This is a genomic window from Ensifer sp. ZNC0028 (genome assembly GCF_000799055.1).
GTDB lineage: Bacteria > Pseudomonadota > Alphaproteobacteria > Rhizobiales > Rhizobiaceae > Ensifer.
In genome coordinates this window covers 57,048-104,732 of the sequence record NZ_JTLA01000070.1, presented here as the reverse complement: position 1 = coordinate 104,732, position 47,685 = coordinate 57,048, and the positions used below count along the sequence as shown (strand labels likewise).

Sequence of the window (47,685 nt, the reverse complement as noted above, 5' to 3'; positions counted from 1 at the left end):
GAGCCGCGACAGAGCACGTTCGCGCTTGTCCTCAGGCTTTTCCCAGCGGTTGGAGCGTTCCGGCCGGCGGGTATCGCCGCCATCGTCGTCCGCGGCATCGCCGGCAACGGTTGCTGCCTGGTCGTTGTAGAGCGGCGCGTCGAAGTTCGCCTTGGCGTCCTCGATCAGGCGCGGTCCCAACTGGTCGCGCAGGGTGCGTCCGCGGATTTCCTGGACATGCCCTTCCGGCAGTTCGCCGAGCTGGAACGGGCCGTAGGAGATACGGATGAGGCGGTTGACGTCGAGGCCGAGCGCGCCGAGCACGTTCTTGATTTCGCGGTTCTTGCCTTCGCGAAGCCCCATCGTGATCCAGACGTTCGAGCCCTGGACGCGGTCGAGCGTCGCTTCGATGGCGCCATAGAGCACGCCGTCGACGGCGATGCCGTCCTTCAGCCTGTCGAGCGCTTCCTGATCGATCTCGCCATGGGCGCGCACGCGGTAGCGGCGCAGCCAGCCGGTCGACGGCAATTCGAGCACGCGGGCAAGTCCGCCGTCGTTGGTCAGCAGCAGCAAGCCTTCGGTGTTGATGTCGAGACGACCGATCGACAGGACGCGCGGCAGTTCGTCCGGCAGGTTCTCGAACACCGTCGGCCGTCCCTCGGGATCGGCATTGGTGGTCACCAGGCCGGCTGGCTTGTGGTAGAGCCAGAGGCGCGTGCGCTCGATGCCGCGGATCGGCTGGCCGTCCACCTCGATCGCATCGGCAAGCGTGGCGTTGACGACGGGCGTATCGAGGATAACGCCGTTGAGCTTGATGCGTCCTTCCATGATCATCCGCTCGACGTCGCGACGCGAGGCAACGCCGGCACGCGCGAGGATCTTCGAGATACGCTGCGGTTCGTCGGCCGCCGCTACAGCCGCAGCCGGACGTTCCCGGGCCGGACGCGAAGCGCCGGCCTTGGGATCAGACGTCTTTGCATCGAAGCTCCTGCCGGGGCCCTTGGCACCGAAAGATTTCGGGCCGGAAGCCTTGGCTCCTGCAGCCTTTTTCGGCGCAGCGCCCTTCTTGTCGGCGAAATGCGGTTTCTTGTCCCGGCCAGCGGACTTGCCGCCAGGCCGCGTGGGCTTGTCTTTGGATGTCATTTGTGTTGCCTGCCTTTTGCGGCTGTCCTATCAGGTCGCGGCCCGTGGGTTAAGAGAAATTATTGTTTGAGCGATGGCTGAGACGACACGCTTCATGGATGTGGCCCTTGAGGAGGCCCGCAAGGCTGCCGAACGCGGCGAAGTGCCGATCGGCGCCGTGGTGGTTTTCGACGGCCGGATCATTTCGCGCGCCGGCAATCGCACCCGCGAACTCAACGACGTGACCGCCCATGCGGAGATCGTCGCCATCCGCGAAGCTGCCGCCGTCCTCAAGGACGAAAGGCTGACAGGCGCCGATCTCTACGTCACGCTCGAACCCTGCACCATGTGCGCAGCGGCGATTTCGTTTGCGCGCATCCGCCGCCTCTATTACGGCGCCGACGACCCGAAGGGCGGCGCGGTCGACAGCGGCGTGCGTTTCTTCGGCTCGCCCACCTGCCACCATGCGCCCGATGTCTATTCGGGCCTTGCCGAGCGGGAAGCTGCCGATATCCTCAGGGATTTCTTTGCCGGCAAGCGGTGAGACCCCTTAGCGCCTTGCGACGGCGTGACTTCCTGAAATCGCTTCAGTCGGCGGCGAAGCTATCGAGTGCCGCGCCAGACAGGCGGTAGCGCGTCCATTCGGACATGGGCTCTGCGCCAACCGATTCGTAGACGCGGATCGCCGGTTCGTTCCAGTCGAGCACGCTCCATTCGAAGCGGCCGCAGCCTTCCTCGACGGCAATCTTAGCCAGATGCTTCAGGAGCATCTTGCCGGCGCCGGAACCGCGGCAATCCGGGGTGACGTAAAGATCTTCGAGGTAAAGCCCCTTGCGCGCCTGCCAGGTGGAATAGTTGTAGAACCACATGGCAAAGCCCGCCGGCTTGCCATCCTTCTCGCAGATCACCGCGCGGGTGATCGCGCCGGGACCGAAGAGCGAAGCCTGCAGCATCTCGACCGTCGCCTCGACGGCGTCGGGCTCCTTCTCGTAGATGGCAAGTTCGGTGATGAAGCGCAGAATGGTCTCGGCGTCTTCCGGGCGGGCGTCACGAATGCTGATGGTCATGGCTCAGGCGCTTCTCAAGCACTTCCAGCAAACAAACGCGCGTTTCGCCGGAACTGCATGGATCAAGGGGAGAGAGGCATTTCGCCGTTTCAACGAAACGGCGAAAACGGGTTTAGAAGGGCCAATACCACTTGGAGCCGGAATTCTTGATCTGCGCCTCCTTCTTGCGGCGGCGCTCCTTGTCCTTCTCCGGCTCGCCGAGATCGGTCTCGGTGCCCTCAGGCAGGCGACGGTAGTCGAGCGGCGGATCGCTCAGGAAGCGGCGCTTGTCGGAATAGGCGCCCATTTCGATCTTGCGCCCTTCGCGATAGGCCTCCTGCTGCTCCTTTGCGGAGAGACGGCGACCGTTGGCGCTCGCCTTGGCAAGCGGCGAGACATAGTTCGGGTTGTTCTTGTTGGCGTCGGCCTCTTCACGCAGGCGCTTGCGCACCTCTTCCGGAGACTCGACCCATTCCGGGTTTGCCTCGCGGCTGGCAAGCGATTTCTGCGGCTCGACGAGCGAGGCCTGCTGGGCCGACGGCGGCAGGACGAGGCCCGGACGCGGCTGGTACTTGACCGGATCCCGCTTCGGCGGCCCGAAGCTTGCGACGCTCCCGAGGTCGTCCATGAGCTGTTCGCCAGCGGTCTTGTCCGTGCCATAGGTCGGGCCACCGATGCAGCCCGTAAGCACCAGGCCGCTCGTCAAAATGGCGGCCACGCTGGCAAGCACTCGCAACTCTCGCGTCATTTCCATGAGATTCCTTCCAGCCGGCCACCGGTCAGCGCGGCCACTCAAGCGCCCATGGCGGAGAAATCCGCCAAATTTCGGGCAGGTTTTACCGGATGAACGCAAGGAGTGCAATTCATCCGGTAACAATGCGTTAAGCCTTGAAACCAAGCTCGCGCAAGGCAGCGGCATCCCGGGCAGACACGTCCGGGTAGAGTGCGTCAGAACCGACGTCGGTCGTGATCCGCCAGGAGCGGGCGCATTTCTGACCTTCGGCAAGCTTCGGCACGACGCTGACCTTGGCCACTTCGGCCAGGCGGAACGCGTCGGCCGGACCTTCGGTGGCTTCGACGGTGATCCCCGAGGTGATGCAGATCTCGGCGAAGTCCTGGCCTTCCAGCGCCTTCAACAGCTCCGGATCGGCGACGTGGACGACCGGTGCAGCCTCCAGCGACGAGCCGATGCGCTTGTCCTTGCGCTCGATCTCGAGCGCGCCGGTGACGACGGTGCGAACCGCGCGGATCTTTTCCCACTTGGCTTCGAGCGCATCGTTCTTCCATTCCGCCGGGATCGCCGGGAACTGTTCGAGATGCACCGACACGGCATCGGGCTTGCGCGACAGCCAGGCCTCTTCCGTGGTGAAGGGCACCATCGGCGCCAGCCACAGCACGAGGCAATCGAAGAGCTTGCGGATCACGGCGAGAGCCGAGCGCCGGCGCAGACTCGACGGCGCGTCGCAGTAGAGCGCATCCTTGCGAACGTCGAAATAGAACGCCGAGAGTTCGACATTCGAGAAATCGATCAGCGCGCGGGCGATCTTCTTGAAGTCGAAGGCGTCGTAGCCTTCGCGCACGACCTGGTCGAGCTCGGCCAGGCGATGCAGCATCAGCTTTTCGAGTTCCGGCATCTCGGCATAGGCAATCTCTTCGCCCTTGTCGTGGGCGAGCGTGCCGAGCATCCAGCGGATCGTGTTGCGCAGCTTGCGATAGGCGTCGATGTTGGTCTGGATGATCGTCTTGCCGAGACGCTGGTCTTCCCAATAGTCCGTCGTCATCACCCACAGGCGCAGGATGTCGGCGCCGGCATCCTTCATCACCTCTTGCGGGGTGACCGTGTTGCCCTTCGACTTCGACATCTTCTCGCCCTTCTCATCCATGGTGAAGCCATGGGTGACAACGGCGTTGTAGGGTGCGCGGCCGCGCGTGGCGCAGGCCTCGAGCAGCGAAGAATGGAACCAGCCGCGATGCTGATCCGAACCTTCGAGATAGACGTCGGCCGGCCACTTCAGGTCCGGACGGTCTTCGAGCGTGAAGGTGTGGGTCGAACCTGAGTCGAACCACACGTCGAGGATGTCCATGACCTGGTGCCACTTGGCATGATCGTGGTCGTTGCCAAGGAAGCGATCCTTGGCGCCTTCGGCGAACCAGGCATCGGCGCCTTCCAGTTCGAACGCATCGAGGATGCGGGCGTTGACGGCCTCGTCGATCAGGATCTCGCCCTGGTCGTCGGCAAAGATCGCGATCGGCACGCCCCAGGCGCGCTGGCGCGAGAGCACCCAGTCCGGACGGCCTTCGATCATCGCACGCAGGCGGTTCTGGCCAGCACCCGGAACGAAGCGGGTGTCGTCGATCGCCGAAAGGGCGCGCGAACGCAGCGTCGTGCCGTCGCCGAAGGCCTTGTCCATGTAGACGAACCATTGCGGCGTGTTGCGGAAGATCACCGGCTTCTTCGAGCGCCAGGAATGCGGATAGGAGTGCTTCAGGCGGCCGCGGGCAAAGAGCGCGTGGCGGGCGATCAGCGCTTTGATGACGCGATCGTTGGCGTCGCCCTTCTTGCCCTTGTCGTCGATGACGCGGCCGGCGCCACCTTCGGCGTCCGGGCCGAAGCCATGGGCGTCAGCGGTGAAGTAGCCGGCGTCGTCGACCGTGAACGGGATCGCCGAGGAGATGCCGCGGGCTTCGAGCGCGCGGGCATTGTCCATCCAGGCGTCAAAGTCCTCGCGACCGTGACTCGGCGCCGTGTGCACGAAGCCGGTGCCGGCGTCGTCGGTGACGTGGTCGCCGTCGAGCAACGGCACCTTGAAGGCGTAGCCGCCGCCCAGACCGTGCAGCGGATGCGCGCAGGTCACGGACGACAGTTCATCGGCCTCAAGGTCGCGAACGAAGTTGAAGGTGAGCTTGGCCTTGGCCGCGGACTCGTCTGCCAGGCGCTTGGCAAAGATCAGCTTCTCGCCCGGCTGCGGGCCGAAGTCGTTCTCGGCGGTCGCCACCTCATAGAGACCGTAGGCATAACGCGAGGAATAGGCGATGGCGCGGTTGCCGGGGATGGTCCAGGGCGTGGTCGTCCAGATCACGACGAAGGTGCCGGCAAGGCTGTCGGGACCTTCGGTGACCGGGAACTTCACCCAGATCATGTCGCTTTCGATATCGGCGTATTCGACTTCGGCTTCGGCCAATGCCGTGCGCTCGACCACCGACCACATGACCGGCTTCGAGCCGCGATAGAGCTGGCCGAGCTTGGCGATCTTCATCAGTTCGCCGGCGATGCGCGCTTCGGCGTGGAAGTTCATCGTCGTGTAGGGATTGTCGAAGTCGCCCTCGATGCCGAGACGCTTGAACTCCTCGGCCTGGACCTGGATCCAGCCGGCGGCGAAGTCACGGCATTCCTGACGGAACTCGTTGACCGGAACCTCGTCCTTGTTCTGGCCCTTCTCGCGGTACTTCTCCTCGATCTTCCACTCGATCGGCAGACCGTGGCAGTCCCAGCCGGGTACGTAATTGGCGTCGAAACCGCGCATCTGGAACGAGCGGTTGATGACGTCCTTGAGGATCTTGTTCAGCGCGTGGCCGATGTGGATGTTGCCGTTGGCATAGGGAGGACCGTCGTGCAGCACGAACTTTTCGCGGCCGGCAGCCGACGCGCGCAGCTTCTTGTAAAGGCCCATCTTCTGCCAGCGGGCAACCGTTTCCGGCTCCTTCTGCGGCAGGCCTGCGCGCATCGGAAATTCCGTCTGCGGCAGATAGAGGGACGAGGAATAGTCGATCTTTTCAGCGGTGTCGGTCATGGTTTTTGCAATCGCTTCTTCGCGCGAACGGCCGCGCATACGAAATGGGCTCGGTATCGAGAGATGACTGGGGCGTCGGAAACGCCGAAATCCCGGACCTTCCGGCTGATCACAGCACGCGGAAGGCCGGGCCAATAATTCGCTGATCGATGATCAATCGACGGTGCCGGGTCATGGTGGCCGGTTGTTTAAGGCGTTTTCCGCCTTTTGAAAAGGTCCGCCGCCGCGCGAAGACCGAAATCTTTTATCGGGCGAAGTTGAGCCCGCGGTCGATGTCGCCGAGCGGCGTGACGCCGGAAAGCAGCGCGCGGGCTTCGGCCTCGTCCTGACGGATCTGCGCAACGAGCGGATCGAGGCCATCGAATTTCAGTTCGTCGCGCAGGTGACCGAAGAAGGTCACGGCGCAGACCTCACCATAGAGATCGCCGGAGAAATCGAAGACGAAGGTCTCGAGCAGCGGCTCGCCGTCGCTGTCGACTGTCGGCCGGCGGCCGAAGCTCGCCACGCCGTCGTAGAGAGAGCCGTCGGCGCGACGGAAACGCACGGCATAGATGCCGGGCCGAAGCTCCACCTCGGGCGCAAGCCGCATATTGGCGGTGGGGAAGCCGAGTTCGCGGCCGAGCTTCTTGCCGCCAATCACCTCGGCCTCGACGAGATAACGGTAGCCGAGCATGCCGGCGGCCTGCGCGACATCGCCCTCGCCGAGCAGCGCGCGGACGTAGCTCGACGAGATGACGGACGCATTTTCATCACGGAAGGCGTCGACCAGCGTCACGCCAAACCCGTTGTCGCCGCCCGCCGCCATCAGAAAGGCCGGGCCACCCTCGCGACCCTTGCCGAAATGGAAGTCGAAACCGGTCACCACATGCGAGGCATGCAGCCATTCGAGCAGGATGCGATGGATGAAGTCCGATGCGGAAAGCTGCGAGAAGGTACGATCGAAGGGATATTCGATGACGGCGCCGAAGCCCATGCCTTCGAGGATGCGCGCCTTCAACGGCGCCGGCGTCAGCCGGAAGACAGGCGCGTCCGGGCGGAAGACGGTTCGCGGATGCGGCTCGAAGGTGAGCACGAGTGCCGGCACGCCGCGCGACTTCGCCTCTTCCAGCGCCCGATTGAGAACCGACTGGTGGCCACGGTGCACGCCGTCGAAATTGCCGATAGCGACGACACCGCCGCGCAAGTGCTCCGGAAGCGGATCACGGGTCTCGTTGCGATGAAAAACCGTCATCTCCGTCTTCCCGTCAGGCGAGCCGTGGCATCCAATATTTCGGCGAGGCGCCCTCCTTTTTGAGGAAGGCGGCAAGCTTCGCCTCGTCGGTCCGGCTTTCGTTCATGTATTCCTGGGCATGGATACCGGCGCTGATATAGAGCAGATCCAGGCCCGCATCCTGCGCGCCCTTGACGTCCGTCGGCATGCCGTCACCGACAGCGATGACGCGGGTGAGGTCGATCGGTCCGCGCGCGGCCTTCGCCTCGCCGAGGGCGGCGCGGTAGATCGCAATGTAGGGCTTGCCGGCAATGCGCGCCTCGCCGCCGATTTCCTCGTAGAGCTTGGCAATCGCGCCAGCGCAGGGGATCAGCCGGTGGCCGCGCTCGACGACGAGGTCGGGATTGGCGCAGATGAACGGGATCTTGCGCTTGGCAAGGCCCGTCAGGGTCGCACGGTAATGCTCGGGCGTTTCGGTTTCGTCGTCATAGAAGCCGGCGCAGACGACCGTCTCGGCATCTTCCGAGGAAACGATCTGCGTCCCCAGTCCCTCGAGCAGCGGCAGGTCGCGCTCGGCGCCGATGAAGAAGATCTTCTTGTCGGCGGCAGCGATCAAAGCCCGGGTCACGTCGCCCGAGGTGACGATCCGGTCATAGGCTTCGTCGGGCACGCCGAGGCTGCGGATCTGCACCTTCACCATCGGGCTCGGGCGCGGCGAATTGGTGATGAGTACGACGGTCAGCCCGGCGGCACGCGCCTCGGCCAATGCTTCACAGGCGGAGGCGAAAGCCTGCACGCCGTTGTGAAGAACGCCCCAGACGTCGCACAGAACGACATCGTAGCGCTTGGCGATTTCGCGAAAACTGTTGATCCTTGCGGCCATTCTGGCTTCCTGCAAACACGGTTTCCGGCTTGCATGGCAAGGAAGGCAGGAGATTACAAGTCTCGTCTCCCGAAAAAGGCGCCCCTTCCCAAGGATTCCGGCGGCGTCGAGAGCCAGGAAAAAATGCGTTGTGGACGCCGCCCGCCACGCAGAAGCACTTTGTCGTGGTTATCAACCGTCAAAATCCGGCCGATGCCACGCATCGACGCGATCGCCTAGATTTCGCCAAGAATGAGGCTAGGCTGCCTACGCCCTCGCCTGCTGCGCCCGTCCATGGCAACTGCCGTCAGCAAAAAATCTAGGCGCCGATCCTTGACTCACCCCATACCCAAGCTTATCTCGGCATCGCTAGCACTCGATAAATGAGAGTGCTAACACCCATCCATCGGGTCCATCTGCGATCCGTAGTGTCATTTGATCGAGGGATTAGACTAATGGCAAGCACCAACTTCCGCCCGCTGCACGACCGCGTCGTCGTTCGCCGCGTCGAGTCTGAAGAGAAGACCAAGGGCGGGATCATCATTCCGGACACCGCCAAGGAAAAGCCGCAGGAAGGCGAAATCGTCGCCGTCGGTTCGGGCGCCCGTGACGAAAGCGGCAAGGTTGTCGCTCTCGACGTCAAGGCTGGCGACCGCGTTCTGTTCGGCAAGTGGTCGGGCACCGAAGTCAAGATCAACGGCGAAGACCTTCTGATCATGAAGGAAGCCGACATCATGGGCATCATCGGCTGATCCAGCCGTCGTCCACCCTTTTCATGACAACCAATGGGCAATGAGCCCGGGAGTTCTCTAATGGCTGCAAAAGAAATCAAGTTCGGCCGCACCGCGCGCGAAAAGATGCTGCGTGGCGTCGACATCCTCGCTGACGCCGTAAAGGTCACGCTCGGCCCGAAGGGTCGTAACGTCATCATCGACAAGTCTTTCGGCGCTCCGCGCATCACCAAGGACGGCGTATCGGTCGCCAAGGAAATCGAACTCGAAGACAAGTTCGAAAACATGGGCGCCCAGATGGTCCGCGAAGTTGCTTCGAAGACCAACGACATCGCTGGCGACGGCACCACGACTGCAACCGTTCTTGCCCAGGCGATCGTTCGCGAAGGCGCAAAGGCCGTTGCTGCCGGCATGAACCCGATGGACCTGAAGCGCGGTATCGACCTCGCTGTCACCGAAGTCGTCAAGGATCTCCAGGCCAAGGCCAAGAAGATCAACACTTCGGAAGAAGTTGCACAGGTCGGCACGATCTCGGCTAACGGCGAGCGTCAGATCGGCCTCGACATTGCTGAAGCAATGCAGAAGGTCGGCAACGAAGGCGTCATCACGGTTGAAGAAGCCAAGACCGCCGAAACCGAACTCGAAGTCGTCGAAGGCATGCAGTTCGACCGCGGCTACCTGTCGCCGTACTTCGTCACCAACCCGGAAAAGATGGTCGCTGACCTCGACGACGTCTTCGTTCTCCTTCACGAGAAGAAGCTCTCGAACCTGCAGGCCATGCTCCCGGTTCTCGAAGCTGTCGTTCAGACCGGCAAGCCGCTCCTGATCATCGCTGAAGACGTAGAAGGCGAAGCCCTCGCAACGCTCGTCGTCAACAAGCTGCGTGGCGGCCTCAAGATCGCTGCCGTCAAGGCTCCGGGCTTCGGCGACCGCCGCAAGGCCATGCTCGAAGACATCGCCATCCTGACGGGCGGCACCGTGATCTCCGAAGACCTCGGCATCAAGCTCGAAAACGTCACGCTCGACATGCTCGGCCGTGCGAAGAAGGTTTCGATCTCCAAGGAAAACACGACGATCGTCGACGGCGCCGGCCAGAAGGCCGACATCGAAGGCCGCGTTGCCCAGATCAAGGCCCAGATCGAAGACACCACCTCCGACTACGACCGCGAAAAGCTGCAGGAACGTCTTGCCAAGCTCGCTGGCGGCGTTGCCGTGATCCGCGTTGGCGGCTCGACGGAAGTCGAAGTGAAGGAAAAGAAGGACCGCATCGACGACGCTCTCAACGCGACGCGCGCTGCTGTTCAGGAAGGCATCGTACCGGGCGGCGGCACTGCGCTCCTGCGTTCGGCCTCCAAGATCTCGGTCAAGGGCGTCAACGAAGACCAGGAAGCCGGCATCAACATCGTTCGTCGCGCTCTGCAGGCTCCGGCCCGCCAGATCGCCGAGAACGCTGGCGATGAAGCTTCGATCGTTGTCGGCAAGATCCTCGACAAGAACGAAGACAACTACGGCTACAACGCCCAGACCGGCGAATATGGCGACATGATCGCCATGGGTATCGTCGACCCGGTCAAGGTCGTTCGCACCGCCCTTCAGGACGCAGCCTCGGTTGCCGGCCTCCTCGTCACGACGGAAGCCATGATCGCCGAACTGCCGAAGAAGGACGCCCCGGCTGGCATGCCTGGCGGCATGGGCGGCATGGGCGGCATGGACATGATGTGATAAAGGCGAAAGCCTTATCGCAGCACTGATCCATCCGGATCGGAAAGGCGGCCTTCGGGTCGCCTTTCTTGTTTTTTATCAATGCCATTCATCGCCGGTGAAGCATCTGCCGAACAGTCGGCAGGAAAAAACCCATCGGTTGTAGTCAGGCTTCAAAAAACCGTTGAAGTCGAAAAAAAACGAACTATAACAGCGCCCCAAGTGAGCGAAGATTGAGGGGAGACTGGGCGGCACACTTGAGGCAGGCGGGCAATCGCCGGGGCTTTTTCGTATTCGCTGCCCATCCGGAAATTCTTCGAGACTATACCTAAAGAATAAAAGTATTTAATCGCAAATTAAGCCGACACTCTCCTTCGAAATAAGTTCGCCGGCGAGATCCACTACCATCTATCGACCTTTCTACTTGAGAAAACACCCACACCATGTGGCGTGCGCTCTCGTATTGGTCGTGTCGGGCGCAATTTGCACATTGGGACGCGTTTCCCTGGGGTGCCGAAGGCGGCTCCGGGAACTCTGCTGGGGTAGACCGTGTTTAAGATCACCAGAGCAAATTCCGCTCCCCTCGGCGTTCCGGGACAGCCGCATCCCGGCCTTCCGCATCATGAATTCATGGAGCAGTTTTGCGTCTCCGAGGGATGGTCCGGCGACCTGTCGACGGGCCTGTTCCGCCTCGGCGAAAAGGCGGCCGCCATCCATGGCCTGCGCGACGGGGAGTGCGGCCTTCTGAACTTCGTTCGCTGCTACGATCCGGCCGATCGCAACCACGTGCTCGAACTGTTCGAGCAGGCGGCGACGAGTTGCTCGTCCTTCTGCTTTTCGACGACGATCGCGCTGGAGGAATCCGGCCAGAAGCAGCCGCTGTTCTGCATCGGTGAATCTTCGGGCCTCGAGCAGCGCTATTCCGGCATGATCACCGGCATCTTTTTCTTCCCACGCTTTCTCGTGGAAGTCGCGGGCCGCGCGCTGCTGCGCCAGTAAACCCGCCCTGCCCGCCCGCGGGCTCGGGTGTAGATCATCCCTGATCAGATACCTGGCCGTCGCAACCGCCCGATGGGCGATTGCAGTGAAGGCGTGCGGCGGAAGCGCCGCTCAGGCGGCCGCCGCGTCGTCCTTGCCCGTGAAGAGCACCGTGATCGGCGCCGGGCGGCCGAGCAGATAGCCCTGCGCCTCATCGCAACCCTCGGCCTGCAGGATATCGAGCTGCTTCTGCGTCTCGACGCCTTCGGCAAGAACCGGCACGGACAGGCTCTGGCCGAGCGCAAGAATAGCGCGCACGATCGCCTTGGCCTGCGGGCTGCCCTCCACTTCCCACATGAAGCTCCGGTCGAGCTTGATCTTGTCGAAGGGGAAGGAGCGCAGCGTCTCAAGCGACGAGTAGCCGGTGCCGAAGTCGTCGATCGCGATGGTGACGCCGAGTTCCTTGATCTGGCGCAGCGTCAGCAGCGCCCGCTCCTTGTCGTCGATGATCGTCGATTCCGTAATTTCGAGCTCCAGCCGGTTCGGGTCGAGACCCGTCTCGGCCAGCACGTCCTGCACCAGGCTGACGATGTCGCCGTTGGCAAGCTGGACCGGCGAGAGGTTGACCGCAATCTTGTGGCTGCTCTCCCAGCCCGCCGCCTCGCGGCAGGCTTCGCGCAGCACCCATTCGCCGATCGGCAGGATCGCGCCGCATTCCTCGGCAAGCGGGATGAACTCGCTCGGAGGCACCATGCCGCGTTCCGGATGGCTCCAGCGCAGGAGCACCTCGTAGCCGATGACGGCTCCGGTCATCACAGACTTCTGCACCTGGTAGTGCAAGGCAAGCTGCTTCTTCTCGACCGCGTCCCAGAGGTCGTTGGCAAGCGCGCGCCGCTGGCGGGCGGCCTCGTCCATCGACACCTCGTAGAAGCAGACGGTCTGGTTGAGGGCAGCCTTCGCCCGGTACATGGCGAGGTCGGCATTGTTGATCAGCGTGTCGGCCGTCTCCGCGTCCTGCGGATAGATCGCGACACCCATGCTGCCGCCCGACTTGAGCTCGAAATCGCCAAAGCGCATTTCCTCGTGCAGGCTCTTTTCGATGCGGCGCAGGAAGTCGTTGAGCTCGGAGAGTTCCTCGAAGCGCTTGACCGCCGCGAACTCGTCGCCACCCAAGCGCGCCACGAACTCGCCCTCCTGCAGCAGGCCCTTGACGCGCTGGGCGATCGTCACCAGCACGAAGTCGCCGGCGGCGTGGCCGTGCAGATCGTTGACTTCCTTGAACTTGTTGAGGTCGATACCGATGACGGCGACCTTGCGGTTGAACCAGGCGGCTGCGTCCAGTTCCTCTTCGAGATAGCTGCTGAACTGCAGCCGGTTCGGCAGGCCCGTGAGGCTGTCGTGGCGGGCAAGGAAGGTGATCTGCTCCTCGGTGTCCAGCCGCTCGGTGATATCCTCATAGGTGCTCACCCAGCCGCCATCGGGCAGCGTGCGATGCTTGGTCAGGATCGAACGGCCGTTGACCAGCTTCTCGACGATATCGCCGCCGCCGTTGCCGACCATTTCGATGCGGTGCTTCTGGTAGAGCTCGTCGGCCTTGGTCCGCGCCATTTCCGGATCGGAATAAATGCGGGCAAAGACGATGTCGAGGATCTCGCGGAAGGTCAGCCCCTTGCCGGCGAGCGTCTCGGAAAAGCCGAAGATCTCGCGGCAACGACGGTTCGACAGCAACAGCCGGTCGTTGCTGTCGAACAGGCAGATGCCCTGCGACATGTTTTCGAGCGCGACGTCGAGATTGTTGCTGACCTCGGCGATGCGATCGGCGTCAAGCTTCGCCTTGGTGATGTCCTTGACGATCTTGATGAAGCCGGCATGCTTGCCCTCATCGTCCATGAAAGGGTCGAGCACTACATGGGCCCAGAAGCGGGATCCGTCCTTGCGATAGCGCCAGCCTTCGTTCTCGTACTTGCCATCGGCCAGCGCGACCTCGAGCGCCCGCTGCGGTACGCCGTCGCGCTGATCCTCCTGCGAGTAGAAGCAGGCGAAATTCTTGCCGACGATTTCCTCGCCTTTATAGCCCTTGTTGGCCTCGGCGCCAGCGTTCCAGCTGGCGACGCGGCCGTCGGTGTCGAGCATGTAAATCGCGTAGTCCTTCACGCTGCGCACGAAGCGGGCAAATTCCCGTTCGGCAGCGGCCGCGGAAAGCTCGGCATGATGGGCGAAGCCGGCGGCGATCAGCACCATCGACAGCAGGAAGAAGGCCGTGCCGGCGATGACGAAGGCAAGCAGGTGCGGCTGGATCATGCCCGCATGGGTCGGCGTCAGCAGATCGGCCTCGATCGTGACCGCGCCCATGGCGGTGAAATGCAGCGCGACGATCCCGAGCGTCATCAGCAGGGTGGCAAGGACTTTCGCCTTCAACCGGTTGCCGATGCTGGCGATCGTACGCAGGGCGGCGATATCGAACAGCGAGCCGACGACCACGGAGGCGACGACCAGCGTCGCATCCCAGCGGATGCTGCCCGGCACGTCGAGCGCCGCCATGCCGAGAAAATGCATGCAGGCGACGCCGCCGCCGAGAACGAAGCCGCCGGCAATCCAGCCGAGCCGGTCCTGAACATGGGTGGCGATCAACAGTGCCGTCGTGGTCAGGATAATCGCGACGGCCAGCGACAGGCCGGTGAGATCCATCTGGTAGCCGAGGACGACGCCGGGGTCGTAAGCGAGCATGGCGATGAAGTGGGTCGCCCAGATGCCGAAGCCGCTGGCGATGCCAGCCGCCGTCGCCCAGATCGCTTTTGCCTTGCCCGAGGAGCCGCGAGCACGCTGCAACAGCGTGACTGCTCCGTAGCTCGCGAGGAAGCAGACAAGTGCGGCCAAAACGACCAGTCTGGGATTATGCTCTACCACCAGGCATGTAAGAACCTTGAACATCGCCAATCGCCTAAATCAACAACCACAGGGAAACGAGACCTCTCGCCTCCAGTTAATCGATCTGTGTTGCCGGTAGGTGATTTAAGGAAATGATAAATCGTCGCTTTGCCGCCCGGTTGCGCGGCAAAACAATAGTGGCGTCGTTAATGAAAATTGAAACCAAGCCGCCTTGAAGTTGCACTTTGCAAAAGGCGCTGCCTGGCGTGGTTTCGCCGCCTATGCTTGCGACAGCAGCGCCTTGAGGTCGGATTGCGGATCGGCGATGACGGCCCGGTCGGGGTTGACGCCGGTCTCCAGCATCTTCTTGCCGGTCACATAGGCCTTGGCGTCGTTGATCGCGTCGACGGCCACCAGGCGCCCCTGCCGGAAATACCAGACCGACACGCTGCCTTCGCGCTGGCCGGGCCTGACGATCGTTTCGTCATGGCCGAGCCCGAAGCCGGCGATCTGCAACTTGACGTCATACTGGTCGGACCAGAACCAGGGCTTGGGCTCGTAAGGGGCGTCGCTGCCGGCAAGGATCGCGGCGACCGCTTCGGCCTGATCGACGGCATTCTGTACCGACTCCAGCCGGATGCGCAGATCCTCGAAGGGCAGAACGGCGCAATCACCCATCGCGAAGATCGCAGGATCCAAGGTGCGGCCGTGCGCATCGACGACGATGCCATTTGCGGTTTCGAGCCCGGCATCATGCGCCAGGCGATCATTGGCGGTCACGCCGATGCCGACGATGACGACGTCGACCGGCAACGCGGAGCCGTCGGAGAGTTCCGCTGCGGTGACACGGCCATTGTCGCCTACGAGGCGGTTGAGGCCGGTGCCCTCGCGGATATCGACGCCGCGACCACGATGAATGTCGCGCACGAGGCCCGATGTCGCCGAGGAGGCTACACGCTGCAGGATGCGGTCGGCCATTTCGATGACCGTGACGTCCAGCCCGCAGGTGCGCGCGACGGCCGCCGCCTCGAGGCCGATGTAACCGCCACCGATGACGAGCGCGCGACGGCCGGGCTTCATCTCCTCGGCAAGGCGATCGGCATCCCTGAAGTCACGAACGACGAAGACACCCTCGAGATCGCCACCGACAGAGGCGGGCAGCCGGCGCGGCGTGGCGCCGGTGGCAAAGGCCAGCACCTCATAGTCGAGCGACGTGCCGTCGCTGAGCGTCACCCGCTTGCCGGCCCGGTCCAGGCCTGTCACGGTCGTTTCGAGGCGCAAGTCGACCGCGTGCTCGCCGTACCAGGCTTCCGGCCGGTAGAGCAGCCGGTCGAGGCTCATCTCACGCAGGAGATACTTTTTGGAGAGCGGCGGGCGCTGATAGGGCAGGCTTGCTTCGGAGGCGACGATGGTGATCGGCCGCTCGTCCTTCAGTGCACGCAGCTTGGCAACCAGAGCAAAGGCGGCCTGACCGCCACCGACAACAACAAGCCTTCCGGACACGCTTCCCACCTGCCTTTATTCATCTGTACAACAAGGCCTAGCCTTCCGCCCGAGCTTCGTCAACTCTGGCACAGGCCACGCCGTTTGCTATTCCTTGCGCGGCACATCCATGCCCTTTAGAGCCGCCGGGCGCGAGAGGCCGCGCTCGACCCAGGCCATCACCTTCGGGAAGCTCTTGTAATCCAGAACCTCGGCGCCGCCATAGAATCTGCGCGCGCCCTCGACCCATGGGTAGGTGGCAATGTCAGCGATCGTGTAGTCGTCGCCCATCAGCCATTGCCGCCCTTCAAGTCGGGCTTCGAGCACGCCGAGCAGCCGCTTGGCTTCGTCACGGTAGCGCTCGACGGGGTAGGAATTGTTGGCGACCTTGTCGGCGGCGAACTTGAAGAAGTGACCGAACTGCCCGAACATCGGGCCGACGCCGCCCATCTGGAACATCACCCAGGCGATCGTTTCGTAACGGCCGGCCGCGTCGGCAGGCAGCAGCTTGCCGGTCTTTTCCGCGAGATAGATGAGGATCGCGCCGGACTCGAACAGCCCGATCGGCTTTCCATCCGGGCCGTTGGGATCGATGATCGCCGGGATGCGGCCGTTGGGGTTGAGCGAGACGAACTCGGGCGACTTCTGATCGTTGGTATCGAAGGCGATGCGGTGCGGCTCGTAGGGCAGGCCCAACTCTTCGAGCGCGATCGAAACCTTCACGCCGTTCGGCGTCGGCAGCGAATAGAGCTGGATGATATCAGGGTTTTTCGCCGGCCAGCGCTTGGTGATCGGAAAGGCGGACAGATCGGCCATGAAGGTCTCCTGGAACGGAACAGCGGGAAACGGCAGGAACGCCGCGCGCAGGACTTACATAGGAGTGGAGGGCGCGCCTTTTGAGGGCCCTACTTTATTTTTGTAACCGCGGGATCGTGAGATCCCGCCCTGCCCCGTTTGCAGCATCAAAGCACGCTACGAACGGCCGCAATAATCCGTGCCACGACCGGATCGCCGTCGTGGGCGGCCTTGCGCGCCCGAACGAGGCAAGCCTCGGAACGCAGGATCACGCCGTCCGTCAGGATCTTCAGGTGGTTTGCCTTCAGCGTCGAACCGGTCGAGGTGATGTCGACGATGATGTCGGCCGAACCGGAGGCCGGCGCGCCTTCGGTGGCGCCAAGGCTCTCGACGATGCGGTAGAGCTGGATGCCGTGGCTGCCGGAGAAATGGTTCTGCGTCAGCCGCCAGTATTTGGTGGCGATCGCCAGACGGCGACCGTGGCGGGCGCGGAAATCGGCGGCAACGTCGCCGAGATCGGCCATGGTGTCGACGTCGTACCAGACCTCAGGGACTGCGACGACAACGTCGGCATGACCAAAGCCCAGACGGGCGCAGAATTCGACGCGCGCGTCGGCGTTGGCGAGACCCTCGCGCACGAGGTCTTCGCCGGTCACGCCGAAATCGATCGAGCCGTTGCCGAGTTCGCGCGAGATTTCCGACGCCGAAAGGAACGCGATCTCAACGTCGTCGGCGCCTTCGACGCGGCCGCGATAGGAGCGGTCGTTACCGACGGCAACGATCTTCAGGCCGGCGCGTTCGAAGATCGCCGAGGCGTCATCCTTCATCCGCCCCTTGGACGGCAGCGCGATGGTGATGGTCATTGAGCGCCTCCTTCAGAGGCAATCGCCTTTTCGATGCGGTCGAGCCAGAGCGAGAAGCCAACGGCCGGGATGTGCTCGCGGGCGCCGAGCAGGGTCAGCAGCCGATCGAAGCGGCCACCGCCGGCAAGAACGGCATGCGTGCCGGCAAGCTCGACCTCGAAAACAAGGCCAGTGTAGTAGTCGAGCGGGCGACCGAAGGCCGCGCGATAGCGAATGGCGCCGATGTCGGCACCGGTCTTGGTGAGTGCGGACACACGGGCATCGAAGCGGGTGAGCGCATCATCGATCTTGAGGCCGGATTTCTGCGCGAAAGCGAAGAGTGCGGCCGGCGCCTCGGCAAGCGGCACATCGAGCGCCAGGAACGCAGCGACATGGTCCAGCGTCTTGCGGTCGAGCCGCGTGTTCGCCAGCTCCATCTTTTCCTTCAGCCGGCGCGCGATGTCCTCAGGCGAGCGGCTGGCATTGGTCGAATAGCCGGTCGCTTCCATCGTTGCGGCAACATGCGCGACGAGACGCTCCTCGTCCTCGAGCAGGCCGTCCATCGACAGCCGCACCACTTCGGGACCGAAGACGCCGACGGTCCGCGGATGGGCAAGCTCGGTCAGAAGCTTCTGCAGGTGCTTCTGGTCGCCGAAAGCGTGGATCAGCCGCTTCTGCCAGCCGGCCGGCAGGCCACAGGCTCCAACGACGGCTTCAAACACGGCCTGGTCGCCAAGCGTCACGCTGAGGGACCGTCCCGGCACTCGGTTGGCGACGATGCGCATCGCGTCAGAGACGGCGCGCGCATCGGCTGCCGCCGTGTCGGTATCGCCCAGATCCTCGATGCCAGCCTGGTAGAATTCGTTGCCACCTTCGCGGCGCTGGCGGAAGACCTCGCCGAGATAGGCATAGCGCTTCGGCGTTCCGGTGACCGCCTCGATATGGCGGAGACAGACGGGAATGGTGAATTCCGGCCGCAGGCACAGGCTCTCGCCAGTCTCGCTCTCGGTCATGAAGATACGGCGGCGCAGATCCTCGCCGGCCATGGCGAGGAAAGGCTCGGCCGGCTGGATCACCGGGGTGTCGACACGCAGCGCTCCGAGGCTTTCGAAGTCGGCAAGCAGCGCATCGGCAAAGGCAGGCAGATTGATGAGGGCCATGACCGTCAGCCCCTTGCCCGATCCTCGGCCTGCGCCGTCAGCATCTCGCGCACCTTTTCGACCAGTTCGGCCGTCGGCACGGAAACCTGGGCCACGCGCGCCTCGCGCCAGGCCGCATTGTCCTCGATCTCACCGGACAGGCGCTTGCCCTCGATCAGATCCTTGATCTGCACGACACCGGCGGCGCGCTCGTCGCCGCCCTGGATGATGGCAAGCGGCGAGCCACGGCGGTCGGCATATTTCAGCTGGTCGCCAAAGTTCTTCTTGTTGCCCTGGTACATTTCGGCGCGGATGCCGGCATGGCGCAGCTGCTGCACGAAGCGCTGATAGTGGCCCATCGCCTCGAGGTCGCGGTCCATGACGCAGACGACGACCGGCGCGATGACGTCCGAAGCACCGAGCTTGCCGAGGTTTTTCAGCGCCGTCATCAGACGCGAAACGCCGATCGAGAAACCGGTCGCCGGCACCGGCTGGCCCATGAAACGCGACACGAGACCGTCGTAGCGACCACCACCGCCGACCGAACCGAAGACGACCTTTTCGCCCTTCTCGTTGGTGACGGCAAACTGCAGCTCGGCTTCGAAGACCGGGCCGGTGTAATATTCGAGACCACGCACGACCGAGGGGTCGATCTTGATGCGGTCGGCCTCGTAGCCGGCGCTGACGACCAGGCTGCGGATCGTGTTGAGTTCCTGGACGCCCTCGCCACCCTTGGCGGTGCCTGAAACGAGCGCCGCCAGTTCGTCGGCGCTTTCGGCATAATTCTGGATACCGACGAAGAACAGGACCTTGTCGATCTGCTCGGCATTGAGGCCAGCACCCTTGGTGAAGTCGCCGCTCTCATCCTTGCGGCCTTCGCCGAGCAGGAGCCTGACACCTTCGGGGCCGAACTTGTCGAGCTTGTCGATGGCGCGAAGAACCGTAAGCCGCGCATTCACCTTGTCGTCGCCGCCAAGGCCGATCGCTTCCATCACGCCGTCGAGTACCTTGCGGTTGTTGACGCGGATCACGTAGTCGCCGCGCGCAATGCCGAGCGCTTCCATGGTGTCGGCCATCATCATGCACATTTCGGCATCCGCCTGGACGCCGGCGGCACCGACGGTGTCGGCGTCGAACTGCATGAACTGGCGGAAGCGGCCGGGACCGGGCTTCTCGTTGCGGAAGACATAGCCGGCGCGGTAGGTGCGGAACGGCAGCTGGATTTCGTTGAAATTCTCGGCGACGTGACGGGCGAGCGGCGCCGTCAGGTCGTAGCGCAGCGACAGCCATTGGTCGTCGTCGTCCGTCAGCGAGAAGACGCCCTCGTTCGGCCGGTCGCTGTCGGGCAGGAACTTGCCGAGTGCATCGGTGTATTCGAACAACGGCGTTTCGACCGGATCGAAACCATAATGCTCGTAGACCGCCCGGATCTTGCCGATCATTTCGTCGGTCGCGCGGATATCGGCAGCGGAGCGATCGACGAAGCCGCGCGGAAGACGCGCCTTGAGCTTCTGCGGTTTCTTCTGTTTCTCGGTCATGGGAGCATTCCGGACTGTCACGTGTTGGCTGCTTTCCCTATCGGATCAGTTAAGGTGCGGCAAGGGTTTGGACGGCGCAAAGCGTTCGCCCGGACCATACGCCGGCGCTTTGCGCCCAAGCCAGGTACGGGTCGGCTTCGCATATCGGGATCGACACGCACCATCGCGACGCGCCGGGGAGGACTTGACCTCAACCACAAGGCGCATTAGACAGCATGCAATCACTAAAAGTTTATCGCCCGACCGATCGACAACGTTCCGGCTGCACCGGTGATCGGCTATCTTCGCGGCCAAGGGCCGAGTACCCACAAACGACTTCTCGCTGCAATGACTGCATCGGGGAAACACTTCAATGGCAAACAACGCATCGAAGCGCCTTGCGGCAATGGCGGTCTCCGGCACGAGACATCACGTCCGCGCGACGAGAGGAAGGGCATCATGTTGAGGTTCATGACACCTGGCTCGGGAGCCATCCAACCCGGGCATCTCGGGGCGCACTTGGCCTGGATGGACCACCTCGATGAACGCGACTATTTCGTCGAGACATGGCGCTGCGATCTGGCCAGCGGCGTCTTTCACCTCGGCCAGCGAACCGCCGCTCTGCTCGGCGCTTCCACCCGCTCCTGCGGCATCGTCGACCTGGTGCGCGCCTATGGCGGCCGGGATCGCGCGACCGTGCTCAACATCCTCGAGCAGGCAACCGCGTCGCCGTCCTCGTTCTGCTTCACGGCGCTCGTGCACTCGCCAAGCCTGAAGGCGGCACAGCTCTTCTGCGTCGGCCGATCGTCGCTCGACGCGTCCACCGGCGAAAACATGCTGCAGGGCGTTTTCGCCTTTCCGCGTGAGCGCGCGTCGCTCGACGCCTGAACGGGCGGATTGAAACCGCAGACACGCCTTCCCTAGATTGATGGAGCGCCAAGGGGACCGGCTACGGCAGGTTTCCCGGTGCGAGATATCAGACAAGGAAGGAAACACCATGTCGCTGAAACCGCTGATCGCCGCACTCGCGCTTTCCGCCTGCCTCGGCTTACCCGCGATGGCCGAAGACACCGGGCACGGCAGCATGCACCATGGCGCAGCCGAAGCCGCAAAGCCGAAAGGCGATGGCTCGCCTTCAAGCAAGGCCTTCGCCGAAGCCAATGCCCGCATGCACAAGGACATGGACATCACCTACACCGGCAATGCGGACATCGACTTCGTGCGCGGCATGATCGCCCACCATCAAGGTGCGATCGACATGGCGAAGGTGGAGCTCGAATACGGCAAGGACGAAACGCTGCGCAAGCTCGCCGAAGAGGTCATCAAGGCGCAGGAAGGCGAGATCAGGACGATGAAGGCGTGGCTTGCCGAGAACGGCGGCTAATCCAACACCGCTGCTGGCGAATGTCCGTCCCAACGCAGGCGACGGGTGCCGGTATCAGGCGCCCCGGGCCCGGGGCCTAGCAAGCTTGCCGCGCAGCTCCTCGACGACCGTCCGGCAATGGCAGCCTTCGATGTGGTCGTTGACGAGGCCCATGGCCTGCATGAAAGCGTAGATCGTCGTCGGGCCGACGAAGGTCCAGCCGCGCTTCTTCAGATCCTTGGAGATGCGGGTCGAGGTCGGGGTCGTCGGATTGGCGACGATCACCTCATAGGTCACCACCTGCGGCCGCTCGGCCGCCTGCGGCTCGAACGACCAGAAATAAGCGGCCAACGACCCGAACTCCTGCCTCAGCTCCTGGGCGCGGCGCGCATTGTTGATGGTCGAGACGATCTTGCCTCGGTGACGCACGATGCCGGTATCGGCAAGGCAACGCTCGATTTCCGCGTCGCCGAAGGTTGCGACCGCGTCGAAATCGAAACCTGCAAAGGCGGCGCGAAACGCCTCGCGCTTGCGGAGGATCGTCAGCCATGACAGGCCAGACTGGAAACCTTCCAGACAGATTTTCTCGAACAGCCGCCGGTCGTCGGTGACCGGGCGCCCCCATTCCTCGTCATGGTAGCGACGATAATCGTCAAGATTGCCCTGCCAGGCGCAGCGCAGAAATCCGTCCTCACCGATCACAATGCCCTTGGCCGTCATCGCCCTCTATGCTCCATCCTGCTCATTTTTATGCCTTTACCATTTGCAAACCAGATTCCTAAAGCTGCGGATAACCCTACCCAAAGCTTTATCGGCGCCTTCGCCTTTTAACGAGGCACCGTTTACCATTCGGTCGCCCTCCAAATGACACGATCGCCCCCATTGCCAAGGCGCAACCCGTCCGTTCGAGCATTCCGCTCTCGGGCAGACTGCGCCCCCTTCAGTGATTTTCGGCGAAAGGTAGCGAGTCCGTCCGATGTTGAAAAAGTCTCTTCTTATAGCCGCCTCTCTTCTGACACTGGTGGCCGGCCCGGCCGCAGCACAGGACCGGTATCAGAACAGGCCGCCTGTCGTCGTCAGCCCCGATCTTACCGCCCCCTGGGTGATGCAGCTCGGCGGGCAGCAGCCCCGGGCGCGGCAGGTGATCTACCGGCAGCAGATTCCGCAGGCCACCCGAAAACAATACTATCAGCAGGGACAGGCCGCGCAGCCTCAGGTCAAGCGCCGCGTCGTCAATCCGCTGCTTCAGCCGGCCAACGCCACTCGCGCCCAGCGGCCGGTGAAATCGAAATTCGACCCGCAGTACCTGCCGCAGACGGTTGCCTATGAGAGCAAGGAAAAGCCAGGCACGATCGTCATCGATACCAACAACCGCTTCCTCTATCTGGTGACGGGCAACGGTGAGGCACGGCGCTACGGCGTCGGTGTCGGCAAGCCGGGCTTTGAATGGGCCGGCGCCCACAAGGTCACCCGCAAGGCGGAATGGCCGAGCTGGACGCCGCCGCAGGAAATGATCAGCCGCGAAGCCGCCAAGGGCCACTACCTGCCGGCGCGCATGGATGGCGGTCCGGAAAACCCGCTCGGCGCGCGCGCCATGTATCTCGGCTCGACGCTCTACCGCATCCACGGCACCAACGCGCCCTGGACGATCGGCTATGCCGTCTCTTCCGGCTGCATCCGCATGCGTAACGAAGACGTCGTCGACCTTTACGAGCGCGTGAAAGTCGGCACGAAGGTTATCGTCATTTAATTGCAGCACAGCATAGAATATTCCCCTCTCCTCACCCGTGTTGCTGTTGCCGATGCGTGATATTCAGGCAACAGCAGCATAAGGACAGGCAAGTTTTGTGATCACGTTTGATCTACCGGATGTATCGCGCGCTTGAACTTCGATGCATTTTGCATAGCCTGCCTGCAACGAGGGTTTAGAGGGAATCGTAAATGAAGCGTCATGCCAGCAAAGTGGTCGCAATCGCGATTGCGACCAGCACTATTCTTGTGGCCGCCAGCGCCTCGGCTTTCACGCCGGCGCCCGTAGCGAGCCCCAAGGTCAAGTCGTCAGACGTTGTACTCGTGGCCACTCCGAAGAAGCCGGCAAAACAATACTGGCGCACCAAGGTTCGCTTCCGCACCGATGAAGCCCCCGGCACCATCATCGTCGATACCAACAACAAGTTTCTCTATTACATCGACGGCCCGAACCGCGCGACGCGCTATGGCATCGGCGTCGGCCGTGACGGCTTCGGCTGGTCGGGTGTGGTGAAGGTTGGCCGCAAAGCCGAATGGCCGACCTGGACGCCGCCGGCGGAAATGCGCCGCCGTGAAGCCGCCAAGGGCCGCATTCTGCCGATCACCCAGGAGGGCGGCATCGACAACCCGCTCGGCGCCCGCGCCATGTATCTCTACAAGGGCGGCCGCGACACGATCTTCCGTATCCACGGCACCAACCAGCCCTGGACCATCGGCCAGAACATGTCGTCCGGCTGCATCCGCATGATGAACGAGGACGTGGAACATCTCTACGACCGCGCCGACGTCGGCACGAAGGTCATCGTCATCGGCCCCGGCAGCAAGGCCGGCGACACTTATTTCGACGATCGCGGCGTCGATATCTTCCGCCAGATCTTCGGCGGCTGAGAACGCCGAAACGTCCGCCCAACAAGAAAGGCCGGCTCCCGAAAGGTACCGGCTTTTTTCTTTGTCTCAGAGCCCTTGAGGCTTCGCCCCGCCATAGGCCCAGTCGAGCAATTCGACCGTATGCAGGATGGGGATTTTCGTGCCGCTGGCGATCTGGGTGATGCAGCCGATGTTGCCGGTGGCAATCGCGTCCGGCTTCGTCGCCTCGATATTCTTGACCTTGCGCGCCTTCAGCGTCGCCGAGATTTCCGGCTGCAGGATGTTGTAGGTGCCGGCCGAGCCGCAACAGAGATGGCCCTCGGCCGGATCGCGCACGGCGAACCCGGCGCGCTTCAGAAGCTGCTTCGGCGCAAGCGTGATCTTCTGCCCGTGCTGCATCGAGCAGGCGGAATGATAGGCGAGCGTCATGCCGCGCGCCTCCTGTTCCGGCAGGTCGAGGGTCGCCAGATATTCAGTGATGTCTTTCGCCAGTGCCGAGACACGCGCCGCCTTCTCCGCATAGGCAGGATCGAGCCGCAGCATGTGGCCGTAGTCCTTGATCGTCGTTCCACAGCCCGAAGCGGTGATGACGATGGCATCGAGCCCGCCCTCGTCGGCGACCTTGAGCCAGGCATCGACATTGCGGCGCGCGGCGTCGAGCGCCTGGTTTTCCCGGCCCATGTGATGCACCAGCGCGCCGCAGCAACCTTCGCCGGCCGAAACGACCACCTCGATGCCGAACCGCGTCAGCAGCCTGATCGTCGCCTCGTTGATCTCCGGTTTCAGCACCGGCTGGGCGCAGCCGGACAGAAGCGCCACGCGGCCGACACGCTTGTCCTTGGGCGCATGAACGCCGGGCGTCGCCGATGCCGAGGGCTCCCGCACGGCCGCCGGCGCGAGGTCGAGCATCACCCCGAAGGTCTTCAGGAAGGCGACGCGCTTCATCAGGCCGGCGAGCGGCCGGGCGAGGCCGGCTGCCTTCAGCGACAGCCGGAAGCGCTGGGGATAGGGAAGTACCGCCGCGAGCACGGAACGCGCCAGCCGATCCTTGAACGGGCGGCGATAGGTGTTTTCGATATGCACGCGCGCATGGTCGACGAGATGCATGTAGTCGACGCCCGAGGGACAGGTGGTGGTGCAGGCGAGGCAAGACAGACAGCGGTCGATGTGGGTGACCGTTTCCTTGTCGGCCGCCCGGCCGTTTTCAAGCATGTCCTTGATGAGATAGATGCGCCCACGCGGGCTATCGAGCTCGTCGCCGAGCGTCACATAGGTCGGACAGGTCGCGGTGCAGAAGCCGCAATGCACGCACTTGCGCAGAATGGCCTCGGATTCGGCCACGTGCGGATCGGCGAGCTGCGCGGCGGTAAAATTGGTCTGCAAGTGCGAACTCCACTCTTCGTCCTGCTGAACCGGGCGCTTGGCGCCGCGGTCGATTGCAACATTCTGTTTTCAGCTTCCGTCGACTTGGCCGGTCTCCGGTTGCATGCCGGCCTAGACCATCCAGCCCTCGGGATTGGTGATCGGCTCCTCGCGCGCGGCTCTTTGCAGGCCGACGACGCAGCGCACGACGATCCAGACGGCGGTGGCGATGAAGCCGAGGATGCCGACGAGCACCACTGTCAGCAACAACGAGATCAACAGGAACAGCAGCGATATCCAGAAGGTCCGGATTGCCCAGACATAGTGCGTCTGGACCCAGGGCGCGCCTTTGCCGCGGTTGAGATAGGCCATGACGACGCCGATGATCGGCGTGATGCCCACCGCAAACCCGACGAGATAGAGGACATAGATCACCTGGACATTGATCTTGCCCGGCTCCAGCCAGCGATCGGTCTCCCGGGAGAACGGTGTCTGCGGACCATTATCGCTCATTGCTTGTCCCTCCTGCTCCCTCTCGCGGACGCTTAGGAAATTGCTGCCATACGGCCGGGATTGAAGATGCGGTGCGGGTCGAACTTCGCGCGCATGCGCTCGCTCAACTGTGCCACGGGCAAGGGCTGCGGTTCAAACGATGGAATGGCCTGGCGGTAACTATCATCGGCCCTGACGAGGGTCGCGTGGCCGCCACCGAGAACCTTGATGTAGCGGCGCACCAGTTCCGCTTCCGGATCGGCCTCCATGCGCAACCACACGAGACCGCCCTGCCAGTCGTAGAAGGCGTCGACGCCCGTCTGCAGCCGCAGGGCAGCCACCAGCTGATGGCCGAGCGACGGGGCGACGGACACGCGCCAGAGCGGCCTCCTGGTACCGTCGGCATAGGGTTTGACGTCGCGGATCTCGACCCAGAGCTTTGCTGTCTGCGATGCATCGAGCCGCGTCACTGCGCCGAAGCGACCAACCGCCTTCGTCAGCTTTTCGGCCCTGATGGCAACGGATGCCTCCAGCCCTTCGAGCCTGAGCACGGTGGCCGCACCATCCGGAAGGCTGCCCTCCAGGAACCGTCCGCGCACGCTCTCCGGCAGGTGCGCCGCGCCGGAAACCTCTGTCGTCTGTGCCATCGCCTCGGCCATGACCGCCGCGGCCTCCGCATCGTTCAGCCCGGAGACGACGATGGTCTGCGACGCCGGCGGCAGCGGCAGGACGCGGAAGGTGACTTCGGTGAGGATGCCGAGCGTGCCGTGCGAGCCGGCCAGAAGTTTGACCAGATCGAGGCCGGTGACGTTTTTCATCACCCGGCCGCCGGCCTTGATCGCCTCACCCTCGCCGTTGACGAAGCGAATGCCGAGCAGGCTGTCGCGGGCCGCACCGGCGACATAGCGCCTGGGGCCGGACACGTTGGCAGCAAAGACCCCACCGATCGTCGGCTCCCCCGAGGAGGCAAAGATCGGCCGGTGATCCATCGGTTCGAAGGCGAGCATCTGCCGGTTTTCGGCGAGCGCCTCGTTAATCTCGCGCAACGGCGTTCCGGCAAGCGCGGTGATCGTCATTTCGGCCGGGTTGTAGCTGACGATACCCGAAAGGCGGCGGGTCGACAGCACCCGGTCGGCGCGCACGGGATTGCCGAGGCCGGAGCGCGTGTTGCCGCCGATCACCGCGAGCGACGCCTTGTCCGCCGCCATGGCGCGAACGACGGTCGCAATCCCCTCTTCACTGGCCGGTTCGAAATGCACGATCATGCGGCAGGACGCCCTTTAAGCGGGAAGACCTTGGACGGGTTCAGGATCCATTGCGGATCGAAGGCGGCGCGCGCCGCCATCTGCTGGTCGAGGTCAATCTGGTTGTACTGGTGCAGCATGAGATCCCGTTTTTCGATGCCGACGCCGTGTTCGCCCGTCAGGCAGCCGCCCGCATCGACGCAAAGCTTCAGGATATCGTTACCGGCGGCTTCGGCGCGTGCGGCATCCTCCGGATCGTTGATGTTGTAGAGGATCAGCGGATGCATGTTGCCGTCGCCGGCGTGGAAGACATTGGCGACGCGCAGGCCGTAGCTCGCGACGATTTCACCGGTGCGGGCAAGCACATGCGACAGCTGGCTGAGCGGCACGGTGCCATCCATGCAGATATAGTCGGCGATGCGGCCTGTGGCGCCGAAGGCGGATTTCCGCCCCTTCCAGATCGCCGCCGCTTCCATGGCCGACTGGCATTCCTTGATGGTCGCAACCCCGTGGCGGCGCGCGACCGCGACGATGCTGGCGAGCATCGCATCCATCTCCTGTTCGGAGCCTTCGACCTCGACGATCAGAAGCGCCTCGACATCGAGCGGGTAGCCGGCATGGGCGAAGGCTTCGCAGATCTCGATCGCCGGCTTGTCCATGAACTCGATCGCGACCGGGATGATGCCGGAACCGATGACGTCGGCGACGCAGGCGCCGGCCGCTTCTGAAGACGAGAAACCGAAGAGCACCGGGCGGGCTCCCTCCGGCTTGGCGATCAGCCGCACCGTCGCCTCGGTGACAATGCCGAGCTGGCCTTCCGAACCGCAGACGAGGCCGAGCAGATCGTAACCCGCCGCATCCAGCGCCTTGCCGCCGAGCTCGACGACGGTGCCGTCGAACAGCACCATCTTCACGCCGAGTAGGTTGTTGGTGGTGACGCCGTATTTCAGGCAATGGGCGCCGCCGGAATTCATGCCGATGTTGCCGCCGATCGTGCAGGCAAGCTGCGAGCTCGGGTCAGGCGCGTAAAAAAAGCCGTCGGCGGAAACGGCCTCGGAGATGTTGAGGTTGGTAACGCCCGCCTGGACGGTGGCGGTGCGGTTGAAAAGGTCGATGTCGAGAATGCGCGACATTTTCGAGAGACCGATGACGACCGCATCCTCCTGCGGGATGGCGCCGCCCGAAAGCGAGGTGCCGGCGCCGCGCGGCACGACCGAAACGCCGTAGCGGCTGCAATATTTCAGGAGCGCGGCCACCTGTTCGGTGGTTTCCGGCAAGGCGACCGCCAGCGGCATGCGGCGATAGGCGATGAAGGCATCGGTCTCGAACGGCTTCAGTCCGCGCTCGTCGCTGATCAGACAGCCCTCGGGCAAGAGGTCCGAGAGATCTGCGACAATCTCGCGGCGCCGGGCGATAACCTCTGGTTTCGGCTGCAGAAAACCGATTGTCTCCGCCATCAGCTCCTCCCGCCGCGTATCGATTGGTTCATTTTCTTTACCACTAGGACAGAGGCCTCGCAAATGCTATTGAGCTTTTCCGTTTTGGAAACAATGGCAACGATTGATGACGAATTTAGGCGATCTTGAGATTTTTGCACGGGTCGTTTCCACCGGCAGTATGTCGGCAGCGGGGCGGGCGCTGGGGTTTTCCCCAGCTGTGATCTCCAAGCGCATCAAGAGACTCGAAGACCGGCTCGGCACACGCCTGCTGCAGCGCACGACACGCCAGATTTCGCTGACCGAAGCCGGCCAGGGGTTTTACGACCGGGTGCTCGGCATCCTGACCGGCATCGAGGAGGCGGAAGCCTACGCCTCGGGCCGCTCGTCGCATGCGCTCGGGGTGCTGCGGATATCGGCGCCCACTTCCTTCGGCCGCATGCACATCGCGCCGCATCTGACGACGTTCATGAAGGACCATCCGGACCTGAAGCTGCATATCGTGCTGACGGACGAATTCACCGACATCGTCGCGGAAGGCTTCGACATGGCGGTTCGGATCGGCGAGCTGGTGGATTCGTCGCTGGTCGCCCGCAAGCTTGCCCCCGTGCGCCGCCTGCTCTGCGCCTCGCCGGACTACATCGCCCGCAACGGCGCACCGAAAGAGATCGGCGACCTCGCCAGCCACCTCTGCCTGCCGGCGCACAACAACGACAACTGGAAACTCGAAGGGCCCGAGGGCGCGCTGGTCTGGCACCCGGAAGGGCCGCTCGTCACCAACTCCTCGGAGATCGTGCGCGCCGCCGTCATCGCCGGCGCCGGCATCGCGCTACGCTCCACCTGGGATATCGGCCCGGAATTGCGCAGCGGCCAGCTGGTGCAAGTGCTGCCGCAATGGGAAGGCTCGAAGCAGCTGACGCTCTCGGCGGTCTACCCAAGCCGGCAGTTCCTGCCGGCCAAGGTACGGCTGTTCATCGACTATCTCGCCGAACTCTACGGGCCGATCCCCTACTGGGAGCAGTAGGCGGATCGAGATCCGCGCTCAGAATTACTTGTGCTCACCTTCCTCGTGGTGGCGGCGAATGCGGCGCACGATCAGCCAGACCCCGGCAACGGCGAAGGGCACGGCAAGCCCTGTCAGCAGACCGGGATCGATCGGCAGCTCGTGGCTGACCGCCTTGGCGAGATAGCCGAACAGCCCGACGACGTAATAGGAGATGGCGGCGACCGACAGGCCCTCAACGGTCTGCTGCAAGCGCAGCTGCAGTCTGGCGCGCCGGTCCATCGAGTTCAAAAGCGCGCTGTTCTGGCGCTCAAGCTCGACATCGACCCAGCTTCGCAGCAGCGCTGTTGCGCGGGCGAGCTTGCGCGATAGGTTCGCCTGCCGTTCCTCGACCGACTGACAGGTGCGCATGGCCGGCGCCAGGCGTCGTTCGAGGAAGGTGCCGATGGTCTCGTAGCCCGGCACCGGCGTTTCCGCGAGCGTGCGGATGCGTTCCTGGACGATGCCGTAATAGGCGCGGCTGGCGCCGAAACGGTAAAGGCTGAGTGCGGCCCCGGCCTCGAGATCGGCCGCAAGCCGGGTGATCTCGGCCAGCATGTCGTCGGCCTCCTCGCGCACGTTTTCCTTCATGCGCTGGGTCACTGCCGTCAGCCCGTCCTCCGTCCGGCGGATTTCCGGCGACAGCGACTGCGCAAGCGGCAGGCCCATCATCGCCAGGGTCCGGTAGGTCTCGATATCGAGCAGACGCTGGACGAGTGCGCCGGTGCCGGCTTCCGTCATGCCGCAATCGATCACCAGGATCTGCGTCAGGCCATCACCGTTCTGGCGGAAGTCGGTAACGATCACCGCCTGGCCGTTCTTGGTCTCGCTGTAACAGAGGCTGGTTGGGTCGAAGAGGCCGATGGCTTCGCGGGTCTCGGGCGTATCCGGCCGGATCTCCAGGCGGATGCCCGAAATCAGCGAGCCTGGCGGCGAAAAGCCGTCGCCGAACGGATGGATCGGCACCTCGCCGCCGAACTGCTCCGGCGCCGGCGCATCCCAGAAATAGGTCGAAAACTCGGTGTGACGCTCCCAACGCAACGTGCCCTGCCCCCAGGGCATGGCGTGATGGTTGGCGTCGCGCCCGGGCGGCGCGATACCACGGGCGCGCGTCAGCTCCGACAACACCGCATGATCAACGATCGAGCCGCCATCCGTCAGAAAGGCGAGCTGAAAGATCACCCTTGGCGTGGTCACCAGCGCGTAGGGGCGCGAATGAACCTCGCCCAAGGCGACGGCGCGCATCGGCGCCACTGGAAATGCAAAACTACCCTTTGCCATGAAGCGCCTTGTCCCCCTCACGCGTTCATCACAACTTCCTTATCAACGGAAAGAGCAAAAGAACAAAGGACGCATTGCCGCAGTTTGACTTTTGTCAGTCGCATCCCACCGGACGCAGCCAAGTGGACAATCAAATTGACCACTTTGCGCGACGTGCCTAGATTGCGGCGCTGACAGGAGGAGCGCCGAGCATCGACGCTCTTCCGCCGCCCTTGCCGCATTGCAAACCGACCATTCGCGATTTCGGGCGAAACCCGGCCGAAATCCTCGTGGTCTGGAGACCAGACGTGACCGAAGACCAGATCGACCTTTTCGCCCGTATCAGCCACAGCCGCACGGCGGACGAGGTCGTGCAGCAGATCGAGCTTCTGATCCTCGAGGGCGTGTTGCGAGACGGCGACCGCTTGCCCGGCGAGCGGGAACTCTCCAAGCGCTTCGACGTCTCACGGCCGATCCTGCGCGAGGCGCTGAAGGAACTCGAAGGACGCGGCCTCGTTGAAAGCCGCCACGGCGGCGGCACCTTCGTCGCCGACGTCGTCGGGCAGATCTTTTCCAGGCCGCTGATCGATCTCATCGCGCGCCATCACAAGGCGACCCAGGACTACCTCGAATACCGGCGCGAGCTCGAGGGCCTGACCGCGGAACTGGCGGCGACCCGCGCGACCGATTACGACCGTGACATCCTGACACGGATCATCGAGCGTATGCGCAAGGCGCACGCCGCCGGCGATTTCGATGCCGAACTCGAAGCCGACATCGAACTGCATCAGGCGATCGGCGAAAGCGCCCACAACATCATTCTCCTGCATACGTTGCGCGCCTGCTACCGGCTGCTGCAGCAGGGCATATTCTTCCATCGCAATTCGGTCTTCGATGCGCCGGGCGCGCGCGACCGGCTTCTCGTCCAGCACGAAGCGATCTACGAGGCGATCATGGCAAGGGATCCGGCGAAGGCGAAAGCCGCCTCGCAGAGCCATATTGACTTCGTCGCCGCCGCCACCCGCGAGGCGGAACGCACCGGAGAATGGAACCGCATCGCCCGGCTGCGCATGCAGCAGCGCGACCGCGCGAACTGACGGCTCGGCCCGGCGCGCCACCCCTCGGCTCCACCTCCGCAGCAGCCTCACCCGGTTGCAATCGATCACACTTGCGATCTCGAACCGTTCCAATCCGCAACCAATCGTGATCGGAAGACAACGTATGGCTGTCAGTCGGTTTGTAAACTTGCCGCGAAAACACCATATCCTGTCGTATCCGGACCACAGTTCTGCGGAAAGCAAGCCGCATATCCGGCTGCCGAATGGCCGCGACATTTACACGCTGCAGGACGCTGCCATACTGGCCGATAAAGCAACTGAGATCACTGATTCGCCGAGAGGAGCACAGACGACCTTGAACTTCTTGAACAGGCTCGCATCCGATGTCCAATTGATGCTGCGTCGACCGGCGCGCATGCAGTACGCCGCGCTCTGCTACCGGATCCGCAAGAAGACCAAGGCCCTCGAAATTCTCCTGATCACCAGCCGCGATACGGGCCGCTGGGTCATCCCCAAGGGATGGCCGATGCAGGGCAAGCGCGCCCACGAAGTGGCCGAACGCGAAGCCTACGAGGAGGCCGGCGTCAAGGGGCATGTGCAGAAGGCGACTGCCGGCTATTACCTTTACCAGAAGCGCATGGATCACGGCCTGAAGATTTCGGTCAAGGTGCAGGTCCACGCGCTGGAAGTCGACGACCTCTGCAAGCACTTTCCCGAGGAAGGGCGCCGGCAGCTCGAATGGGTCGACTACAGGGAAGCGGCCTCACGGGTTGCCGAACCGTCGTTGAAAGATCTCATCCTCGCCTTCGGCGAGCGCATGGAGAGCGCGCCAACGCCGATGCCGAAGGCCGTGAACGGCTAATCTCTCCGTCGGTCCCCCGAGGACATTCAAAGCCTCCCGACGCGGGTTCCCGGCCTGCGCCACACGGATGTCCATCAAATCCACTTGAATGCGTGTCGCAGTGGCCTTAGTGGCCGTTGTGACAATGGAGTTTCCGGCAGTGGCCAAGCCGCGCACGCGCCTCGCAAAACAGACGATCGATAAAGACCTCGACAAGTTCAGCCTTGCCGAAGAAGCCTCGCAGCATGTCAAGCGCAGCCTGGCGGCGCCCGCGCTCGCCGGGCTGTTCCTGCTGTTGAGCATGGCCTTTGCCGCGAGCTTCGTGACGAGTTCAGCAACCGCGCCGATCATCATCGCGGCTGCCGCCATCGCCGGCTACATGGCCATGAACATCGGCGCCAACGACGTGACCAACAACGTCGGTGCGGCCGTCGGCGCCAAGGCGATGTCGATGGCAACCGCACTCACCATCGCCGCGATCTTCGAAATCGCCGGGGCTCTGCTTGCCGGGCGGCAGGTTTCGCTGACGATCGAGGCCGGCATCGTCTACGGCGAAGACGTGCTCGGCGCGCAGACGATCGTCTGGATCATGATGGCGGCCCTCGCCTCCTCGGCGGCGTGGATCAACATCGCCACCTATTCCGGAGCGCCGGTTTCAACCACGCACTCGGTCATCGGCGGCATCGTCGGTGCCGGCATCGCGGCCGCCGGCTTCTCCAGCGTGCAATGGTGGTCGCTCGCCGGCATCACGCTCAGCTGGTCGGTCTCGCCGCTACTCGGCGGCGCGATCGCCGCCGCTTTCCTCGCCTTCCTAAAGGAATTCATCATCTACCGCGAGGACAAGATCGCCGCGGCCAGGCGATGGATGCCGGTCATCCTCGGCGTGACCGCCGGCTGCTTCACGGCCTATCTCGCGGTGATCGCCCTGGTTCAGGTGGCCGCGATCAGCATGCCCGTGGGCCTTGCGGCCGGCGTCGTGGCGGGTTTCGCGGTCTATCTGCAGGCGAAGCCCTGGATCGTCAGGCAATCGGAAGGGCTCGACAACCGCAACCAGTCGCTCCGCCGGCTCTTCCGCCTTCCATTGATCGTGGCTGCGGCGCTGCTCTCCTTCGCCCACGGCGCCAACGACGTTTCCAACGCGATCGGGCCACTGTCCGCGATCGTGTCGGCGCTCGATGGCGTGATCACGACGGACAAAGCGCCTGCCCCCTTATGGGAACTGGCGATCGGCGCGCTCGGCATTTCGATCGGTCTTTTGCTCTACGGCCCGAAGCTCATCCGTGTCGTCGGCCAGGAAATCACCAAGCTCAACCCGATGCGTGCCTTCTGCGTCGCGCTCGCCACCGCCGTCACCGTGCTTCTGGCATCGGCGCTCGGCCTGCCAATCAGCTCGACCCACACGGCCGTCGGTGCCGTTTTCGGCGTCGGCTTCTTCCGCGAATGGTACATCCGCAATTCCAAGCGTCGCCTGGAATATGTCCGGCAGAAAACGGGACAGGCCGACTTCATGGAATCGGCCGAAACGAACTTCGCCGAAGTCCGGCGCCGGCGCCTCGTGCGCCGCTCGCATTTCCTCACCATTATCGGCGCCTGGGTCATCACCGTCCCGGCATCGGCGGCCCTATCGGCCGTGCTTTATTTCATCCTCTCCGGCATTTTCACCTGAAGGTCCTCTCGATGCGCGCCAATTTTCGCATGCAGCGACTGTTCGTCGAACACTCCTTGAGCGCCGGCTCGGCGCACGAGGCGACCAAGGAGCAGTTCAACTACCTGGTGAACGTGCTGCGGTACGAAGAGGGTGCCTCGATCCTGGTCTTCAACGGGCGCGACGGCGAGTGGCGGGCCGAGCTTTCCTTCGCAGCCAAGAAGCGGCTGGTGCTCACCCCCGTCGAGCAGACGCGCCCGCAGCCTAAGCCTTGCGACCTCGTCTACCTCTTTGCTCCGCTCAAGGTCGGGCGGCTCGACTATCTCGTACAGAAGGCTGTCGAAATGGGCGCCGGCACCTTGCAGCCGGTCATGACGCAGCACGTGCAGGGCAAGCTCGGCAACATCGAGCGCGTTCGCGCCAATGTCATCGAAGCCGCCGAGCAATGCGGCGTGCTCGGCATTCCCGATGTCTTAGAGCCGCGCCGGCTCGAAGACCTGCTCGCCACCTGGCCGGGCGACCGGCGCATCATCTTCTGCGACGAAGGCAGCGACAGCCAGAACCCGCTGCCGATCCTTTCCGGCATCAAGGAAGAGAAGCTCGCACTGCTGATCGGCCCGGAAGGCGGTTTCTCGGAAGCCGAGCGCACGCTGTTGCACAGCCTCGATTTCGTCACCGCCATTCCGCTTGGGCCACGCATCCTCAGGGCCGACACGGCAGCGGTCGCCGCCATGGCGGTCATCCAGGCCACTGTCGGCGACTGGCGATAGCCGGTCGCTGCCAAGCAAATCGGACGCCGCTCGCTCCCCTAGAAGAAGGCGATCACTGCGACAAGGCAGAGTTGGGTCAACAAACCCCATTTCCGCGGTGCTTGCTCCAGAGCAAGCAAATGTCCTAGTTTTTTTGATGAGATCTTGAAAGAAATTGACTTGCACCGCACCTGATAACGGTTCAAGCAGCCTCCATCATCTCCCGCTAACCTGCGGGAGCCGCCCAAACAAAAGAAGACGCTCATGGCCCGAGATACCACCGACCAGACGCCGGTAACCTCTGTCGCTGACCTGACCGCCTACCTGGCAGAAGGTTCGAAACCGGAGGAGCGGTTCCGGATCGGCACGGAGCACGAAAAGTTCGCCTTCTTTAAGGCGGACAACAGCCCCGTTCCCTATTTCGGCGAGGCCAGCATTCAGGCGCTTCTGAACGGCATGGCGGCGAAAAGCGGCTGGGAACCGATCATCGACGAAGGCAACATCATCGGCCTTGCCGAGCAATCGGGCAACGGCGCGATCTCGCTGGAACCGGGTGGACAGTTCGAGCTTTCCGGCGCGCCGCTCGAAAACCTGCACCAGACCTGCAAGGAATCGAACCAGCATCTGGCGGTCCTGCGCGAAGTCGCCGAGCCGCTCGGCATCCGTTTCCTCGGCATCGGCGGCAGCCCCAAGTGGACCTTCGAAGAAACGCCGCGCATGCCGAAATCGCGCTACGGCATCATGAGCCGCTACATGCCCAAGGTCGGCACCAAGGGCCTCGACATGATGTACCGCACCTGTACGATCCAGGTGAACCTCGACTTTTCCTCGGAAGAGGATATGCGCCGCAAGATGCAGGTGTCCCTGAAGCTGCAGCCGCTCTCGACGGCGCTGTTTGCCAGCTCGCCCTTTACCGACGGCAAGCCGAACGGTCTGCTCTCCTGGCGCGGCGACATCTGGCGCGACACCGACAACCAGCGCGCCGGCCTGCTGCCGTCCGCCTTCCGCCCGGATTTCGGCTTTGCCGACTACGTGGAGTGGGCGCTGGACGTGCCGATGTACTTCGTCGTGCGCGACGGCCACTACCACGATTGCACCCACATTACCTTCCGCCAGTTCATGGGCGGCGCGCTCAAGGGCGAGGTCGCCGACTGGCAGCCGAACATGGGCGACTGGACCAACCATCTGTCGACGCTGTTCCCCGACGTGCGCCTGAAGCGCTTCCTCGAAATGCGCGGCGCCGATGGCGGCCCGTGGCGGCGGATCTGCGCGCTACCGGCCTTCTGGGTCGGCCTGCTCTACGACGGCGAAGCACTCGACGCGGCCGAGGCACTGACACGTGACTGGACGTTCGAAGAGGTGAGCGCCATGCGCAACGCCGTTCCTGCGCAGGCGCTTGCCGCCAAGTTCCGCAGCGGCAGCCTCTACGACATCGCGCGCGAGGTCATCGCCATTTCGCGTGGCGGCCTGAAGCGCCGCAACCGGCTGAACGGCGACGGTATCGACGAAAGCCAGTTCCTGGCGCCGCTCGACGAGGTGCTGGCCAAGAAGGCGACGCTCGCGGAAGACCTTTTGGCGCTCTACAATGGTCGCTGGAACGGCTCCGTCGATCCGGTCTTCGCCGAATACCAGTACTAAGGCCCACACGGGCGCGCGACGCCTGTCGCGCCCCCTCAAAAAGCGGTTCCCAGGCCCCGATTTCCCGTTATAGTGCAAGGATATGCGTCGCTTAGAGCGCCGCGCGTCCATAAAGGGGAACTGGGATGGCACCGCTTTTCGACATGTTCGCGCAGGCGCAGAACGGCAAGGCCATCGAGCTGATGGCGCAACAGTTCGGCATCGCCCAGGAGCAGATGACGAAGGCGACGGCGGCACTGCTGCCGGCCTTCTCCGCCGCCTTCAAGCGCAACACCGCCAACCCCTATGACTTCGGCGCCCTGCTGACCGCGCTTGGCAGCGGCAACTACGCCAAATACTTCGAAGACATGAGCCAGGCCTTTACGCCGCAGGGCATGGCCGACGGCAACGGCGTTCTCGGGCAACTGTTCGGCTCGAAGGAAATGTCGCGCGCGATCGCCGCGCAGGCGGCCCAGGTCACCGGTGTCAGCCAGGAAATCTACAAGCAGATGCTGCCGGTGATGGCCGATACGCTGATGGGCGGGCTGTTCAAGCAGACGACCGGCCAGTTTGCCGCCGCAAGCGATGCCTTTGCCAACAATCCGATGGCAACCGCGATGCGGCAATGGATGGAAGCGGCCGGTTTCGCCAAGAAGCCGGAACCGCAGCCGAACCCGTTCGACAATCCCTTCACCCAGGCGATGCAGGGCTTCTTCGGCATGGCTCCGAAGAAGGAAGAGAAGCCGAAGACAGCTGACGTCTTTGCCGACAACCCCTTCGTCAAGGCGTTTCAGGACATGATGCAGGCGGGTGCCGCCGGCGGGCAGAAGCCGGCACCCGACAACCCGGCGCTGGCCCAATTCTCCCAGGTGATGAACAGCATGTTCGACACCGGGCTGGAGATGCAGAAGGAATACCAGAAGAACGTCGAGGCGCTGTTCGACCTCTACAAGACCGGCCCCGGCACAAAGGGCTGAGGCCACCCCTCCCCGACGAAAGACACCATCGGACGCAGCGATCGCCTGCACGTGCGGGCGTCAGCGCGCTGTCTCGAATAGCTTCGGAAAGAAAAAGGCCCGGTACATGTCTTGGTCATGCACCGGGCCAAGCGGCAGGGTCTATTGGCTCTACCCTGCGGGGAACGTTTGGGCACGCGACCCTTGAGGTCAGCAGCGCCGAAACTCTGAAATTCGCAGCATGACCCGCGGCGGCGGCAGGCTTTCGCGGATCATGCTCGACTGGCACATCTCAAGCGGCGGGATGCGCCATTGGGGGACGTTCAGTCGTGGCGGGCCCCTTTGTAGAAGAGGCTCGCCCGGTTTCGCGACGCGCGGGTCAGGTAGCTGGCCGGATTGTCGAAGAAGGGCGAGGTGATCGCCTCGCGCACATCTTCGCGTTTCAGCCCCATGTCGAGGAGCTGACGGTCATCCAGGTCCTTCAGACGGCCGATCGCATAGCGGTTTCGGAGTTGCTGCCATACGGACGCGAGCATGCCTGTCACGCCGACGGCGCGGGAGGCATAGGACTGCTTTCCGGCAACGAGGTCGAGATCGAGGGCGTGCTGTGTCGTGCGCATGACAATTTCTCCTTTCAGGCACGAAGAGGCCCATCCCCTGCGGGGAGGTCGAACGCAGGGGCGGGCCGAAGAGTTTGGGATTCGCCGGCGAAATTGCCGGCCGGGATCGATGAATTTGCTTCCGATAGATCGCAAATCCTTATTGATCAGTCCAACGAATGTTTTTAATGATATTCATCAAACAATCTTATGGATGCATCACGGCCATGTCCGCACCCCTTGATATCGATCAGCTCCAGACCTTTGTCGCGATCGCCGATACGGGCAGCTTCACCAAGGCGGCCGACCGGGTCTTCAAGACTCAATCCGCCGTTTCCATGCAGATGCGCCGCCTGGAAGAGCGTATCGGCAAGGCGCTGTTCATGAAGGACGGCCGCGGCAACAGGCTGACGGTCGAAGGCGACCGGCTGCTCAATTTCGCACGCCGGATGATCCGCCTCAACAACGAAGCGATCGCCTCCTTCGACGACAATCGCCTCGAAGGCACGCTCCGGATCGGCACGCCCGACGACTATGCCGACCGCTACATGCCCGAGATCATCATGCGGTTTGCCAAGACGCATCCGAATGTCGAGCTCTACATCGTCTGCGAGCCCTCCGTGGACCTCGCCGAAAAGATGGCCAAGGGCGACCTCGACATCGCGCTCGTCACCCACAATCCGCGCGCCCGCGCCTCCGACGTCGTCAGGACCGAGCCGCTCTGCTGGGTGAGCTCGATCAACCACCCGCTGCCCGAGAACGCGCCGATCCCGCTAGCTGTCGGCCGGCGCGACTGTCTGTGGCGCCAGGCCGCCTGCGCCGCGCTCGACGCGACAGGCCGGGAATACCAGATCCTGTTCACCAGCTGGTCGTCGACGGTCGTCGCCGCCGCGGTGCTTGCCGGCATGGCCGTCTCCGTCCTGCCGGAATCGGCACTGCGCCCAGGCATGAAGGTGCTGACGCTTGCCGACGGCTTCCCGGCGCTCGCGCCGGTCCAGATCGGCATCATGAAGCGGCCGGGCCTGTCGCCCTCGCTTTCGAACGCAATCAGCAACCACATCACCGCCTGCCTCGACAACATCACGCCGATCAGCGCCAATGACGATCTCGAAGCCGATATCAAGGGCTTCCCGCGTTATCCGCGTCTCCGTCAGAGCCATATGCTGCCGGGCTGGTAAGAGCGGAACGCAGAGACAGGAAAGGCCACGCACCAAGCCGATGCGTGGCCTTTTTTATCCGGAGATCGGCACGCGGCCGACCTCGCCACCGGTTTATTCGGCTGCCGTGCCGACAGCGTCGGCTTCGTAGCCATAAGCCGCGTGAAGCGCCGCGCGCACGCCGGCTTCATAGTCCGGATGGGCGCGCTTGAAATGCGCAAGCTGGCGCTCGACGATCAGGCCCGGCACGCCGCGCATCGCCGCGGCGATGTTGGAGAACAGGCGTGCTTTCTGGCCGGCATCGAACAGGTTGAACAGCGCGCGCGGCTGGCTGTAGTCGTCGTTGCCTTCGCGGTGGTCAAAGCGAGCCATGTCGCCGCTGATGCGCAGCGGTGGCTCCATCGCGGAGGGCTGCTCGACTGGACCGTTGAACGAGTTCGGCTCGTAGTAGGCGTTGGAATTGCCGGTCTGGATGCCGCCGAACGTGTTCATCTGGCCATCGCGGTGATAGTGATGCACCGGGCATTTCGGCCTGTTGACCGGAATGTGCTCGTAGTGCGTGCCGAGCCGGTAGCGGTGGGCGTCGGCATAGGAGAACAGCCGCGCCTGCAGCATCTTGTCCGGCGAGAAGCCGATGCCGGGCACGATGTTGGACGGCGAGAAGGCGGCGTTCTCGACCTCGGCAAAATAGTTCTCCGGATTGCGGTTGAGCTCCAGCACGCCGACCTCGATCGGTGGATAGTCCGCATGCGGCCAGACCTTGGTGACGTCGAAGGGATTGTAGGGGGTCTTTTCCGCCTCAAGCTCCGGCATGACCTGAACCTGAAGCGTCCAGCGCGGATAATTGCCCTCCTCGATCGCGCCATAGAGCGCTTCCTGGTAGCTTTCGCGCGTGCGGCCGATCACGTCCGCCGCCTCGGCATTGGTGTAGTGCTTGTGGCCGTGCTGGGTCTTGAAGTGGAACTTGACCCAATAGCGCTCGCCGGCATCGTTCCAGAGCGAGAAGGTGTGCGAGCCGTAGCCGTTCATGTGCAGCGGCGAGACCGGACATCCGCGGTCGGACATCAGGATCGTGACCTGGTGCAGGCTTTCCGGCGACAAGGACCAGAAGTCCCACATGGCGGTCGCCGAGCGCAGGTTGGTCTTCGGATGGCGCTTCTGGGTGTGGATGAAGTCCGGGAACTTGTAGGCATCGCGGACGAAGAAGATCGGCGTGTTGTTGCCGACGAGGTCCCAATTGCCCTCGGGCGTATAGAATTTCAGCGCGAAGCCGCGCACGTCGCGTTCGGCATCGGCGGCGCCAAGCTCACCGGCGACAGTGGAGAAGCGCGCCAGCATCGGCGTCTCGGCGCCCGGCTGCAGAACCTTAGCCTTGGTGTATTTCGAGATGTCGCCGGTGATCTTCAGCGTGCCATAGGCGCCCCAACCCTTGGCATGCACGGCGCGCTCGGGGATGCGCTCGCGGTTTTGATGCGACAGCTTCTCGATAAGCTGATAGTCCTGCATCATGACGCCGCCGCGCGGGCCGGCCGTCAGCGAATTCTGGTTGTCCGGCACCGGGGCTCCGGCACTCGTCGTCAATATGGGTCGATCAGACATCGCGTCCTCCTGTCAAAGGGTTTCGCGTCCGGGTGGTCACACAGGACCGGCGGCAGTCACGGCGACTGCCAGCCGCAGGTTGCGGCGACGATCAAAGCCCGAACGCTCTGGCAAGAGCGTTTTCCCACAGCGCTTCGATAATCTCCAATTGCATAAAAATTAAAAATCGATAAGATTTTCCTATCATGCTTACACTCAGACAGATGCGCTATTTCGAGGCGCTTGCCTCTGCTCGCCACTTCGGCAAGGCCGCCGAACTCGTCCATGTCAGCCAGCCGGCGCTCTCCGCCCAGATCATGGAAATGGAAAACCACCTGGGGGTGAAGCTGGTGGAACGCAGCCGCAGCGGCGTCTTCCTCACCCGCAAGGGCGAAGAGGTGCTGGCCCGCACCCGCGCCATCCTCGCCGAAGTGGATCAGCTGGAACTAAGCGCGCGGACCAGTTCCGGCACGCTCGAAGGGCGGATCCGCATCGGCGTCATCCCGACGCTTGCGCCCTATCTCGTTCCGCGGCTGGTGCCGCACCTGCGCCAGGTCTACCCGGCCATCGAGATCGAACTGAAGGAATCGGTGACATCAAGACTGGTGGCCGATCTCGGAGAGGGTCTGCTCGATGCCGTCGTCGCCGCCTTGCCGATCGAGACCGATGGGCTTTCGACGAAGCCGCTCTTTTCCGACCGCTTCTACATGGCGATGGCGGACGACGAGCGAAACATCCTGATGTCGCCGCTGACCGAAGACCAGGTGGATGTCGAACAGCTGCTGCTGCTCGAAGAGGGCCATTGCCTGCGCGACCAGGCGCTCGCCGTCTGCAGCACGGCGGGCAAGCGACGCCTCGTCTCCTTCGGTGCGACCTCGATGACGACGCTCCTGCAGATGGTCGCCAATGGCATGGGCATGACGCTCATCCCGGAGATCGCGATCGCGACCGAGGCAGCCCGCAATTCCATCCGCATCGTGCCCTTCGCCGCCCCTGAACCGGCGCGCGAGATCGGGCTTATCTGGCGGCGCAGCAGCCCGCGCGAGCGCGACATGGAAGCGCTCGCAGCGGCGATCAGCGGCTGCGCCGACCACATTCTCCAGGCGGCAGCCGCCTGACCTAGCGACGCTCAGGCGAGCTTGGTCTTCAGGAACTCGACCGTCCGGCTCCAGGCGAGATCGGCTGCGGCCTTGTCATACCTCGCGGCAGAAGTGTCGTTGTTGAAGGCGTGGTTGACGCCGTCATAGACATAGATCGTCGCGTCCTTGCCGTTGTCTTTGAGCGCCTTCTGGTAGGCGTCGATGCCGGCGTTGATGCGCTCGTCGAGGCCTGCATAGTGCAGCAACAGCGCCGCCTTGATCTTCGGCACGTCCTCGGCGTTCGGCTGCGCGCCGTAATAGGCAACGCCTGCCTTCAGATCCGGGGAACCGACCGCAAGCCGGTTGACCAGACCGCCGCCCCAGCAGAAGCCGATGGCGCCGACCTTGCCGGTCGATTGCGCATGTCCTTCCAGAAACGCCACGGTCGCCGCCGCATTCGCGGTCGTTGCCGTCGCATCGAGCGCACCGATCATTTCGCGCGCCTTATCCTCGTCCGTCGGCGTGCCGCCGGCAGGAGACAGGAAATCCGGCGCCAGCGCCAGGAAGCCTTCGAGCGCCATGCGCCGCGCAACGTCGCGGATATGCGGGTTCAGCCCGCGGTTTTCATGGATGACGATGACCGCCGGCAGCTTGCCGCTCACCTCTGCCGGGCGAACGAGGTAGCCCTTCATATCGCCGCCAGCGCCGGGATAGGTGATGTCCTCGCCGGTCACCCGGGTGTCGTTTGCAGCCACGATCTCCGCCTTGGCGCCATTGGCCGCCAGCAGCGGCGCGATCGCCGCGGCCGCAGCCGCGGAGCCGGCAAGGCCGGTGAGCTTTTCCATGAAACGACGGCGATCGAGGGTCAGATGCGTGTACTCGTCATAGGCGTCGATCATCGCCTGCGTGATCTTCGGTTCCTGCATACCAGCCTCCTCCGGTTCATATCTCCCGCGGCGGCAGACAGAACCGCCCGCGACAGAATAGGTCGGCGGGCGGTCTGGAACATACAAACTTGCGTTACTGCCGCGTGTTTCCCTCGCCCTTAAAGGCCGAAGGTCCCGCGCAGGTCGATCAGCCGTTGAGGTCGAGCACGATGCGGCCGTCGATCTTGCCCTCTTCCACGCGCTTGAAGATGGCGTTGATGTTCTCGATCTTGTCCCAGGTGAAATGCGAGGCGACCTTGCCTTCGCCGGCGAACTCGAGCGATTCCTCCAGGTCCTGCCGCGTGCCGACGATCGAGCCGCGGATGGTGATGCGCTTCAGCACCGTGTCGAAGATCGGCAGGCACATCTGCCCGGGCGGCAGGCCAACAAGCGCCATCGTTCCCTTGGAGCGCAGCATGTTGAAGGCCTGCTCCATCGCTTTTGGCGCCACGGCCGTCACCAGGGCGCCATGCACGCCGCCGGTCGCATCTCGCACCTGTTCAACCGCATCCTTGTCACGCGCGTCGACGACGAGGTCGGCACCGAGCTTTCGTGCAAGTTCCAGCTTGTCCGGGAAGATATCGACGGCGGCGACATGCATGCCCATGGCCTTGGCATATTGCACCGCCATGTGGCCGAGCCCACCGATGCCGGAGATCAAAGCCCATTCGCCGGGGCGCACCTCGGTCTCCTTCAGGCCCTTGTAGACCGTAACGCCCGCGCAAAGAATGGGGGCCGCCGCTCCGAATTCGAGCTTTGCCGGCAGGCGGCCGACGAAGTCAGGATCGGCGAGGCCGTATTGCGCAAACGTGCCGTTGACGGAATAGCCGGTGTTCTGCTGGCTGCCGCAGAGCGTTTCCCAGCCGGTGCGGCACGGCGTGCAGCCGCCGCAGGCGGTATGCAGCCACGGCACGCCGACGCGGTCGCCTTCCTTCAGGCGCGTCACACCGCTGCCGAGCTTGGCGACGTAGCCGACGCCTTCGTGTCCGGGAATGAAGGGCGGCTTCGGCTTGACCGGCCAATCGCCGTTGGCGGCGTGCAGGTCCGTGTGGCAGACGCCGGTCGCCTCGTATTTGATCAGCACCTGGCCGGGACCCGGCTCCGGGATCGGCACATTCTCGATTACCAGCGGCTTGCCGAATTCGCGCACCACAGCGGCTTTCATCGTTGCGGTCATCTCGTCCTCCGATGCGTTGTTGCCCAACGGCGGAGAGACTACGCGCAAAAGCGGTGCCGGGTAATTGATACGCATCAAGGCGGGAAGATGAAGGCGCAGACTGTCTCAGATCTGCGTCAGAATGCCGGTTGGCCTATCCGGATCAGCTCATCGCCATCCAGACGGCGAGCCACACCCACATCGCAAACAGCGTTGCGCAGCCGCCCATGAACAGCGGGCGGCGATAGCGCAGGCGATTGCTGGTGACATGCACGAAGGCGTGCACATAACGCAGGGCAACGAAGAGCCAGGCAAGCGCGAGCGAGACGATGTTGTCGGCCTCGGTGATGTAGAGCAGCACGCAGCAGACGTAGAAGAGAACCGGCAGCTCGAACTGGTTGGCGATGCTGTTCTTGACCACCAGGCTTTCGCCCGGCTCGTCGCGGTTCTCGCGAAACTGACCGGCATTCGCCTTGCCGGCGCGCACCAGACCCATGCGGCGGACGGAAAGAAGAGCGTAGAGGCAGAAGACGAGGAAGACATGCGCCACGATCGGCCAGAAAATCTCGAAACCCGTCATTACGTTACTCCCTCAAACACGCTTACTCTGAAAAAGCGAAGGGCGCCGCGCGATGCCGCGGCGCCCTTCGAATGCAATCGCAATCAGTGCGCGCCCGGATAGTTCGGGCTTTCGCGGGTGATCGTCACGTCATGGGCGTGGCTTTCGCGCAGACCAGCACCGGAGATGCGCACGAACTGGGCGCGCTCCTGATATTCCTTGATCGTCGGGCCGCCGACATAGCCCATGGAGGCCTTGAGGCCGCCGGCGAGCTGATGCAGGACGCCTGCGACCGGGCCCTTGTAGGGAACCTGGCCCTCGATGCCTTCCGGAACCAGCTTCAGCGTGTCGCGTACTTCCGCCTGGAAGTAGCGGTCTGCCGAGCCGCGCGCCATGGCGCCGACGGAGCCCATGCCGCGGTAGGCCTTGAAGGAACGGCCCTGGTAGAGGAACACTTCGCCCGGGCTTTCATCGGTGCCGGCAAGCAGCGAGCCGATCATGACGGCCGAAGCACCGGCAGCGATCGCCTTGGCGAGGTCGCCGGAGAACTTGATGCCGCCATCGGCGATAACGGGAATGCCGGCCGCCTGAGCGGCTTCGACGGCGCCCATGATCGCAGCGAGCTGCGGCACACCGACACCAGCGACGATGCGCGTGGTGCAGATCGAGCCCGGGCCGATACCGACCTTGACCGCATCCGCACCGGCATCGATCAGCGCCTTGGTGCCGGAGGCCGTCGCGACGTTGCCGGCCATGATGCGAACCGAGTTCGAGAGCTTCTTGACGCGGGCGACCGCATCGAGAACGCGCTGCGAGTGACCATGGGCGGTATCGACGACGATGAGGTCGACGCCGGCATCGATCAGTCGCTCGGCACGCTCGAAGCCGTCATCGCCGACGGAGATGGCGGCGGCGGCGCGAAGGCGGCCCTGCGCATCCTTGGAGGCGTTCGGGTTCAGCTGCGCCTTCTCGATATCCTTGACGGTGATGAGACCGACGCAACGGCCGTCGCCATCGACGACAAGCAGCTTTTCGATGCGATGGGCGTGCAGCAGGCGCTTGGCTTCCTGCTGGTCGACGCTTTCCTTGACCGTGACCAGGTTCTCATGGGTCATGAGCTCGTGGATCTTCTGGTTCGGATCCGAAGCGAAGCGGACGTCGCGGTTGGTGAGGATACCGACGAGGCGACCCTGCTTCTGGCCGCCGGCACCGCCGTTTTCGACGACCGGAATGCCGGAAATGCCATGCTGCTTCATCAGGCCGAGCGCGTCGGCAAGCTTGGCGTCGGGGCCGATGGTCACCGGATTGACGACCATGCCGCTTTCGAACTTCTTGACCTGGCGAACCTCTTCGGCCTGCTCGGCCGGTGTCAGGTTGCGGTGGATGACACCGATGCCGCCGGCCTGCGCCATGGCGATGGCGAGACGACCTTCGGTCACCGTGTCCATGGCCGACGACAGGATCGGCAGGTTGAGGTCAATGTCCTGGGCAATGGTGGTCGCGATGTTGGTCTGACCGGGCATGACTTCGGAATGTCCCGGCAGGAGCAGGACGTCGTCGAAGGTCAAAGCCTCCAGACCAGTTGCCGTTTCGATGATGCGCGCCATGGCCAATTCCCTTCAAATAGCGAAAATCCCCGGGGACGGGCTGCGATTTGTCCACCGGGCGACTTCAAAGCGTGTCTTGGAAGTTGGCGAGGGCTCGTAACACGGATATGTCAGGATGAAAATAGCCAAAGCCGGGAAATGTCCCGCCTTCGGCCGATATTTGTTGCAGAGCAGCATTTCCGCGCGAAGAGGCGCGAAAACCGATCAGATATCGAGCTGATAGCTTGCGGGCACGAAACGGTAACCCTCGCCCTGCTTCTCGACGAAACCGACCGCCGGAAACGGCATGTGGTAGCCGATGAAGGGCAGCCGTTCGCTGGCGATCATGTCGAACACCCGGCGGCGTGTCTCTGCCGCCTTCGCCTTGTCCATGTCGAAACGCACTTCCCAGTCCGGCCGCTGCAGCGACAGCACATAATGGTTGGCGGTATCGGCTGTCAGCATCATGCCCTTGCCGTCGGAATCCAGGCGAAACACCATGTGCCCGGGCGAATGGCCGAAGGCGGCAATCGCCGAAATGCCGGGCACGACGGCGGCGCCATCGCCGATGAAAGTGGTCTTTTCGGCAAGCGGCACGACTTTTTCCAGCACCGCCTTGTGGCCGTTTTCGGCCGGCGTGCCGGCGCGCGCCGGATCCTTCCAGAAGGCGTATTCGACCTCGCCCATCACATAGCGAGCATTGGCGAAGGCCGGTTTCCCGGCCTCCATCAGGCCGCCGATGTGGTCGCCATGCATATGGGTCACCACGACGACCGATACCTGTTCCGGCGCATATCCGGCAGCGCGGATCCCGTCGAGCAGGCGGCCCGCCCCCGCGTCTCGACCGCCCTCGCCCATGCCGGTATCGAAGAGCACGAGATCCGATCCAGTATCGACCAGGGCCGGCGAATAACTGTTGAGCAGCGCATCTGTCGGCAGGAAGTTCTGTTGCAGCAGTTCGGCCACGGCCTCTTGCGGCTGGTTGGTGCCGTAGGTCTCGTGCGGCTTGTCGCTGACGCGCGTGCCGTCATTGACGACGACGATCTTGAACGCGCCAAGCTTGAGCATTCTTGTTGGAGGGCTGGCTTTCATGCCGGTGTTTTCCGATTTTTCCTGAGCGACTGCAAGGCCCGTCATCAGCGAGGGCGCTGCGAGCACGCCAAGCGTTCCCGCTCCCATCAAGGTCCTGCGCTTCATCGACATTTCACTCATGGTTCGTTTTCGCTTTCTGTTGGATCCGTTGCCATCGGCGGCTACCCGGCCAGAACTAGCGTCTTGACAGCAAAGGCCAGTCGGGATCA

Annotated in this window: 42 protein-coding genes; 17 read left to right on the top strand and 25 right to left on the bottom strand. The window is 63.5% G+C overall.

Annotation, left to right across the window (positions count from 1 at the left end; translation table 11 throughout):
- Positions 1–1,122, bottom strand: a 1,122-nt coding sequence (locus L981_RS16700) for a pseudouridine synthase (RefSeq protein WP_043618393.1), incomplete at its 3' end; no start/stop codon positions are given.
- A 73-nt stretch (positions 1,123–1,195) separates the two neighbouring features.
- Here L981_RS16700 and L981_RS16695 point away from each other — a divergent pair.
- Positions 1,196–1,645: a nucleoside deaminase gene (locus L981_RS16695; protein WP_043618390.1), complete on the top strand. Its 450-nt coding sequence runs from the start codon at positions 1,196–1,198 to the stop codon at positions 1,643–1,645.
- A gap of 43 nt (positions 1,646–1,688) precedes the next feature.
- Here the strand turns inward: L981_RS16695 and L981_RS16690 are convergent, their stop codons facing one another.
- The 5 genes from L981_RS16690 to L981_RS16670 all read right to left on the bottom strand — a co-directional run bounded on the left by L981_RS16690 (position 1,689) and on the right by L981_RS16670 (position 8,031).
- The gene (locus L981_RS16690; protein WP_043618387.1) at positions 1,689–2,168 is read right to left on the bottom strand and encodes a GNAT family N-acetyltransferase; all 480 of its coding nucleotides are present in this window, start codon (positions 2,166–2,168) and stop codon (positions 1,689–1,691) included.
- Between the two features lie 112 nt (positions 2,169–2,280).
- Positions 2,281–2,901, bottom strand: a complete 621-nt coding sequence (locus tag L981_RS16685) for a hypothetical protein (protein WP_043618384.1) — start codon at positions 2,899–2,901, stop codon at positions 2,281–2,283.
- A 127-nt stretch (positions 2,902–3,028) separates the two neighbouring features.
- The gene (gene ileS / locus L981_RS16680; protein WP_043618431.1) at positions 3,029–5,938 is read right to left on the bottom strand and encodes an isoleucine--tRNA ligase; all 2,910 of its coding nucleotides are present in this window, start codon (positions 5,936–5,938) and stop codon (positions 3,029–3,031) included.
- A gap of 244 nt (positions 5,939–6,182) precedes the next feature.
- On the bottom strand, positions 6,183–7,169 hold the full coding sequence (locus L981_RS16675) for a bifunctional riboflavin kinase/FAD synthetase (RefSeq protein ID WP_043618380.1): 987 nt from the start codon (positions 7,167–7,169) through the stop codon (positions 6,183–6,185).
- A gap of 13 nt (positions 7,170–7,182) precedes the next feature.
- Positions 7,183–8,031, bottom strand: a complete 849-nt coding sequence (locus tag L981_RS16670; protein ID WP_043618377.1) for a TIGR01459 family HAD-type hydrolase — start codon at positions 8,029–8,031, stop codon at positions 7,183–7,185.
- Positions 8,032–8,465: 434 nt separating this feature from the next.
- Here L981_RS16670 and groES point away from each other — a divergent pair, with 434 nt between their 5' ends.
- The 3 genes from groES (at position 8,466) to L981_RS16655 (ending at position 11,441) form a co-directional block, all read left to right on the top strand.
- Entirely contained in the window at positions 8,466–8,762 is a 297-nt protein-coding gene (gene groES, locus L981_RS16665) for a co-chaperone GroES (protein WP_004675403.1), read from the top strand.
- Between the two features lie 60 nt (positions 8,763–8,822).
- Positions 8,823–10,463 carry a chaperonin GroEL gene (gene groL / locus L981_RS16660; RefSeq protein WP_043618373.1) on the top strand — a complete coding sequence of 547 codons (1,641 nt, stop codon included), beginning with the start codon at positions 8,823–8,825 and terminating at the stop codon, positions 10,461–10,463.
- Positions 10,464–10,991: 528 nt separating this feature from the next.
- Positions 10,992–11,441, top strand: coding sequence for a hypothetical protein (locus tag L981_RS16655; protein ID WP_043618371.1), 450 nt, complete (start codon positions 10,992–10,994; stop codon positions 11,439–11,441).
- A 111-nt stretch (positions 11,442–11,552) separates the two neighbouring features.
- Here L981_RS16655 and L981_RS16650 read toward each other — a convergent pair whose 3' ends face one another.
- The 6 genes from L981_RS16650 to hisS all read right to left on the bottom strand — a co-directional run bounded on the left by L981_RS16650 (position 11,553) and on the right by hisS (position 20,084).
- Entirely contained in the window at positions 11,553–14,351 is a 2,799-nt protein-coding gene (locus L981_RS16650; RefSeq protein ID WP_043618368.1) for an EAL domain-containing protein, read from the bottom strand.
- A gap of 216 nt (positions 14,352–14,567) precedes the next feature.
- Positions 14,568–15,791 carry an NAD(P)/FAD-dependent oxidoreductase gene (locus tag L981_RS16645; protein ID WP_043618428.1) on the bottom strand — a complete coding sequence of 408 codons (1,224 nt, stop codon included), beginning with the start codon at positions 15,789–15,791 and terminating at the stop codon, positions 14,568–14,570.
- 87 nt (positions 15,792–15,878) lie between these two features.
- On the bottom strand, positions 15,879–16,586 hold the full coding sequence (locus L981_RS16640) for a glutathione binding-like protein (protein WP_043618366.1): 708 nt from the start codon (positions 16,584–16,586) through the stop codon (positions 15,879–15,881).
- Positions 16,587–16,732: 146 nt separating this feature from the next.
- On the bottom strand, positions 16,733–17,428 hold the full coding sequence (gene hisG / locus L981_RS16635; protein ID WP_043618363.1) for an ATP phosphoribosyltransferase: 696 nt from the start codon (positions 17,426–17,428) through the stop codon (positions 16,733–16,735).
- Positions 17,425–18,567: an ATP phosphoribosyltransferase regulatory subunit gene (locus tag L981_RS16630; RefSeq protein WP_043618360.1), complete on the bottom strand. Its 1,143-nt coding sequence runs from the start codon at positions 18,565–18,567 to the stop codon at positions 17,425–17,427. Before L981_RS16630 ends, hisG begins: the two co-directional genes overlap by 4 nt.
- 5 nt (positions 18,568–18,572) lie before the next feature.
- Complete coding sequence (gene hisS, locus L981_RS16625; protein WP_043618357.1) at positions 18,573–20,084, bottom strand: histidine--tRNA ligase; 1,512 nt, start codon at positions 20,082–20,084, stop codon at positions 18,573–18,575.
- 438 nt (positions 20,085–20,522) lie between these two features.
- Here hisS and L981_RS16620 point away from each other — a divergent pair, with 438 nt between their 5' ends.
- A complete protein-coding gene (locus L981_RS16620) occupies positions 20,523–20,951 on the top strand; it encodes a hypothetical protein (RefSeq protein ID WP_043618355.1) in 429 nt (142 codons plus the stop codon).
- A 109-nt stretch (positions 20,952–21,060) separates the two neighbouring features.
- On the top strand, positions 21,061–21,447 hold the full coding sequence (locus L981_RS16615; RefSeq protein WP_043618352.1) for a DUF305 domain-containing protein: 387 nt from the start codon (positions 21,061–21,063) through the stop codon (positions 21,445–21,447).
- 54 nt (positions 21,448–21,501) lie between these two features.
- Here L981_RS16615 and L981_RS16610 read toward each other — a convergent pair whose 3' ends face one another.
- Positions 21,502–22,146 (bottom strand): DNA-3-methyladenine glycosylase I, encoded by a 645-nt coding sequence (locus L981_RS16610; protein ID WP_043618349.1) that lies wholly within the window; start codon positions 22,144–22,146, stop codon positions 21,502–21,504.
- A 256-nt stretch (positions 22,147–22,402) separates the two neighbouring features.
- Between L981_RS16610 and L981_RS16605 the strand changes: the two genes are divergently transcribed.
- Together L981_RS16605 and L981_RS16600 are read left to right on the top strand one after the other, a co-directional pair.
- Entirely contained in the window at positions 22,403–23,176 is a 774-nt protein-coding gene (locus L981_RS16605; protein ID WP_043618346.1) for a L,D-transpeptidase, read from the top strand.
- 191 nt (positions 23,177–23,367) lie between these two features.
- A complete protein-coding gene (locus L981_RS16600; RefSeq protein ID WP_043618343.1) occupies positions 23,368–24,063 on the top strand; it encodes a L,D-transpeptidase in 696 nt (231 codons plus the stop codon).
- A gap of 66 nt (positions 24,064–24,129) precedes the next feature.
- On the opposite strand, the gene glcF is transcribed toward L981_RS16600, so the two are convergent.
- The 4 genes from glcF to L981_RS16580 form a co-directional block, all read right to left on the bottom strand.
- Positions 24,130–25,425 carry a glycolate oxidase subunit GlcF gene (gene glcF / locus L981_RS16595; protein ID WP_043618340.1) on the bottom strand — a complete coding sequence of 432 codons (1,296 nt, stop codon included), beginning with the start codon at positions 25,423–25,425 and terminating at the stop codon, positions 24,130–24,132.
- 111 nt (positions 25,426–25,536) lie between these two features.
- A complete protein-coding gene (locus tag L981_RS16590) occupies positions 25,537–25,917 on the bottom strand; it encodes a membrane protein (RefSeq protein ID WP_043618337.1) in 381 nt (126 codons plus the stop codon).
- Between the two features lie 32 nt (positions 25,918–25,949).
- Complete coding sequence (glcE, locus tag L981_RS16585) at positions 25,950–27,161, bottom strand: glycolate oxidase subunit GlcE (RefSeq protein ID WP_043618334.1); 1,212 nt, start codon at positions 27,159–27,161, stop codon at positions 25,950–25,952.
- Positions 27,158–28,597 carry an FAD-linked oxidase C-terminal domain-containing protein gene (locus L981_RS16580; RefSeq protein ID WP_043618331.1) on the bottom strand — a complete coding sequence of 480 codons (1,440 nt, stop codon included), beginning with the start codon at positions 28,595–28,597 and terminating at the stop codon, positions 27,158–27,160. Before L981_RS16580 ends, glcE begins: the two co-directional genes overlap by 4 nt.
- 106 nt (positions 28,598–28,703) lie before the next feature.
- Here L981_RS16580 and L981_RS16575 point away from each other — a divergent pair, with 106 nt between their 5' ends.
- Positions 28,704–29,600, top strand: a complete 897-nt coding sequence (locus L981_RS16575; RefSeq protein WP_043618328.1) for a LysR family transcriptional regulator — start codon at positions 28,704–28,706, stop codon at positions 29,598–29,600.
- Between the two features lie 24 nt (positions 29,601–29,624).
- Here the strand turns inward: L981_RS16575 and L981_RS16570 are convergent, their stop codons facing one another.
- Complete coding sequence (locus L981_RS16570; protein WP_043618325.1) at positions 29,625–30,899, bottom strand: DUF3422 family protein; 1,275 nt, start codon at positions 30,897–30,899, stop codon at positions 29,625–29,627.
- Between the two features lie 287 nt (positions 30,900–31,186).
- On the opposite strand from L981_RS16570, the gene L981_RS16565 reads away from it, so the two are divergent.
- The 6 genes from L981_RS16565 to L981_RS16540 all read left to right on the top strand — a co-directional run bounded on the left by L981_RS16565 (position 31,187) and on the right by L981_RS16540 (position 37,765).
- Positions 31,187–31,975, top strand: a complete 789-nt coding sequence (locus L981_RS16565; protein ID WP_082006058.1) for a FadR/GntR family transcriptional regulator — start codon at positions 31,187–31,189, stop codon at positions 31,973–31,975.
- A 316-nt stretch (positions 31,976–32,291) separates the two neighbouring features.
- Positions 32,292–32,798 (top strand): NUDIX hydrolase, encoded by a 507-nt coding sequence (locus tag L981_RS16560; RefSeq protein ID WP_043618423.1) that lies wholly within the window; start codon positions 32,292–32,294, stop codon positions 32,796–32,798.
- Positions 32,799–32,937: 139 nt separating this feature from the next.
- Positions 32,938–34,443 carry an inorganic phosphate transporter gene (locus L981_RS16555; protein ID WP_043618420.1) on the top strand — a complete coding sequence of 502 codons (1,506 nt, stop codon included), beginning with the start codon at positions 32,938–32,940 and terminating at the stop codon, positions 34,441–34,443.
- 11 nt (positions 34,444–34,454) lie between these two features.
- Positions 34,455–35,192: a 16S rRNA (uracil(1498)-N(3))-methyltransferase gene (locus tag L981_RS16550; RefSeq protein ID WP_043618322.1), complete on the top strand. Its 738-nt coding sequence runs from the start codon at positions 34,455–34,457 to the stop codon at positions 35,190–35,192.
- A 243-nt stretch (positions 35,193–35,435) separates the two neighbouring features.
- A complete protein-coding gene (locus tag L981_RS16545) occupies positions 35,436–36,809 on the top strand; it encodes a glutamate--cysteine ligase (RefSeq protein ID WP_043618318.1) in 1,374 nt (457 codons plus the stop codon).
- 125 nt (positions 36,810–36,934) lie between these two features.
- Positions 36,935–37,765 carry a DUF937 domain-containing protein gene (locus L981_RS16540; protein WP_043618315.1) on the top strand — a complete coding sequence of 277 codons (831 nt, stop codon included), beginning with the start codon at positions 36,935–36,937 and terminating at the stop codon, positions 37,763–37,765.
- 302 nt (positions 37,766–38,067) lie between these two features.
- Here L981_RS16540 and L981_RS16535 read toward each other — a convergent pair whose 3' ends face one another.
- Positions 38,068–38,364 carry a DUF1127 domain-containing protein gene (locus tag L981_RS16535; protein WP_043618311.1) on the bottom strand — a complete coding sequence of 99 codons (297 nt, stop codon included), beginning with the start codon at positions 38,362–38,364 and terminating at the stop codon, positions 38,068–38,070.
- Positions 38,365–38,570: 206 nt separating this feature from the next.
- On the opposite strand from L981_RS16535, the gene L981_RS16530 reads away from it, so the two are divergent.
- The gene (locus L981_RS16530) at positions 38,571–39,521 is read left to right on the top strand and encodes a LysR substrate-binding domain-containing protein (protein WP_043618309.1); all 951 of its coding nucleotides are present in this window, start codon (positions 38,571–38,573) and stop codon (positions 39,519–39,521) included.
- A 93-nt stretch (positions 39,522–39,614) separates the two neighbouring features.
- On the opposite strand, the gene katA is transcribed toward L981_RS16530, so the two are convergent.
- Complete coding sequence (gene katA / locus L981_RS16525) at positions 39,615–41,099, bottom strand: catalase KatA (protein ID WP_043618306.1); 1,485 nt, start codon at positions 41,097–41,099, stop codon at positions 39,615–39,617.
- Between the two features lie 185 nt (positions 41,100–41,284).
- On the opposite strand from katA, the gene L981_RS16520 reads away from it, so the two are divergent.
- A complete protein-coding gene (locus L981_RS16520) occupies positions 41,285–42,196 on the top strand; it encodes a hydrogen peroxide-inducible genes activator (RefSeq protein ID WP_043618303.1) in 912 nt (303 codons plus the stop codon).
- Between the two features lie 11 nt (positions 42,197–42,207).
- Here L981_RS16520 and L981_RS16515 read toward each other — a convergent pair whose 3' ends face one another.
- The 5 genes from L981_RS16515 to L981_RS16495 form a co-directional block, all read right to left on the bottom strand.
- Positions 42,208–43,083: a dienelactone hydrolase family protein gene (locus L981_RS16515; protein ID WP_043618301.1), complete on the bottom strand. Its 876-nt coding sequence runs from the start codon at positions 43,081–43,083 to the stop codon at positions 42,208–42,210.
- Between the two features lie 148 nt (positions 43,084–43,231).
- Positions 43,232–44,260: an alcohol dehydrogenase AdhP gene (adhP, locus tag L981_RS16510; protein ID WP_043618298.1), complete on the bottom strand. Its 1,029-nt coding sequence runs from the start codon at positions 44,258–44,260 to the stop codon at positions 43,232–43,234.
- Positions 44,261–44,402: 142 nt separating this feature from the next.
- Positions 44,403–44,819: an MAPEG family protein gene (locus tag L981_RS16505; protein ID WP_043618295.1), complete on the bottom strand. Its 417-nt coding sequence runs from the start codon at positions 44,817–44,819 to the stop codon at positions 44,403–44,405.
- A gap of 83 nt (positions 44,820–44,902) precedes the next feature.
- A complete protein-coding gene (gene guaB, locus L981_RS16500) occupies positions 44,903–46,405 on the bottom strand; it encodes an IMP dehydrogenase (protein ID WP_034800902.1) in 1,503 nt (500 codons plus the stop codon).
- Positions 46,406–46,609: 204 nt separating this feature from the next.
- Positions 46,610–47,596 (bottom strand): MBL fold metallo-hydrolase, encoded by a 987-nt coding sequence (locus tag L981_RS16495; protein ID WP_245281650.1) that lies wholly within the window; start codon positions 47,594–47,596, stop codon positions 46,610–46,612.
- Positions 47,597–47,685: the final 89 nt, after the last annotated feature.

Coding starts and splice junctions, on each gene's coding strand:
- L981_RS16695 (WP_043618390.1), top strand. CDS start 1,196: ATGGCTGAGACGACACGCTTCATGGATGTGGCCCTTGAGGAGGCCCGC.
- L981_RS16690 (WP_043618387.1), bottom strand. CDS start 2,168: ATGACCATCAGCATTCGTGACGCCCGCCCGGAAGACGCCGAGACCATT.
- L981_RS16685 (WP_043618384.1), bottom strand. CDS start 2,901: ATGGAAATGACGCGAGAGTTGCGAGTGCTTGCCAGCGTGGCCGCCATT.
- ileS (WP_043618431.1), bottom strand. CDS start 5,938: ATGACCGACACCGCTGAAAAGATCGACTATTCCTCGTCCCTCTATCTG.
- L981_RS16675 (WP_043618380.1), bottom strand. CDS start 7,169: ATGACGGTTTTTCATCGCAACGAGACCCGTGATCCGCTTCCGGAGCAC.
- L981_RS16670 (WP_043618377.1), bottom strand. CDS start 8,031: ATGGCCGCAAGGATCAACAGTTTTCGCGAAATCGCCAAGCGCTACGAT.
- groES (WP_004675403.1), top strand. CDS start 8,466: ATGGCAAGCACCAACTTCCGCCCGCTGCACGACCGCGTCGTCGTTCGC.
- groL (WP_043618373.1), top strand. CDS start 8,823: ATGGCTGCAAAAGAAATCAAGTTCGGCCGCACCGCGCGCGAAAAGATG.
- L981_RS16650 (WP_043618368.1), bottom strand. CDS start 14,351: ATGTTCAAGGTTCTTACATGCCTGGTGGTAGAGCATAATCCCAGACTG.
- L981_RS16640 (WP_043618366.1), bottom strand. CDS start 16,586: ATGGCCGATCTGTCCGCCTTTCCGATCACCAAGCGCTGGCCGGCGAAA.
- hisG (WP_043618363.1), bottom strand. CDS start 17,428: ATGACCATCACCATCGCGCTGCCGTCCAAGGGGCGGATGAAGGATGAC.
- L981_RS16630 (WP_043618360.1), bottom strand. CDS start 18,567: ATGGCCCTCATCAATCTGCCTGCCTTTGCCGATGCGCTGCTTGCCGAC.
- hisS (WP_043618357.1), bottom strand. CDS start 20,084: ATGACCGAGAAACAGAAGAAACCGCAGAAGCTCAAGGCGCGTCTTCCG.
- L981_RS16620 (WP_043618355.1), top strand. CDS start 20,523: ATGTTGAGGTTCATGACACCTGGCTCGGGAGCCATCCAACCCGGGCAT.
- L981_RS16615 (WP_043618352.1), top strand. CDS start 21,061: ATGTCGCTGAAACCGCTGATCGCCGCACTCGCGCTTTCCGCCTGCCTC.
- L981_RS16610 (WP_043618349.1), bottom strand. CDS start 22,146: ATGACGGCCAAGGGCATTGTGATCGGTGAGGACGGATTTCTGCGCTGC.
- L981_RS16605 (WP_043618346.1), top strand. CDS start 22,403: ATGTTGAAAAAGTCTCTTCTTATAGCCGCCTCTCTTCTGACACTGGTG.
- L981_RS16600 (WP_043618343.1), top strand. CDS start 23,368: ATGAAGCGTCATGCCAGCAAAGTGGTCGCAATCGCGATTGCGACCAGC.
- L981_RS16590 (WP_043618337.1), bottom strand. CDS start 25,917: ATGAGCGATAATGGTCCGCAGACACCGTTCTCCCGGGAGACCGATCGC.
- glcE (WP_043618334.1), bottom strand. CDS start 27,161: ATGATCGTGCATTTCGAACCGGCCAGTGAAGAGGGGATTGCGACCGTC.
- L981_RS16580 (WP_043618331.1), bottom strand. CDS start 28,597: ATGGCGGAGACAATCGGTTTTCTGCAGCCGAAACCAGAGGTTATCGCC.
- L981_RS16575 (WP_043618328.1), top strand. CDS start 28,704: ATGACGAATTTAGGCGATCTTGAGATTTTTGCACGGGTCGTTTCCACC.
- L981_RS16570 (WP_043618325.1), bottom strand. CDS start 30,899: ATGGCAAAGGGTAGTTTTGCATTTCCAGTGGCGCCGATGCGCGCCGTC.
- L981_RS16550 (WP_043618322.1), top strand. CDS start 34,455: ATGCGCGCCAATTTTCGCATGCAGCGACTGTTCGTCGAACACTCCTTG.
- L981_RS16545 (WP_043618318.1), top strand. CDS start 35,436: ATGGCCCGAGATACCACCGACCAGACGCCGGTAACCTCTGTCGCTGAC.
- L981_RS16540 (WP_043618315.1), top strand. CDS start 36,935: ATGGCACCGCTTTTCGACATGTTCGCGCAGGCGCAGAACGGCAAGGCC.
- L981_RS16535 (WP_043618311.1), bottom strand. CDS start 38,364: ATGCGCACGACACAGCACGCCCTCGATCTCGACCTCGTTGCCGGAAAG.
- L981_RS16530 (WP_043618309.1), top strand. CDS start 38,571: ATGTCCGCACCCCTTGATATCGATCAGCTCCAGACCTTTGTCGCGATC.
- katA (WP_043618306.1), bottom strand. CDS start 41,099: ATGTCTGATCGACCCATATTGACGACGAGTGCCGGAGCCCCGGTGCCG.
- L981_RS16520 (WP_043618303.1), top strand. CDS start 41,285: ATGCTTACACTCAGACAGATGCGCTATTTCGAGGCGCTTGCCTCTGCT.
- L981_RS16515 (WP_043618301.1), bottom strand. CDS start 43,083: ATGCAGGAACCGAAGATCACGCAGGCGATGATCGACGCCTATGACGAG.
- adhP (WP_043618298.1), bottom strand. CDS start 44,260: ATGACCGCAACGATGAAAGCCGCTGTGGTGCGCGAATTCGGCAAGCCG.
- L981_RS16505 (WP_043618295.1), bottom strand. CDS start 44,819: ATGACGGGTTTCGAGATTTTCTGGCCGATCGTGGCGCATGTCTTCCTC.
- guaB (WP_034800902.1), bottom strand. CDS start 46,405: ATGGCGCGCATCATCGAAACGGCAACTGGTCTGGAGGCTTTGACCTTC.
- L981_RS16495 (WP_245281650.1), bottom strand. CDS start 47,596: ATGAGTGAAATGTCGATGAAGCGCAGGACCTTGATGGGAGCGGGAACG.